The 45,825-nt window shown below is 71.3% G+C and carries 50 protein-coding genes (1 of these 50 running past the window's edge); 25 read left to right on the top strand and 25 right to left on the bottom strand.

What is annotated here, in order from left to right; genetic code table 11:
- The 3 genes from BM396_RS01750 to BM396_RS01740 all read right to left on the bottom strand — a co-directional run.
- Nucleotides 1–2,073 (bottom strand): phosphatase PAP2 family protein (locus BM396_RS01750; RefSeq protein ID WP_091994643.1); only part of this gene is annotated, 2,073 nt, incomplete at its 3' end.
- Nucleotides 2,074–2,482: 409 nt separating this feature from the next.
- Nucleotides 2,483–4,249: a methanol/ethanol family PQQ-dependent dehydrogenase gene (locus tag BM396_RS01745; RefSeq protein WP_043347454.1), complete on the bottom strand. Its 1,767-nt coding sequence runs from the start codon at nt 4,247–4,249 to the stop codon at nt 2,483–2,485.
- Nucleotides 4,250–4,305: 56 nt separating this feature from the next.
- Nucleotides 4,306–4,902, bottom strand: coding sequence for an LOG family protein (locus BM396_RS01740; RefSeq protein ID WP_043347456.1), 597 nt, complete (start codon nt 4,900–4,902; stop codon nt 4,306–4,308).
- A 220-nt stretch (nt 4,903–5,122) separates the two neighbouring features.
- On the opposite strand from BM396_RS01740, the gene BM396_RS01735 reads away from it, so the two are divergent.
- Nucleotides 5,123–6,613, top strand: coding sequence for a LysM peptidoglycan-binding domain-containing protein (locus tag BM396_RS01735; RefSeq protein ID WP_043382972.1), 1,491 nt, complete (start codon nt 5,123–5,125; stop codon nt 6,611–6,613).
- Between the two features lie 299 nt (nt 6,614–6,912).
- On the opposite strand, the gene BM396_RS01730 is transcribed toward BM396_RS01735, so the two are convergent.
- Entirely contained in the window at nt 6,913–8,247 is a 1,335-nt protein-coding gene (locus BM396_RS01730; protein WP_043347461.1) for an aminotransferase-like domain-containing protein, read from the bottom strand.
- Between the two features lie 104 nt (nt 8,248–8,351).
- Here BM396_RS01730 and BM396_RS01725 point away from each other — a divergent pair, with 104 nt between their 5' ends.
- The 3 genes from BM396_RS01725 to BM396_RS01715 all read left to right on the top strand — a co-directional run bounded on the left by BM396_RS01725 (nt 8,352) and on the right by BM396_RS01715 (nt 10,860).
- The gene (locus tag BM396_RS01725; protein WP_043383150.1) at nt 8,352–8,546 is read left to right on the top strand and encodes a DUF1127 domain-containing protein; all 195 of its coding nucleotides are present in this window, start codon (nt 8,352–8,354) and stop codon (nt 8,544–8,546) included.
- Between the two features lie 85 nt (nt 8,547–8,631).
- Nucleotides 8,632–10,551 (top strand): ABCB family ABC transporter ATP-binding protein/permease, encoded by a 1,920-nt coding sequence (locus tag BM396_RS01720; protein ID WP_043382974.1) that lies wholly within the window; start codon nt 8,632–8,634, stop codon nt 10,549–10,551.
- 72 nt (nt 10,552–10,623) lie between these two features.
- On the top strand, nt 10,624–10,860 hold the full coding sequence (locus BM396_RS01715) for a DUF6894 family protein (RefSeq protein ID WP_043382977.1): 237 nt from the start codon (nt 10,624–10,626) through the stop codon (nt 10,858–10,860).
- A gap of 132 nt (nt 10,861–10,992) precedes the next feature.
- Here BM396_RS01715 and BM396_RS01710 read toward each other — a convergent pair whose 3' ends face one another.
- Nucleotides 10,993–11,898 (bottom strand): NAD(P)-dependent oxidoreductase, encoded by a 906-nt coding sequence (locus tag BM396_RS01710; protein ID WP_043382981.1) that lies wholly within the window; start codon nt 11,896–11,898, stop codon nt 10,993–10,995.
- A 414-nt stretch (nt 11,899–12,312) separates the two neighbouring features.
- Here BM396_RS01710 and thrS point away from each other — a divergent pair, with 414 nt between their 5' ends.
- A complete protein-coding gene (gene thrS, locus BM396_RS01705; RefSeq protein WP_043353559.1) occupies nt 12,313–14,340 on the top strand; it encodes a threonine--tRNA ligase in 2,028 nt (675 codons plus the stop codon).
- Nucleotides 14,341–14,659: 319 nt separating this feature from the next.
- Nucleotides 14,660–15,670, top strand: a complete 1,011-nt coding sequence (locus BM396_RS01695; protein ID WP_043382987.1) for a sensor domain-containing diguanylate cyclase — start codon at nt 14,660–14,662, stop codon at nt 15,668–15,670.
- Between the two features lie 242 nt (nt 15,671–15,912).
- Here BM396_RS01695 and BM396_RS01690 read toward each other — a convergent pair whose 3' ends face one another.
- The 5 genes from BM396_RS01690 to BM396_RS01670 all read right to left on the bottom strand — a co-directional run bounded on the left by BM396_RS01690 (nt 15,913) and on the right by BM396_RS01670 (nt 17,479).
- Nucleotides 15,913–16,338, bottom strand: a complete 426-nt coding sequence (locus tag BM396_RS01690; protein ID WP_043353555.1) for a hypothetical protein — start codon at nt 16,336–16,338, stop codon at nt 15,913–15,915.
- A gap of 58 nt (nt 16,339–16,396) precedes the next feature.
- Nucleotides 16,397–16,630, bottom strand: a complete 234-nt coding sequence (locus tag BM396_RS01685) for a DUF6894 family protein (RefSeq protein ID WP_043353552.1) — start codon at nt 16,628–16,630, stop codon at nt 16,397–16,399.
- A gap of 117 nt (nt 16,631–16,747) precedes the next feature.
- Complete coding sequence (locus BM396_RS01680) at nt 16,748–17,002, bottom strand: hypothetical protein (RefSeq protein WP_043353551.1); 255 nt, start codon at nt 17,000–17,002, stop codon at nt 16,748–16,750.
- 50 nt (nt 17,003–17,052) lie between these two features.
- Complete coding sequence (locus BM396_RS01675; protein ID WP_043353550.1) at nt 17,053–17,238, bottom strand: hypothetical protein; 186 nt, start codon at nt 17,236–17,238, stop codon at nt 17,053–17,055.
- A gap of 34 nt (nt 17,239–17,272) precedes the next feature.
- Entirely contained in the window at nt 17,273–17,479 is a 207-nt protein-coding gene (locus BM396_RS01670; RefSeq protein ID WP_043353548.1) for a hypothetical protein, read from the bottom strand.
- 319 nt (nt 17,480–17,798) lie between these two features.
- On the opposite strand from BM396_RS01670, the gene BM396_RS01665 reads away from it, so the two are divergent.
- The 5 genes from BM396_RS01665 to BM396_RS01645 all read left to right on the top strand — a co-directional run bounded on the left by BM396_RS01665 (nt 17,799) and on the right by BM396_RS01645 (nt 20,279).
- Nucleotides 17,799–18,266, top strand: a complete 468-nt coding sequence (locus BM396_RS01665; RefSeq protein WP_043382989.1) for a Ros/MucR family transcriptional regulator — start codon at nt 17,799–17,801, stop codon at nt 18,264–18,266.
- A 239-nt stretch (nt 18,267–18,505) separates the two neighbouring features.
- Nucleotides 18,506–18,781 carry a hypothetical protein gene (locus BM396_RS01660; RefSeq protein ID WP_043353563.1) on the top strand — a complete coding sequence of 92 codons (276 nt, stop codon included), beginning with the start codon at nt 18,506–18,508 and terminating at the stop codon, nt 18,779–18,781.
- A 126-nt stretch (nt 18,782–18,907) separates the two neighbouring features.
- On the top strand, nt 18,908–19,282 hold the full coding sequence (locus BM396_RS01655) for a hypothetical protein (RefSeq protein ID WP_043382992.1): 375 nt from the start codon (nt 18,908–18,910) through the stop codon (nt 19,280–19,282).
- Nucleotides 19,283–19,542: 260 nt separating this feature from the next.
- Nucleotides 19,543–19,725 carry a hypothetical protein gene (locus BM396_RS01650; protein WP_043353544.1) on the top strand — a complete coding sequence of 61 codons (183 nt, stop codon included), beginning with the start codon at nt 19,543–19,545 and terminating at the stop codon, nt 19,723–19,725.
- 254 nt (nt 19,726–19,979) lie between these two features.
- Entirely contained in the window at nt 19,980–20,279 is a 300-nt protein-coding gene (locus BM396_RS01645) for a PilZ domain-containing protein (protein ID WP_043353543.1), read from the top strand.
- A 112-nt stretch (nt 20,280–20,391) separates the two neighbouring features.
- On the opposite strand, the gene BM396_RS01640 is transcribed toward BM396_RS01645, so the two are convergent.
- On the bottom strand, nt 20,392–20,583 hold the full coding sequence (locus tag BM396_RS01640; RefSeq protein WP_043353541.1) for a hypothetical protein: 192 nt from the start codon (nt 20,581–20,583) through the stop codon (nt 20,392–20,394).
- A gap of 507 nt (nt 20,584–21,090) precedes the next feature.
- On the opposite strand from BM396_RS01640, the gene BM396_RS01635 reads away from it, so the two are divergent.
- On the top strand, nt 21,091–21,333 hold the full coding sequence (locus BM396_RS01635) for a hypothetical protein (RefSeq protein ID WP_043383152.1): 243 nt from the start codon (nt 21,091–21,093) through the stop codon (nt 21,331–21,333).
- A gap of 51 nt (nt 21,334–21,384) precedes the next feature.
- Here BM396_RS01635 and BM396_RS01630 read toward each other — a convergent pair whose 3' ends face one another.
- Nucleotides 21,385–21,636, bottom strand: a complete 252-nt coding sequence (locus tag BM396_RS01630) for a hypothetical protein (protein ID WP_043382995.1) — start codon at nt 21,634–21,636, stop codon at nt 21,385–21,387.
- Between the two features lie 385 nt (nt 21,637–22,021).
- On the opposite strand from BM396_RS01630, the gene BM396_RS01625 reads away from it, so the two are divergent.
- Complete coding sequence (locus tag BM396_RS01625; protein WP_043382998.1) at nt 22,022–22,249, top strand: hypothetical protein; 228 nt, start codon at nt 22,022–22,024, stop codon at nt 22,247–22,249.
- Nucleotides 22,250–22,278: 29 nt separating this feature from the next.
- On the opposite strand, the gene BM396_RS01620 is transcribed toward BM396_RS01625, so the two are convergent.
- The 3 genes from BM396_RS01620 to BM396_RS01610 form a co-directional block, all read right to left on the bottom strand.
- On the bottom strand, nt 22,279–22,632 hold the full coding sequence (locus BM396_RS01620; protein WP_043383001.1) for a hypothetical protein: 354 nt from the start codon (nt 22,630–22,632) through the stop codon (nt 22,279–22,281).
- A 148-nt stretch (nt 22,633–22,780) separates the two neighbouring features.
- The gene (locus BM396_RS01615; RefSeq protein WP_043353533.1) at nt 22,781–23,029 is read right to left on the bottom strand and encodes a hypothetical protein; all 249 of its coding nucleotides are present in this window, start codon (nt 23,027–23,029) and stop codon (nt 22,781–22,783) included.
- Between the two features lie 79 nt (nt 23,030–23,108).
- Nucleotides 23,109–24,137 (bottom strand): hypothetical protein, encoded by a 1,029-nt coding sequence (locus BM396_RS01610; RefSeq protein ID WP_043383004.1) that lies wholly within the window; start codon nt 24,135–24,137, stop codon nt 23,109–23,111.
- Nucleotides 24,138–24,349: 212 nt separating this feature from the next.
- On the opposite strand from BM396_RS01610, the gene BM396_RS01605 reads away from it, so the two are divergent.
- The 4 genes from BM396_RS01605 to BM396_RS01590 all read left to right on the top strand — a co-directional run bounded on the left by BM396_RS01605 (nt 24,350) and on the right by BM396_RS01590 (nt 27,841).
- Nucleotides 24,350–26,416 (top strand): hypothetical protein, encoded by a 2,067-nt coding sequence (locus tag BM396_RS01605; protein ID WP_051976084.1) that lies wholly within the window; start codon nt 24,350–24,352, stop codon nt 26,414–26,416.
- A gap of 85 nt (nt 26,417–26,501) precedes the next feature.
- A complete protein-coding gene (locus BM396_RS01600) occupies nt 26,502–26,771 on the top strand; it encodes a hypothetical protein (RefSeq protein WP_043383007.1) in 270 nt (89 codons plus the stop codon).
- A gap of 84 nt (nt 26,772–26,855) precedes the next feature.
- Complete coding sequence (locus BM396_RS01595) at nt 26,856–27,056, top strand: hypothetical protein (protein WP_043383009.1); 201 nt, start codon at nt 26,856–26,858, stop codon at nt 27,054–27,056.
- Nucleotides 27,057–27,130: 74 nt separating this feature from the next.
- On the top strand, nt 27,131–27,841 hold the full coding sequence (locus BM396_RS01590; protein ID WP_043383012.1) for a YidB family protein: 711 nt from the start codon (nt 27,131–27,133) through the stop codon (nt 27,839–27,841).
- Nucleotides 27,842–27,850: 9 nt separating this feature from the next.
- On the opposite strand, the gene BM396_RS01585 is transcribed toward BM396_RS01590, so the two are convergent.
- The 5 genes from BM396_RS01585 to fabD all read right to left on the bottom strand — a co-directional run bounded on the left by BM396_RS01585 (nt 27,851) and on the right by fabD (nt 33,124).
- Nucleotides 27,851–29,320 (bottom strand): ATP-dependent nuclease, encoded by a 1,470-nt coding sequence (locus BM396_RS01585; RefSeq protein ID WP_139239439.1) that lies wholly within the window; start codon nt 29,318–29,320, stop codon nt 27,851–27,853.
- A gap of 88 nt (nt 29,321–29,408) precedes the next feature.
- Nucleotides 29,409–30,668 (bottom strand): beta-ketoacyl-ACP synthase II, encoded by a 1,260-nt coding sequence (fabF, locus tag BM396_RS01575; RefSeq protein WP_043383014.1) that lies wholly within the window; start codon nt 30,666–30,668, stop codon nt 29,409–29,411.
- A 183-nt stretch (nt 30,669–30,851) separates the two neighbouring features.
- Nucleotides 30,852–31,091 (bottom strand): acyl carrier protein, encoded by a 240-nt coding sequence (locus BM396_RS01570; RefSeq protein ID WP_007559070.1) that lies wholly within the window; start codon nt 31,089–31,091, stop codon nt 30,852–30,854.
- Nucleotides 31,092–31,424: 333 nt separating this feature from the next.
- Nucleotides 31,425–32,162, bottom strand: a complete 738-nt coding sequence (fabG, locus tag BM396_RS01565) for a 3-oxoacyl-[acyl-carrier-protein] reductase (RefSeq protein WP_043355943.1) — start codon at nt 32,160–32,162, stop codon at nt 31,425–31,427.
- A gap of 17 nt (nt 32,163–32,179) precedes the next feature.
- Nucleotides 32,180–33,124 carry an ACP S-malonyltransferase gene (fabD, locus tag BM396_RS01560; RefSeq protein WP_043383017.1) on the bottom strand — a complete coding sequence of 315 codons (945 nt, stop codon included), beginning with the start codon at nt 33,122–33,124 and terminating at the stop codon, nt 32,180–32,182.
- Between the two features lie 283 nt (nt 33,125–33,407).
- Here fabD and rpoZ point away from each other — a divergent pair, with 283 nt between their 5' ends.
- The 3 genes from rpoZ to BM396_RS01545 all read left to right on the top strand — a co-directional run bounded on the left by rpoZ (nt 33,408) and on the right by BM396_RS01545 (nt 37,269).
- Complete coding sequence (gene rpoZ, locus BM396_RS01555; protein ID WP_010685409.1) at nt 33,408–33,818, top strand: DNA-directed RNA polymerase subunit omega; 411 nt, start codon at nt 33,408–33,410, stop codon at nt 33,816–33,818.
- A 202-nt stretch (nt 33,819–34,020) separates the two neighbouring features.
- On the top strand, nt 34,021–36,276 hold the full coding sequence (locus tag BM396_RS01550) for a RelA/SpoT family protein (RefSeq protein WP_043355937.1): 2,256 nt from the start codon (nt 34,021–34,023) through the stop codon (nt 36,274–36,276).
- Between the two features lie 354 nt (nt 36,277–36,630).
- Complete coding sequence (locus BM396_RS01545; RefSeq protein ID WP_043383019.1) at nt 36,631–37,269, top strand: LabA-like NYN domain-containing protein; 639 nt, start codon at nt 36,631–36,633, stop codon at nt 37,267–37,269.
- Between the two features lie 4 nt (nt 37,270–37,273).
- Here BM396_RS01545 and BM396_RS01540 read toward each other — a convergent pair whose 3' ends face one another.
- From BM396_RS01540 to dapA, 3 genes are all read right to left on the bottom strand, one after another.
- Nucleotides 37,274–37,843, bottom strand: coding sequence for a peroxiredoxin (locus tag BM396_RS01540; RefSeq protein ID WP_043383022.1), 570 nt, complete (start codon nt 37,841–37,843; stop codon nt 37,274–37,276).
- Between the two features lie 148 nt (nt 37,844–37,991).
- On the bottom strand, nt 37,992–38,465 hold the full coding sequence (gene smpB, locus BM396_RS01535) for an SsrA-binding protein SmpB (RefSeq protein WP_043355930.1): 474 nt from the start codon (nt 38,463–38,465) through the stop codon (nt 37,992–37,994).
- A gap of 11 nt (nt 38,466–38,476) precedes the next feature.
- Complete coding sequence (dapA, locus tag BM396_RS01530; RefSeq protein ID WP_043383024.1) at nt 38,477–39,376, bottom strand: 4-hydroxy-tetrahydrodipicolinate synthase; 900 nt, start codon at nt 39,374–39,376, stop codon at nt 38,477–38,479.
- Nucleotides 39,377–39,576: 200 nt separating this feature from the next.
- Here dapA and BM396_RS01525 point away from each other — a divergent pair, with 200 nt between their 5' ends.
- Both BM396_RS01525 and BM396_RS01520 read left to right on the top strand, forming a co-directional pair.
- Nucleotides 39,577–41,922: a lytic transglycosylase domain-containing protein gene (locus tag BM396_RS01525; RefSeq protein ID WP_043383026.1), complete on the top strand. Its 2,346-nt coding sequence runs from the start codon at nt 39,577–39,579 to the stop codon at nt 41,920–41,922.
- 284 nt (nt 41,923–42,206) lie between these two features.
- Nucleotides 42,207–43,193, top strand: a complete 987-nt coding sequence (locus tag BM396_RS01520; RefSeq protein WP_043383032.1) for a catalase family peroxidase — start codon at nt 42,207–42,209, stop codon at nt 43,191–43,193.
- Between the two features lie 211 nt (nt 43,194–43,404).
- Here the strand turns inward: BM396_RS01520 and BM396_RS01510 are convergent, their stop codons facing one another.
- Both BM396_RS01510 and BM396_RS01505 read right to left on the bottom strand, forming a co-directional pair.
- Entirely contained in the window at nt 43,405–43,653 is a 249-nt protein-coding gene (locus BM396_RS01510) for a hypothetical protein (RefSeq protein ID WP_043355915.1), read from the bottom strand.
- A 141-nt stretch (nt 43,654–43,794) separates the two neighbouring features.
- A complete protein-coding gene (locus tag BM396_RS01505) occupies nt 43,795–44,385 on the bottom strand; it encodes a thermonuclease family protein (protein ID WP_043383037.1) in 591 nt (196 codons plus the stop codon).
- A gap of 114 nt (nt 44,386–44,499) precedes the next feature.
- Between BM396_RS01505 and BM396_RS01500 the strand changes: the two genes are divergently transcribed.
- The 3 genes in view from BM396_RS01500 to BM396_RS01490 are tightly spaced (at most 12 nt apart) and all read left to right on the top strand, a layout consistent with a single transcriptional unit that may run on beyond the window.
- On the top strand, nt 44,500–44,832 hold the full coding sequence (locus tag BM396_RS01500) for a PepSY domain-containing protein (protein ID WP_043355911.1): 333 nt from the start codon (nt 44,500–44,502) through the stop codon (nt 44,830–44,832).
- A gap of 12 nt (nt 44,833–44,844) precedes the next feature.
- A complete protein-coding gene (locus BM396_RS01495) occupies nt 44,845–45,513 on the top strand; it encodes a response regulator transcription factor (RefSeq protein ID WP_043355909.1) in 669 nt (222 codons plus the stop codon).
- Nucleotides 45,510–45,825: the 5' portion of a sensor histidine kinase gene (locus tag BM396_RS01490; RefSeq protein ID WP_043383040.1), read on the top strand. The gene runs 1,028 nt beyond the window's last position; only the first 316 of its 1,344 coding nucleotides appear in the window; it begins with the start codon at nt 45,510–45,512; its stop codon lies off the right edge, out of view. Before BM396_RS01495 ends, BM396_RS01490 begins: the two co-directional genes overlap by 4 nt.

The raw sequence follows: 45,825 nt of genomic DNA, 5'->3' as shown, positions 1-45,825 counted from the left end.
GACCGCCGCGTCGAAGAGCCGGCCGCCGCCGGCCGCCTGGACGGCGTTGGCCGCCGCCATGCCGTTGCGGCTGGTGGCTGACGCGGCGAACGGCACGTCGTTGCGGGTGAGGGTCAGGTCGACCGCGTCGGTCCGGTAGCGCAGGCCCGGGCTGAGGAAGGCGAGGTTCGCGGTCACGCCGGCGAACTGGCCCGAGACGCCGCCGGCGGCGGAGAGGATCGTGTAAGTGGTGCGCGGGTTGTAGGCGCCCGAGGCGGCCAGCACCTGGACGGTGCCGCCCGACAGGGTGGCGCTGCCGGTGGCGGCGATGCGGTCGGCCTGTCCGGCGGCGTTGGCCTCGACCCGGTAGGTCGAGCCGGCCGCGAAGGCGGCATTGCCGGCGACGGTGAGCGTGCCGATGGAGTTGCCGGGAGACACGGTGCCCCCCGAGAGCGCGCCGATCCCGCCCACCGTGCCGGAGCCGCCGAGCTCCGCCCCCGGCAGCACAGACACGACCGAGTTGGCGAGGGAGCCGTTCACCGCGAGCCGCCCGGCCTGAACCGTGGTGGCGCCGCTCAGCGTGCTGAGGCCGGTGAGCGTGAGGGTGCCGGCATTGGTCTTGGTCAGGGTCCCGGAGCCCGAGATGGCGTTGGGCAGCGTCCCGTCGACGGATTGATCGACCACGAGGGCCGCGTTGTCGACGATCGCGCCCGTGCCGAAGGCGCCGGCATGGCCGACCAGCGTCCCGCCGCCGATCGTCGTGCCGCCCGTGTAGGTGTTGGCGCCGGCCAGCACCAGAGTGCCGCTGCCGAGCTTCTCGAGGCTGCCCGCGCCGCCGATATCGTTGCGCCACACATCGTAGGCCGAGAAGCCGCCCTTGGCCGCATCCTGGGTGACGCTGACGGGACCGTTGAAGGCCCCGTAGCCGTCGGCGGCGGCGAACAGGTTGATGCGGTCGTAGCCCAGGCCGTTGTCGAGGAACCCGCCGGAGGGCAGCTCGGTGGTGGCGATCACGTCGCGGCGCTGCGCCGCCGTGAGGTAGGGGAAGCGCGTCGCGAGCAGCGCCTCGGCGCCCGTCGGGACCACCGGCGGCAGATTGGTGGGTCCGACCGAGGGGAGACCGTAGGTGAGGCGCGCCGTGTAGGCGGCCTTGTTGCGCGCAGAATCGGAGAAGCGGTCGGTGGCGGGATCGACCGCGGCGTGGGCGCACCGTTCCACCGGCCCGCCGCAGGCCTGGCTCAGGTAGCTCTGGGCCTGCGCGACGGCGTCCGCCAGCAGGGTCGCGTTGGCCGGGTCGTTGAGCGCCCGGATGGCGAAGTAGGTCGCCAGCACGCGGCCGCCGATCACGTCGGTGGGCGAGTGCATCCCCGCCTCGATGCGGTTGTCACCGAGCTCGCTGGCGCGGGTGAGCAGTTCCTGGAACCGCTGCGGGACCGCGTAGGCCAGGGCGAGGGCCGAGAGGTAGGCGGCGTTGGTGTGGCCGCTCGGGAAGCCGCCATCCGTCGCGGGCGTCGGGCTCTTCTCCGGCACGAGGGAGGGCGGCACGACGAAGCCGAGGCTCTCGCCGTTCAGGCTCTGCCGCCACGGGCGCGGGTAGCTGTAGGCGTCCTTGGCCGGGCTGGTGGAGGCGTTGGTCCGGAACACGTTGACCAGCTGCACGACCTTCCCGAGGGGCGACGTCGTCACGCCGGCGCTGGTGCCCTGGTCGACATACTGGACGCGGGACGTGGTCGCGTCGAAGGCCGGGATCGTGGTGGTCGCCCCGGACCCCGCCAGATAGGCCTGGGTCAGCGGGCCGAGGCCGTCGATGACGCTGTAGCTCTGGTTGCGGCGGTCGTCGTAATAGGCGGCAATCTCCTGCGCGAGAGTCCGCTCCCGCGCCCGCTCGGCGACGATCTGGATGTTGCGCAGCAGGAGGGGCGCCCCGAGGGCCGTGGGCGATCCGGTGTCGTAGGTCCGTCCGGGGATCCAGATCCGCCCGAAGCCCGACAGGATGTCGACGCCGTTGCCCGCACCGGGCGTCTGCGCCTGGGCGCCCGAACCGAGCATCGCGACCGCCAGAGCGGCGATTGAGACCCCATATCCCCGTTTCATGATGCGCTCCCCGACACCGCCCCGTCCGGCCGGTCGCGCGCCCCATATCCAAGGTCATCGATGAAAAATCGTCATATTTCGTTCAAAATCTGACGTCTTCTTGATTCGTATCTTCAGAGCAACACTCTGTAAGTCGGCTTATTTTTGGAGACTGCACGAAGATAAACGGATTTAGTCTATCGAAATATCCGTCAAGAACTGGGTTTCGGCCTTCGATTGCCGCGCACGTGCGGCCGCACCTGAATAGCCGCGCCCGTGGCCGGCAGCGGTTGCTAGGGTCGGGGCCAGGCGGGGCAGGGGAGGCGGCCCGGATTGCGCCCAGGCGGATCCGGCGCCGAAGCGACCCGGCGGGATGCCGTGCGAATCGCCCGGCGGCGCGTGCGGATGCCGCCGGGACCGGCGGCCGGCTCTACTTCGGCAGTTCGAACACCGTGAGCTGCCCGCCCGGCGCCGTGTATTGCGACAGGGCCGCGTAGCCGCCGACCGCCCCCGAACCGTCGGCGGGATCGGTGAGCCCGGCCGCCAGACCGATCCCGGCCCAGCCGCCGACCCCGGAGAGCACCGCCACGTACTGCTTCCCGTCGTGCAGGTAGGTGGTGACGTTGCCGACGATGCCGGACGGCGTCTTGAACCGGTAGAGTTCGTGGCCGTCCCGGGCATCGACCGCCTTCAGGTAGCCCTCCAGCGTGCCGTAGAAGACCACGTTGCCGGCGGTGGCCAGCGCCCCCGACCAGACCGAGAAGGCTTCCGGGATCGTCCAGGCGATCCGGCCCTTGGCGCCGTCCCAGGCGATGAACGCCCCGGTCCGGTCCGAGCCCTCAGGCGGGTGCAGGGTGAGCGTCGCGCCGACATAGGGCTGGCCGGGCGTGTAGGTGACCCGGAACGCCTCGTAATCCATGCACATGTGGTTGGTCGGCACGTAGAACAGCCGGGTCAGGGGCGAGTAGGCCGCGGGCTGCTGGTTCTTGGCGCCCAGCGCCCCGGGGCAGATGTTCTTGGTCACCTCCTCCTCGTCGGCCTCCCCGGGCGCATAGCGCTTGTCGACCACCGGCCGGCCGTAATCGGGGGCGGCGGGGTCCATCACGATCCGGCTGGCCCAGTTGACCGTGGGATCGAACTTCTCCGCCACCAGCACTTCGCCCGTGGCGCGGTCGAGCGTGTAGCCGAAGCCGTTCCGGTCGAAATGGGTCAGCACCTTGCGCGACCGCCCGGCGATCACCTGCTCGGTGAGGATCATCTCGTTGACGCCGTCATAGTCCCACTGGTCGTGGGGGGTCATCTGGTAGACCCAGCGGGCCATGCCCGTGTCGGCGTCGCGGGCGATGATCGCCATGGACCAGCGGTTGTCGCCGGGGCGCTGGGACGGGTTCCAGGTCGCGGGGTTGCCGGTGCCGTAATAGACGAGGTTCAGGTCGGGATCGTAGGAGAACCAGCCCCAGCTGCAGGCGCCGCCGGTCCGCCATTGGTCGCCCTCCCAGCTCGTCAGCGAGGAATCCTTGCCGATCGGGCGCCCGAGTTCGGTCGTCGTCTCCGGATCGACCAGCATGTCGGCATCGGGCCCGGTGGCGTAGGCGCGCCAGAGGCGCCGGCCCGTCGCCTGATCGTAGGCGGTGACGTGGCAGCGCGCCCCGTACTCGCCCCCCGCGAGCCCGACGATGAGCTTGCCGTGGACCGGCAGGACCGTGGCGGTGTTGGTCTCGCCCCGGCCCGGATCGCCGTTCTTCACCGACCACAGCACCCGGCCGGTCTCGGGGTCGAGGGCGACCACGGTGGTGTCGGCCAGCTGCAGGAACAGCCGCCCGTCCGCGTAGGCCAGCCCGCGGGAGACCGTGTCGCAGCACATGACGGCGATGACGCCGGCCTCCTGCCGGGGGGCGTAGCGCCACAGGATTCGGCCGTCATGGTCGAGGTCGAGGGCGTAGACCACGTTGGGGAAGGGCGTGTGCACGATCATCACGTGCCCGACCACGATCGGCGCGCCCTCGTGGCCGCGCAGGACGCCGGTGGAGAAGGTCCAGGCGACCTTCAGGCGCCCGACATTGCCGGCGTCGATCTGGGCGAGATCCGAATAGCGGGTGTTGGCGTAGTCCAGGGTCTGGAGGACCGGCGCGGGTCCGGCCGAGGCCGCGCCGGCGAGGCCGGCGAGCGGCAGGGCCGCGAGGAGGGAAGCGCGCATCCTGAAAATCCTCCCGCCGCGCGGTCGCCGGCGCACCGGATCCCGCCCGGACCGCCTCACATCCGCTGCTGGACGATGGTCTCGGCCTGGGGATCCGGCTCGTGGCCGGCCGTGCGGAGCATCGGCACCACCTCGGCCGCCTCGCGGGCGACGAGGTAGCTCAGGTCGAGGCCCTCGCGGATGAAGCCGTGGCCGCGCATGTGCTCGAACAGGGCGAGCAGCGGCGCCCAGAACTCCGCCACCGAGACCAGCACCACCGGCTTCCGGTGCCGCCCGAGCTGCGCCCAGGTCAGCTGCTCGACCAGCTCTTCCAGGGTGCCGATGCCGCCCGGCAGGGTCACGAAGGCATCCGAGTGCTCGAACATCAGGCGCTTGCGGGTGTGCATGTCGGGCACCACCACGGTCTCCTGGACGTCCGCCAGCATGTGCTCCCGCGCCTGGAGGAAATCCGGGATGATGCCGGTGACGTGGCCGCCGGCGGCGAGCGCCGCCCGGGCGACCGTTCCCATCAGGCCGACATCGCCGCCGCCGTAGACGAGGCGCATCCCCGCCTGCGCGAGCGCGGTCCCGAGGACCTCCGCGGCCTCGCGGAAGGCCGGGTCGCGGCCGAAGCCGGAGCCGCAATAGACACAGACTGTCCTCACCGGGGCCATCCGGCGCCCTCCTCGCGCGTCCGTTGCGAGCCGTCCAGAACACGCCCCGCGCCCGGCACTCCACGCGCCAAACTGCTGAATTCGCGGGGGATTCGCCCGCCTGGACGGCGGGACGGCTTGGTGTCAGGACCATGTACGGTATTATGGGCGGCGCCGTCGACGGTTTTCGCGCGGGGCGGCCCGACGGGCGGCGGCAGGATCAGGGGAGGCCTTCGTGGCGATGTCGAGACAGGTGCGGCGCAGTCTCGCCCTGGCGCTCGCCGGCCTTCTCGGCGGACTGGGACTCGTGCTGGCGCTGTTCGGCGGCGATTCCCTGCGGCGGCTCACCGGCCGTCCCGTTCCGGACGCCCCCGCGCCGAGCGCCAGCCTGCGCGGCCTGACCGATCCGGGCGCCGTGGCCGGTCGCCCCGACCCGACCATCGACTTTCGCGACGACAAGCCGGGCCGGGCGAGCCCGGCGCCGGGGGCGGGCAACATGGCCGCCCGCCCGCAGGATCCCCGCGCCGCCGCACCCGGAGCGCCGCAGGCCGGCCCAAGCCCGGATGCGCGCCTGCCGGACGCCGCCGAGGCGCCGCGCTTCGACATCGTCCGGGTCGAGCCGAACGGCGACGCCGTGGTGGCCGGCCGCGGTGCGCCGGATGCCGGGATCGAGATGCTGGTCGACGGCAGGCCGGTGGCCCGGGCCAAGGCCGACGCCAACGGCCAGTTCGCGATCGTGCCGCCGGCCCTGCCGGCGGGGGCCAGCACCCTCCGCCTGCGCATGACCGGCAAGGACGGGCGCGCGACCGAGTCGCAGCAGAGCGTCGCGGTGGATGTCGCCCCCGGCCGGGATCGCCAGCCCCTGGTGGCCCTGACCGCCCCGGACGCCGCGACCGTGGTGCTGTCGCAGCCCGGCGCCCCCGGCGCGACGGCCGACGCCAAAGCGGGAGGCAAGGCGGATGGCAGGGCCGGATCCAAGCCCAGCTCTCAGCCCAGCACCGAGCCCGGCTCCAGGCCCGCCGACCCTGCGCAGGCCGCGCGGCCGGCCGGGAGCGGCGAGACCCGCGAGGCCGCGGCGCCCGGGTCGGCGCCGACCCGGATCCTCAGCGTGGACGTGCAGGGGAACGGCCGCCTGTTCGTGACGGCCACCGGTACGCCGGGAGCCAGGATCCAGCTCTACCTCAACGACACGCTGATCGCCCCCGGCAGCATCGGACCGGACGGCCGGGCGACCTTCACCATCGGGCGCGGTCTCAAGTCCGGCCAGTACCAAGTGCGGATCGATGAGGTCGACCCGGCCACCGGCAAGGTCGCCAGCCGCGCGGCGGTGCCCCTGTCGGTGCCCGAGCCGGCGCAGCTCGCCGCCCGGGAACCCGCCGAGCCCGCGCCCTCGGCCGCCCAGGACGGGGCGCGGGCCCCGGACGCGCGGGCCGGCGACGCCCGCGACGGGGCCGATCGGGACCGGCCGGCCGCGGCCTCGCCCCCGGCCACCGGAGCGAGCCCCCTGGTGGCCGACATGGCGGGGCCGAACCGGGCCGGGACGGTGTTCGTGCCGGAGATCAGCACGGCCCGGATCACCCGCGGCGACAATCTGTGGCGCATCAGCCAGCGCACCTATGGCCGGGGCGAGCGCTACACGGTGATCTACGACGCCAACCAGAACCAGATCCGCGATCCGGACCTGATCTATCCGGGCCAGATCTTCGTGCTCCCCGCCGACAAGCGCGGCTGAGCGGCTTCGGGGCCTGCCCGACCGTCCTCAGGGCCGCCGGGGCGGCCTGAAACGCCGGAGCTCCAGACCACGACCTCGTCCTGGGGTGCCCGCGCGCGGGCCTCGCAGGAGGGCTCCGGAATCCCGATCGCCGTTCGGGGTGAAGCCCAGGGACGGGACGGGTCCCCGCGCGCAAGGCGCCCGGACCGCCTCCGGTCGATGCCGCCGAACCGTCGTCACGCGCACCGCCGTGACCGCGGGGGGCACAGCCCGGGCAGAGCCGGGTAACGACGGGCACCGGCGCCGTCCGCAGACCCGCCTCACTCCACGACCTGATCGTCGCCCGCAAACGCCAGGCGGCGCAGGCTGCGCAGCGCCCCGTCGAGGTCCGCGCGGGACGGGGAGGCCAGGGCGAGGCGCACCGCGTTCGGCGCGTGGCCGGGATGGACCGCGAAGGCCGAGGCCGGGAGGAGGGCGATGCCCTGGCGCAGGGCCGCGGCCGCGTAGGCCTCGGCCCGCCACGTCTCGGGCAGTTCCAGCCAGAGGTGGTAGGCTTGCGGATCGCCGACCACCCGGAGGTCGGCGAGCGCGGCCCGGGCCAGAGCCTGCCGGGCCGCCGCATCGTGGCGCTTGGCCTCGGCCAGCGCCGCCGCCGAGCCCCCGGCCATCCAGTGCATGCCGGCCGCGAGCGACAGGCCGAGCACCGTCCAGGCCCCCTGGCGGACGGAGGCGGCGAGCCGGTCGGTCAGGGCAGGCGGCGCGGCGATCAGGCCGACCGTCAGGGCCGGCATCACCCGCTTCGACAGGCTGTCCACGAAGATCACCCGGTGCGGTACGAGGCCGGCCAACGGCGGCGCCTCGGCCAGGAAACTGTAGACCGCGTCCTCGATGGCGATGAGCCCGGTGCGATCCAGGACCTCCGCCAGGGCGGCCCGCCGCGCCGGCCCCATCGTGGCGCCGAGGGGATTGTGCAGGGTTGGCTGGAGATAGACGCCGCTCAGCGGGGTCGCCCGGTGGGCCTGGAGCAGCGCCTCGGGACAGACACCCTCGGCATCCATCGCCAGCGGGATCAGCGTGATCCCGAGCCGCGCCGCGATGCCCTTCACCCCCGGATAGGTCAGGGGCTCGCAGCCGATCCGCTCGCCGGGCGCCGCCAGGGCCGCCAGGGCGGCGGCCAGCGCCTGCCGGCCGTTGCCGGTGAACAGGATATCGGCGGGATCGGGGGCGTAGCCCTCCCGGGCCAGGAACCCGGCGGCGACGGCCTGCGCCCGCGGCGTGCCCGCGGGACCGTACTGGCTGAAGCCGATCTCGGCGCCGCTGCGGGCCAGCGCCGCCAGGGTCTCGGACAGGACCGCCTCCTGCTCCGGCAGGCGCGAATGGGTCCGCTGCAGGTCGAGGGCCGCCGCGGGCGGCTCCGGCCGGAGCAGGCCGGCCTGCCCCGGATCGCTGCGGACATAGGTGCCCCGCCCGACCTCGCCGGTCACCAGCCCCCGGCGGGCCAGTTCCGCGTAGACCCGGCTCGCCGTCGAGACCGCGATGCCCCGGGCGTAGGCGAAGTCCCGCTGCGGCGGCAGCCGCGCCCCGGGGCGCAGCCGGCCCGCCGCAATGTCGGCGGCGATCGCGTCGGCGACGGAGCGGTAATCCGCGGCGCGCATCATTGCTCCGAGGTCAATGTTTCGATTGATCCGAGATGTGTATCGGATCAATGCTCCGCCAGCAATCCCGGCCGGACTGCATCCCCGCCATCGGATCGACCGCGATGCCCGCCGTCACATTGTCTTCGTCACCCGCCCTTCGCCGCCCCGCCGCGCGCCCGTCCCTGCTCCGGACGTGGCTGAATCGGATCCGCACCCGGCGTGCCCTCGCGGCGCTCCACCCCGATCAGGCCCGGGATGCCGGCCTGGAGCCGTGGGCGCTGCGCATCGAGATCGCGAAGCCGTTCTGGCGGGCGTGACGGGTGCCCTGCGCGCAGCGCGGGTGATCCCGCGCCGCCCCGCGCCTATATGCGGGACTCAGCATTCCCTCCCGACAGAACCCGCATGACCGACAAGACCGCGCCTCAGGCCGGGCCGCCTCTCCCGGCCGAGCGCCCCGGCCTGATCGCCACCTACCGCCGGCTCTGGCCGCATCTCTGGCCCCATGGCCGGCCCGACCTGCAGCGCCGCGTCTTCCTGGCCTTCGGCCTGCTGCTCGCCGCCAAGCTGGTGACGATGGTGACGCCGTTCACCTTCAAGTGGATCACCGACGCGCTGGTCGCTGCCGTGGGGGGCAAGGACGCACCGGTGCCCACGGGGCTGCTCGCCGCGCCGATGCTCTTGATCGCCCTCTACGGCGTCTCGCGGATCGCCATGTCGGCGCTGACCCAAGTGCGCGACGGTCTGTTCGCCAAGGTGGCGATGCATGCGGTGCGGCGCCTCGCGCTCCAGACCTTCGAGCACATGCACCGGCTGTCCCTGCGCTTCCACCTGGAGCGCAAGACCGGCGGCCTCACCCGGGTGCTGGAGCGCGGCCGCGCCGGCATCGAGGAATTGTCGCGCCTGATGGTGCTGACGCTCGTGCCGACCATCGTCGAGTTCGTGCTGGTGCTCGGCGTGCTGGCCTACGAGTTCAGCTGGACCTACGCGGCGACCGCCTTCGTGACGGTCGCGGCCTATCTCGCCTTCACCTACAAGGCGACCGAGTGGCGGATCGCCATCCGCCGCCGGATGAACGCCTCGGACACGGACGCCAACACCAAGGCGGTCGATTCGCTGCTCAATTACGAGACCGTCAAGTATTTCGGCGCCGAGCGCCGCGAGGCCGCCCGCTACGACGAGTCGATGGCGCGGTACGAGAAGGCCTCGACGCAGACTTACGTGTCCCTGGCGGTGCTCAATGCCGGGCAGGCGGTGATCTTCACCCTGGGCATGACCGTGGTGATGTGGCTCGCCGCCCGGGACATCCTGGCCGGGCGCACCACGATCGGCGGCTTCGTGCTCGCCAACACCATGCTGGTGCAGCTCTCGATGCCCCTCAACTTCATGGGCATGATCTACCGCGAGATCAAACAGGCGCTCATCGACATCGACGACATGTTCCGCATCCTCGGGCAGAACCCCGAGATCGCCGACCGGCCGGGCGCCGCGCCGCTCGCGGTGGCGGGCGGCACGCTGCGGTTCGAGGATGTCCGTTTCGCCTACCATCCGGAGCGGCCGATCCTGCGCGGCGTCTCCTTCGCGATACCGGCGGGCCAGACGGTGGCGGTGGTCGGGCCCTCGGGGGCGGGCAAGTCGACGCTCTCGCGCCTGCTGTTCCGGTTCTACGAGCCGCAGGGCGGGCGGATCAGCATCGACGGGCAGGACATCGCGGCGGTGACGCAGGAATCCCTGAGGGCAGCCATCGGCATGGTCCCGCAGGACACGGTGCTGTTCAACGACACGATCGGATATAACATCCGCTACGGCCGGGCCGACGCCACCGACGCGGAGCTGCGCGAGGCGGCCCGGCTCGCGCAGATCGACCGCTTCGTCTCGAGCCTGCCGGAGGGCTACGACACGCCGGTGGGCGAGCGCGGCCTGAAGCTCTCGGGCGGCGAGAAGCAGCGGGTCGCCATCGCCCGGACCATCCTCAAGGCGCCGCCGATCCTTGTGCTCGACGAGGCGACCTCGGCGCTCGATTCCTTCACGGAGGCGGAGATCCAGTCGGCGCTGGACCGGGTCAGCCGCGGCCGCACCACCCTGGTGATCGCCCACCGGCTGTCCACGGTGGTCAACGCCGACGCGATCCTGGTCCTCGACCACGGCCGCATCGTCGAGCGCGGCACCCATGCGGAGCTGCTGGAGGCCGGGGGCGTCTACGCGGCGCTCTGGGACCGCCAGCGGGAGGCCGATGCGGCCCTGGAGGTTCTGCAGCGCGCCGACGCACCGGTGGCGCCCCGGCCCGGGCAGGCGGCCCTGCCGGAGACCGAAGCCGCGGAGTGACCGGGCGGACACAAGCGGACCGTGCCGAGCGGTCCGGGTGCAACTGGAGGCGGCAGCGGCCGTTTGCCGGACATGCCGCACTTCTATCTCCACATCCGTGACGGCCAGTGGCTGATCGAGGATCTCGACGGCGCCGACCTGGCCGACCTCGACGCCGCCCGCGCCGAGGCCGAGCGCTCCGCCCGCGCGCTCCTGGAGATCCAGCGCGTCGACGGCGCGGTGCTGGCCGGCCAGTCCTTCGAGATCGCCGACGCGTCGGGTGCGGTGCTGGCGGTGGTCCCCCTCAAGGACGTGCTGGAGCTGCCCTGATCCCGCGGGATGCCTCGCATCCGCGCCCGCGTCCCGCGGTGCCGGAGCGCGGCGAAGGCCGCGAAGGAGGCCTCCGGCCGGGCGCGCGATCCCTGAAGCCCTCCTTCGCGGCCGCTCCGCCGGGGCGATCCCCTAGGACCGCGACCGCACCCGGACCCCGAGCAGCGCCTCGAACGGCAGGACCATGGCGCCCTTGTCCCGGTCGCCGTGTCCCTGGCGCAGGGCGGTCTGGTAGGTGACGGTGGCGGCCGCGGTGACCGGCATCGGGAAGCCGTTCTCCGCGGCGATCGCCGCCGCGGCGACGAGGTCCTTGTAGGCCGCCCCCATCGGATAACCCTCGTCGAAGCGGCCCTGGAGGATGCGCGGCACGAAAAACTGCGCCGCGTAGCTCCGGCTCGTGCCCGTGGTGACCACCTGGGCAACCTGATCCGGGTCGAGCCCCAGGGCGACGGCCATCGGCAGCACCTCGGCGAGCGCCGCGATGTTGATGTCGTAGAGCACGTTGTTGATCGTCTTGGTGAGCTGGCCGGCCCCGGCCGGCCCCATAGCGAGGATGGTCGTGCCGATCCGCGCCAGCAGCGGGCGCACCCGCGCCACCGCCCCGGCCTCGCCGCCGCACATCACGGTGAGCGTCCCGGCCTCGGCACCGGCCGGCGCCCCGGAGACCGGCGCATCGACGAAGGCGCGCCCGGTCGCCGCCACGGCGCGGCCGATCGCCAGGGCCTTGGTGTGGGCGATGGTGCTGAGGTCGACCACGACTGCCCCGGGGGCGAGGCGCTCCGCCAAGGCGCCGGTGCCGAAGAGCGCCGCCTCGACCGCGTCGCCGTCCGGCAGACACAGGAACAGCACGTCGGCGCCGGCGGCCTGGCCGGGATCGGTCGTGGCGACGAGCCCCGGCGCGTCGAGACCGGCGAGGCGCCGCGGATCGCAATCGATCGCGACGAGCGTCTCGGCGTCGGAGTCCCGCTTGGCCGCGAGGTTGCGGGCGATGGGATGCCCCATCGCGCCGAGGCCGAGGAGGGCGAGGCGCGCGGCCATGCGGGTGTCCCTGTTCCGGGTGTCCGGCCGCCCGCCCGTCCGTACGGGGGGAGGCGCCGCGCCAGCATGTCGCCGGACGGGGCCGTCTTCCAGCCCCGTCTCCGGCATTCGTGGGACGCGCGTCATCCCGGGGCCGCGCAGCGGGACCCGGCTCCGGAGGCTGCTCCGGTCGGTACACCCGCGCCGGCCCCCTCTCCCGTGCGGGAGAGGGGACCCGAATTCCCTGTGCTCGCGTCCCGCCCTCCGGCGCGGCCGCGCGGGATCAGGCGCACCGGAACGGCGGACGGGGGCCAGGGATGCGTGGAGTTGCGCCGCGCCGTTGTTCCCTCGCCCGAGAAATCGGTCTACACGGCCGCTCCCCCGAAATTGCTTACCTGCCGCGTATGCAGGACTGAGCCTGGAGACGCTCGAACCATGCCGATCCTCACCTTCCCCGATGGCAACACCCGGGAGATCGCCGCCGGCACCACCGGCCGCGCCGTGGTCGAGGGCATCGCCAAGTCGCTGGCCAAGCGCACCGTCGCCATGGCGCTCGACGGCACGGTCGCCGACCTCGACGACCCGATCGCGGGCGACGCCCGCATCGAGTTCCTCGACCGCACCGACCCGCGCAGCCTGGAGCTGATCCGCCACGATTGCGCCCACGTGCTCGCCGAGGCGGTGCAGGCGCTCTGGCCGGAGACGCAGGTCACGATCGGCCCGGTGATCGAGAACGGCTTCTACTACGACTTCCATCGCGAGACCCCGTTCACGCCCGAGGACTTCCCGAAGATCGAGGCGAAGATGCGCGAGATCATTGCGCGCGATGCCCCCTTCACCAAGGAAGTCTGGACGCGCGAGGACGTGCGCGCCCTGTTCGCCGGCAAGGGCGAGGGCTTCAAGGTCGAGCTGGTCGACGCGATCCCGCCGGGCGAGGATCTGAAGATCTACCGGCAGGGCGAGTGGTTCGACCTCTGCCGCGGCCCGCACATGACCTCGACCGCCAAGGTCGGCACCGCCTTCAAGCTGATGAAGGTCGCGGGCGCCTACTGGCGGGGCGATTCGAACAACCCGATGCTGACCCGCATCTACGGGACGGCCTGGGCGAGCCAGGCCGACCTCGACGATTACCTGCACCGGCTGGAGGAGGCCGAGCGCCGCGACCACCGCCGCCTCGGCCGCGAGATGGACCTGTTCCACTTCCAGGAGGAGGGGCCGGGCGTCGTCTTCTGGCACGCCAAGGGCTGGACGATCTTCCAGGAGCTGATCGCCTACATGCGCCGCCGCCTGCGCGGCGACTACGCCGAGGTGAACGCCCCGCAGATCCTCGACAAGGCCCTGTGGGAGACCTCCGGCCACTGGGGCTGGTACCGGGAGAACATGTTCGCCGCGCAGTCGGCCGGCGAGGAGGCCGAGGACAAGCGCTGGTTCGCCCTCAAGCCGATGAACTGCCCGGGCCACGTGCAGATCTTCAAGCACGGCCTGAAATCCTACCGCGACCTGCCCCTGCGCATGGCCGAGTTCGGGATCGTGCACCGCTACGAGCCGTCGGGCGCCATGCACGGGCTGATGCGTGTGCGCGGCTTCACGCAGGACGACGCCCACGTGTTCTGCACCGAGGACCAGCTCGCCGACGAGTGCCTGAAGATCAACGACCTGATCCTCTCGACCTACGCGGATTTCGGCTTCGACCAGATCGTCGTGAAGCTCTCGACCCGGCCCGAGAAGCGCGTCGGCTCCGACGCCCTCTGGGACCATGCCGAGGAGGTGATGACCCGGGTTCTGGCCCAGATCGAGGAGCAGTCGGCCGGCCGGATCAAGACCGCGGTGAACCCGGGGGAGGGCGCGTTCTACGGGCCCAAATTCGAGTACGTGCTCCGCGACGCCATCGGCCGCGACTGGCAATGCGGGACCACGCAGGTGGACTTCAACCTGCCCGAGCGGTTCGGCGCCTTCTACATCGACGCCGACGGCGCGAGGAAGCCGCCCGTCATGGTCCACCGGGCGATCTGCGGCTCGATGGAGCGCTTCACCGGCATCCTGATCGAGCATTTCGCCGGGCATTTCCCGCTCTGGCTGGCGCCCGTGCAGGTGGTGGTGGCGACGATCACCGGCGAGGCCGACGCCTACGCCCGGGACGTCATCCGGACCCTGGAGCGGGCCGGCCTGCGGGTCGAGGCGGATCTCCGCAACGAGAAGATCAACTACAAGGTCCGCGAGCACTCGCTGGCCAAGGTGCCGGTCCTGCTCGCCCTCGGGAAGCGCGAGGCGGAGGAGCGGACGGTCTCGATCCGGCGGCTCGGCAGCCAGCAGACCCGCACCCTGCCTCTGACCGAGGCCGTGGCGGCCTTCGTGGCGGAGGCGACCGCCCCGGATATCCGCCGCGCCCAGGCGGTGGCCGAGACGGTCCCGACCAGCGACACCGTCCTCGACGGCCATCACGGCGTGCACGACGCCCCGTGATCGCGCCGCCGCGCGGATCGCGCGGCGGCCGGATCGACCCGCCCGGCCTGCGCCGCCGGGCGGACGCGGAAACCGCCTTGGCCGACGGCCGGCATCCGCGCGCCGGGACCTCGTCCGGGGCTCTGGACAGTCTTGAGGCGCATCCACGCGACCGTCTCAACTTCCGGATGGCGCGACCGCGCCAAGGATCGTTGAACGCGAATTGATTTCGTCAAGGTTGGCGAAAGGAATCCCATTCTATGAGGACAAGGGATTAATTTCCGAGCCGGCTCGATCCGGCGGCCGCGCGACGTGGTCGGGTTGCTTCGGGGGAATGGCCATGACGGCGCGGGTGGGCAGGGCGGCGATGAAGCTGGCGCGGCGCTATCCTCGGGCTGTCCGTGGCCGGCGCCAGGACGGCCTCGGCCGCGGACGCACCCTCGGACCCGGTCTCGTCCAGGCCCTGGATTCCCTGCCGCACGGCCTGTGCGTGTTCGATGCCGCCGACCGGCTGCTGTTCATGAGCGACGGGTTCCGGCGCCTCTTCGGGGCGGCCGCGAACCGGATCCGGCCCGGCCTGCATGCCCGGGAGGTCGATGCCGCGAGCGCGGCCGGGCCCCTCCCGTCCGACCGGGATCCGAACGGGCTCTGGGCGGCGTGCCGGCGGCTCCGCGCCCGGGGCACGACCGATGCGGTGGTGCAGACGCTTCCGGACGGGCGCCAGATCGCGCGCACGCTGCACCCGCAGGCCGGCGGCGGCTGGACCGCCCTGTGGGAGGACGTGACCGAGCGCCGCCGGACGGAGTCGCTCCTGCGCTACATGGCCCACCACGACCCGCTGACCGGATTGCCGAACCGCTACCTGTTCGCGGCCCGGCTCGACCGGGCCCTGGCGCGCCGCGACGGCGTGCCCTGCGCCTTGCTGTCCATCGACCTCGACGGCTTCAAGCCGGTCAACGACCGTCACGGTCACGCCATGGGCGACGCGCTCCTGCGGCAGCTGGCCGAGCGCCTCCGGGAGGCGTTGGGGGCGGCAGACATCGCCGCGCGGCTCGGGGGCGACGAGTTCACCATCCTCCTGGGCGACGCGGCGCCGGCGCCGGCGCTCGGCTTCGCCCTGCACCTCCAGGCGCGCCTCGCCGCCCCCTACGATCTCGGTGCGGGATCCCCGATCCGCGTGGGCGCCGCGATCGGCGTGGCCTGCGCACCCCTGCACGCCACGCGGGCGCAGGCCCTGGCGGAGCGGGCCGACGCGGCGATGTACACGGCCAAGCGGCTCGGCCATCCGTGCCTGTGGGACGAAGCGCTGATTCTCGGGCCGACGGATACCGGACGCGGAGCCCCGGCCTGAGGCGGCCGCACCCCGATGTGCCGCGGAACACGCTCGCCGCGAAAGCTTGGGCTTATCTCTTCCCCATACCGCGAAGACAGTCGCGAGCCGGAGGGAGATCGACGATGAGCTGGACCAACCGCATCACACTGGCCCTCACCCTGGCGGGTGGCGCCATCGCGCTGACCCTGTACGCGCAGGCCCTGTCCCTGCCGGCGCATTTCGTCTGAGCGGAGCCGCCGGACCTGCGGGCGGGGAGGCGCTCAGCGCGCCTTCTCGTGCTCCCCGAGGCCCACGGCCTTGTAATCGTAGGTCGGGTAGAACTCGGTGCGATAGGCGCCCCAGGCCGTGTCCTCGAGGACGCGGTTGACCTCGCGCAGGCGGGATGCGGGCAGCCGCAGCACGATGATCTGCCCGATCCCCATGACGACGGTCCAGGAGACGACCTCGATGCCCGGAGGCGGGAAGGCCTTGTAGAATCCCTGCCGGGCGAGCTGCGCGTTCAGGTCCGCCAGCGGGCGCGATTGGTCGTGGCGCAGGAAGACCGTCAGCATCACGGCGTTGTCGGCCGTGGCCGAAGCCGTGCCCGCCGGCGGGGGCGGTGCGGTCTGCGCCGTCGCCCATCCGGCCGAGCCGAGAAGCATGAGCGCTGCCGCGAGGGCACGGGCCGGACCTGTCGAACGTCGCATGTGATGCCCCTGTCTTGGACCCGTGCCGGCCTCCGACACCGCGCCGGAGGGCGCGCCGTCAGCCGGTTTCAACATCGTAGGAGAGGCGCAGCCGCAGGCGGACCGCGCCCTGCTCGTCGCGCACGGCGATGACGTAGTCCTGCCGCTGCACCGGATCGGTCAGCCCCTGCGCGACCCGGGTCAGCAATCGAACCGCCTTCGCCCGCGCCGCGGCAAGATCGGGCAGATCGAAGCCGTCCCGATCGCGAATCAGGTTGGCGCCATCGTGGAGATCGATGAAATAGCGGGGCACGGATGCGGGCTCAGCGAGCGCGGAAGCGCGCAGGTATCGACCGCCGGTGTTTCTACGTAGTTTCCCGCGGGCCGCACTGCGCGGTCCTCCGTGTCGCATCCCGAGACGCGGCCGGGATCAGTTCCCCAGAAGAGTCTCGGCAAAATCTTCCGGAACCTCCCCGAACTGGCCGAGGATCGTCACGCCTTCCAGTTCTCCGGTCTCGTCGTCCGCGACGATCTTGAGGGCCGCCGCGCCCGGCATGCGTGCGGCCAGCGCCTCCGCCTTCTTGAGGGCGCCGAACTCGCTCTGGGCGGGCTCCTGACGGGCGGGCCGCAGGCGTTTCCGATGCAGCTCGAACGGCTGCACGAGGAAGGTGGTCCTCAGGGTCATTCCGGTCTCCTCGGCGCAGCCGGCGATCGCGAGGCCGACGGCTCGCTCGCCTACAGGCTGCGTGTGGTGACCCCAAGGGCGAGCAGGACGTAGGCACCGATGAAGAACCATTGCCGGTGCGCCACGACCGTTTTACCGACCATGGGGATGCGCGTGTACAGGCTGGCGACGGCAAGGCCGATCAACACGGCCGACACCAGGAACGTGAGCAGGCGCGGGGCGGAGAGCGTGGGCATGGCCCATGCTCGCGCCGGCACGCTTACCGGACCGTTACCGGTCGAGCCCCGGAACGAGGGGGCGTTGCGCCGTCAGCGGCCCCTGGGTGCCCGGTAGCAGTCCGACCTCGGCGAGCCACAGAACCGCGATCGCTCCGGCCAGCAGCGTCGCGAGCGAAGCGAGGCGCCCGGTCCACCGCCGGAGTACGATCATCACGACCACGACGGCCAGCAGGGCGATGAGAAGCACGAGCATCAGCATGGCCGCGCCATGCCACGCCCCGGCCGCCGCGTCACCGCAGAAGACGATGCAGCCCCCGGCCGACAGAGACGCGCAAGCTCCGAAGCCGCGAGACTCGCCTTCTGGTCGTTCCGCAGAGTGGAAACACTACCGCAGTCGATAGGCTTCGCCGGGCCGCGCAAGAAAGTTCTCCATCGCCGATTGCCAGATCTACCTTCCAGCTGTCCGCCGCGCGCACGCCAGTCATCCGCAGGATGCCCCGCGCCAAACGCTTTTGTAACTTGCATTCAGCGCTCAAAAGTAGCAGATCCCTCGTGAGGGGCACATCAGGAATCTTGCAGTGACAGAGGAAACCACAGGGCCCAACTCGAATTTCATCGAGCTGGCGGGCGACATCGTCGCCGCCTACGTGTCGAACAATCCGGTTCCGGCCTCGGAGCTGCCGGCCCTGATCGCGCGGGTGCACGGCGCGATCAGCGGGCTCGTCGCCGGGACCCTGACGCCGGAGACCGGGGCGGCGCCCCCGGCCGATATCGAGAAGCCGAGCGCGGCCCAGATCCGCAAGTCGGTCCGGCAGGACGGAATCGTCAGCTTCATCGACGGCAAGACCTACAAGACGCTGAAGCGTCACCTGACCAGCCACGGCCTCGATCCGCGCAGCTACCGGGACCGCTACGGCCTTCCGGCCGACTACCCGATGGTCGCCCCGAGCTACGCCGAGCAGCGCTCCGCCCTCGCCAAGGCGATCGGCCTGGGCCAGCCCGGCGCCATGGCCGAGCGTGAGCGCAAGGGCCGCAAGGCAGCCTGAAGGCGGACATCTCCGGGGGTGCCCCGTGCGGGGCGCCCCCGCAACGCTCCGCGGAGCCACGCGCATCGCGCCGCTGCGGCCGGAACGGCCCGCAGCCTTTGGCCGCCGGAACGCACCGAAACCGTTGCATCACCGCCACACGCCTCCAAGACATCGCAGGACACGGACAAGCTGCCACACTCTGCACAAAGCTGATGCGCACGCCGGAGCCCAGGGATGTTACCGAGGGGTTCGGCGAGATGAAGCGAGAGCAGACGATGACGAGTTCGGTCGTGCCGTTCCCGGCGCATATCGCGCCCGCGGTCGCGGACGAGGACACCGCGTCGATCATCGCCGTGTTGCAGGATCAGCTGGCGCTGGCCCGCGAGGGCCGTTTGCGCTCGGTGGCGGTGGTCTCCGTCTCGGCGGACGGCGAGGCGATCGGCACGCAATGGTCCTGCAAGGGCTCCGACATCAGCAACCTGATCGGCAAGCTGACCGTCCTGACCCATGACATGATGGCCGCCCGGAAGTGAGCGACGGGCTCTCGCGGGTGCGCCCGCGAAACGAGCCCACAGGGCCGCGCGGATGCGCGGGCACTGTCCGCCCGCTGCGGCGTTCCAGAGGCGTGGTCCGGTCCTGGACCGAAGGAAGGCCTCCGGATGACTCGTGCTCTTCTGCTCCCCGCGTTACTGGTCGCGGCCGTCCTGCCCGCCGCGGCTGCGGCGGCCGAAGACCAGAAGGACGCCACGCGCACCGAGACGATCGCGGGTCTTGTGCGGATCGTCGGCGCGCAAGCCGGCATCGTTCTCTACTGCCGCAAGTTCTACACCGTCGATGATGCGGTCTCCGAGGGCCTGTCCCGCACGGTCCGCCGGGCACTCGACGTTTCCCTCGGCCACCGGCAGGCGCAGACCGTCATCGCCGCGGAAGGCCGGCGCGTCGCGGAGGAGATCGCCGCGGTGGGTGCGGAGCAATGGTGCGCCGACCAACGCGAGATCCTGAATACAGACGGCGTCCGCGTCTTCATCGACTGAGCCCGCTGGGGGCCGGCCCTGCGCTCAGCCCCCACGACATCGACAGCCCTCGCGACAGATCTTCCACGAGGCCCGCGCCCAGAACAGATGAGGGCAGCAGACCGACTTTATGTTCCGCAATGCAGAACAGATTATGATCTTGTTCGCCCGTTCTTCGTCTGTCATGTTTTGACGACGGATGAAACTGAACAGATCAAGCCGGTCGCACTCGTCCGTACAAGAGCCCCAAGGGCCGCGAGACCGGCGGAGAAGGAAACGCCATGTCCCGACCGCTCTATCTGGCCCTCGCCCTCGTCCTATGCGGGGCTGCCGTCACGCTGTTCGCCTTCATGCGCGCGCCCCAGTCGAAGGAATTCGCCGGGTGGGATGTCGCCTTCATGAGCGGCATCGGCGCGGTCGCCCTGGGCTTTCTCACCACCCTCGTCGAGGTCGTCACCGGCTAGGACCGGCACCGGATCGATACGCAAGCCGCGACCGGTGCGGCGCAGACGAGGCCGACCCGCCGGTCACGGCTTCATCGCCCCCCTTTCTACTGGGCGGCCGGCGCGGCACAGGCCACGCGGTCGCCCGATCGCACCGCGCCCGAAGCCCGCTGAATTCACAGTTCGGCGGGCATCCCGACAATTCGATGCATTTCGCAAACCCTGTCTGAACCCGGGTGTCCGATCCTGTCGGACAGAGGTTTGTCGAGGCGGTGATGTTCGAACGACGCAGCGCTCCGCGCACGATCCTGAACGAGACCGGCAGCATCTCGGTGGACGAGCATCGAAGCCTGCCCTGCATCGTCTACGATCGATCGGCCGGCGGCGTGCGGATCGCGCTTCCGGACACCGAGATCGTGCCGGATCGCTTCATCCTCAGTATCGACGCGAGCAACGAGATCCTCGTCTGCCAGGCCATCTGGCGCAAGGCGGACGAGATCGGGGCAACCGCGGACGTCCCCGAGACGGCTCGGTCGGGCGGCTGGACGATGCTTCACGAGCTGGAGCGGGCCTGAAGGCGGCCGAAGGCCGGTCCGCCCCACAGCGAGGCCGCGCGGCCCGAAGTGGCCCTTCGCATCGGATCATCGCGCCGGTCGGCGCGCCGGGGCACCGTGGAGCCGGCTCGCGTCAGTCCCAATCGATGTTCAGAGAGCGCTCGAAGGCGGCCGCGGACAGTTCCTTGCCCTTCGGGTCGGCGACCGTGATCTCGCGGAAGCCGCGCCGGGCCAGTTCCCAGGTCTTCTCCATGGCTTGCTCGTCAGTCCCGCAGGCGAACGTCATGACGCGCCCGGACGGATCAATCCCCTTGACGGTGAACACGTCTCTCTCCCTGCTCTCACCTCCCATATAGAGGCGCGTCCCGCATCGCGCCTCCCGCCATCGTGAGAGACACGGGGCCCCGGCGCGTCGTTCCGCGCAGGGCGGGCCCTCAACACGGAGCGGCAGGCCATCATCGGCCCACCGACGCACGGGATTCGCCCGTGAGACGCGAAACCGAGATCCGACCGGTCGTTGCACGGTACGGTCGATCCCTGGACCTCCGTGCTCGTGCGGCCGACCCGCCTGGGCGAGGATGCGTCGCCAGGCGGGTCCGACCCGGACACGCGCCTTCGCCGGGACCGGCCTCGCACAGGCCCGCAGGGCCTTCGGGAGCGTCATCGATGGGCTTCACGATTCGGCCGATCCCGCCCACACCCGCGGGCAGGCGCTCGATGCCGCGATGACGCCGTGCAGGACGTGTACAGAGCCATCCGCGCCCGGTCTCTGGGCGCGTGGGCGGGCGGCCCGTCGCGGCGCTGCCGGCCGTCTTCGGACGCGGAGTTGGCAATGATGTACGGGGAGGTGGGCCGCCTGGCGGATGAGGGCCTGCGGCTGAGCCTGCGGCAGGCCGAGAATGCCGCATTGCTCGTGATGGCGATGCAGTATGCCTGGGCGGAACTGTGGCTCGAGGGATATCGGGCGGCCGGAGCCGCCCTCAGTGCCGAACGCGATCAACGGGCGCGGACGCGGCGCTTAATCCGTCGCGGCGTATCGCCGGCGGCAGCCGCTCAGGCGTTGCACATCGTCTGAGTCAGGGCCGGAGACAGAGGCGCCCGGGGCGCTCCGTCTCCGGCGGCGGGCTCAGCGACTCGCTTCGACGGAGGCCTGGACCATCGGTCGGCCAAGGGCCGAGACCGTCCGGCTGACGGTCGCCGGCGCCGCCACGGGCTGAGGCGTGGTGGTCAGGTCGTGGATCGCACGGATCTGCTGGGCAGGCCGGGCCTGCTCCCGATAGAGCGGCGGGGTCAGGTGCAGGTGGTCGTCGGCGGCGGCCGGGCCGATGAAGGCGGCCGAGGTGAGCGCGGCCGACGCGAGGATGAGGATCGTGCGCATGGTGCGTCTCCGTTTCGATCGCAGCGTCGACCGCGGATTGCGATCGACCAGCGCATGAGACCACGGATTTGTGCGATGCGGCATGCGTTTTTCGCATTGCACCATATCGCCACGACGGCACGGTTTTGCAATGTTCCCGGGCTTTCCGGGGGGCCTGAGCAGGGCGACAATTAAATGCCCATGCATTCGATGCAAATGAACTAAACTTCCATTGGCCGGTTCTCAAATATAACTTGGACGCGCGCATCATTTAATTTCTGATCCGGGCGCCGGATGGTTCGTCGCAGCCGCACGGGCGCACCCGGATTGGCGGCCTCCGGCGCCAGATGCCCGTCACACAGGCCCGGTAGACCCACACACCATGCCAAGCATCACGGATGCGCCGATGACGCCCTCCGATCTCGACAAAAGGGCCGAACTCACCATCTGGCCCGCACGCGCGACCGGTCGTTCCGCGGAGGGGCGCCCGTTCGCGACGCTGCGCGAAGCCCTCGCGGTGGCGCTCGAGGCGATCGCGTCCGACGACGCCCAGCCGTGGATCATCACCGAGGCTGGTGACATCCTCTCACCGCGCTGGATCCAGGCGCATTCCCGCTCGCGATCCCTGCAATAGCTGGGGCGACGCGGGTCTTGCGGACACGATCAGCAGCCGATGCAGATGTCGCGCACCACGTGCGGGTGTCGCAGACCGGTGCGCTGGTTCGGAAGCCGCCCTTCGAGGGATGAAAATCCGCTCCCCAGCCCCGGGGGACGTCGGCGCCCCCCGGTCGGGTCGGCCTGGACCGGCGCCGGTGCCGGCGCCGCCGCGACCGGTGCGGGCTGGGCCGGGAGGACGGGGGCGGGAGCGCCGCTGGCCATCCCCGGATCGGGCTGGGTCAGGGCCATGCCGGGAACCGGAGCCGTCGGCGCGAACTCGCCCGCACGTCCCGGCAGGGAGGCGGCGACGAGGGGAGCGACGATGGGGCCTGCGACGACGAGCCGGGTCAGCGGATGCATCACACTCTCCAGGCTTGGAAGCCGGCACGGCACGGAAAGCCGCGCCTGTGCCCGCCAATCCCGATGACGGGCCCCGGTCCGGCCCCTGTGTGACGCGGGGGCCGACGCGGCGCCACTCATCCATTCGACGGAGCGGTCTCCGGGCGGCTCAGTAAGCGCGACCGTAATAGGGCTGCGAGACCGGGCGATAGCGGTCGCTGACCGGCCACGTATAGGGCTGATTCTTGCCGGTCTGCAGGTGCGACCGGAATTTCGGCTCGTTGAAACCGATCCCGTGCAGGCCTGTCGCGCCATGGGCGCCCTGCGCCTTGGGGCCGGCATCGCGCGCCAGGGCTGCGCCCGAGACGCCGAGAACGAGAACGGCCGCGAAAGAGACGCGGCCCAGAATGACGCTCATTTCTGCCTCCTGTCCCGGCCCAGGTGCCGGAACAGGATGAACGGCATCGGTTCGGCCCGGTTCCGGGCCCGGGAGGCGCTCAGAAGCCGCCGCCGAGGCAGGCTTCGGCCAGGGGATCGCCGCAGAGGTCGCCGGTCCGGACCGGCGCGGCCGCCGCACCGCCGATGCCGGCCCCGCCGAACGCCCCTCCGCCGGACGGGAGCGTGCGGGCCGCTTGTGCGGGGTCGTCCGCACGGAGCCCGCTCGCCCCGACGATCCCGGCCCCGCCCGTTCCGACGCCCCCCGCGCCGGCCGCTCCGGAAATCGAGGCGCCCGGGCTCACGGTCGCGCCGGTCCCGAGCCCGAACACGCCGAACGGCCCGACGCTGGACAGGGTGGTGCCGGACGCTCCGATCGCGGCCGCGTCGGCGGTCCCGCCTGCGAGGCCGGCCGACGCAGCCGCAGGGAGCAACGTTCCCGATGTCCCGACAGAGCCGACCCCCGTGGCGGTGCCGTTGCCGAGACCGTTGAGGGAGCCCGCGCCCGTCAGGGCGGTCGTCTGCCCCGTGCGGGTCGTGCCGCCGGATCCCAGGCCCAGGGAGAGGCCAGACCCGCCACCGAGACCGATCGTGCCGCTGGTCAGCGACAGGGTGCTCCCCGGTGACGCGCCCAGCCCCGAACGCGACGCGGTGCCGAATCCGCTGCGCAGGCCGCTGGCGCCGATCGTCCCCCCGGTCCGGAGGCTGGAGCCGGAGACGCCTGCGCCGCCGGTCGCGGCCGAGCCCAAGGTTCCGAGCTGGCCCGCACCGGTCGATCCCGCGGCCGATGTGCCGATGGCAGTCCCGGCCGATTGCCCAGCCGCCCGCCCGCCCGAGGCGCCGATGCGGCCGCCGCCGCCCGCGCTGCCGAAGCTGAGCTGGCCGGCATTCACCAAGCCGCCGGTCTGCGCCGAGACGGTCGGGAACGGGCCGGTGGTGGTGCCGCCGCCGAGGCTGAGCTGACCGGGATTGGCGATGGGCGTGATCGGCTCCGGCGAGGCCGAACTCGGCACCGTCGCGGTGGCCGACAGGCTCTGCGCCGAAGCCGGGATGGCGATCGGCAGCAGCAGGGCGGCGAGGATGGACCGCATGGCACGCTCCGCAGGCCGGCGGACGAAGACAAAGCCGGACAGATTTGTTGCCGAGAAACAGAGGGGCGTCCGGCCGGTTCCGGCGGCGCACCGACGCGGAACGCCCGCCGCAGGCGCGGAAAGAGCACCGTCGGCCTTCATGCTGCCGGAAAGGCGGTGTGGTCTCGGCGGCGGATCCGCCCGGACCTGCGCCCCGACCTGCGATCGTACCGTTGCCCGAAACCCTCGCCTCAGGCTTGCGCAGCGCCGGCTGGCTCGCCGGCCTGCCGGCCCTCGCGCTGATCTGGGCGAGTGCGACCCTCTACGCCGCCCCGCGGATCGCCGAGGGACTCGAGGCCGAGGGGGCGGCGGTGACATCCGGCACGGCCACCGCCACCGGCGAGCCCTGGCTGCGCCTGGAGGCCAGCGGCCGCGACCTCGTGGCCGCCGGCGAGGCGCCGGACGTCGCCGAACGGGCCACCGTGCTGTCCCGCCTCGCGGCCCTGGACGGCCCCCGCCGCATCGTCTCCGAGGTCGGCATCGTGGAGACCGCCGCGCCCTTCCAGTGGGCGGCGATCCGCACCGGCCCGAACCGGATCGCCCTGGAGGGCAGCCGCCCGGTGGAGATCGGCCGGCGGGCCCTGGAGGCGCGGATCACCGGCGCCCTCCATCCCGGCACAGGCCTCGACGACACCGCCCGGGCCGCCCGGGGGGCGCCGCCGGACTTCGCCAGCGCGGCCGCGTTCCTGGCAGCCCGGCTCTCCGGCCTCGCCAAGGGCGGGCGGGCCGCCCTCAGCGACACCGTGCTCAGCCTCTCGGGCGAGGCCCTGGACGTGCCGGCCTACGAGGCCCTGCGGGCGGCGCTCTCGGACCCGCCGGAGGGCTTCAGCATCGGGCGGATCGAGATCCTGCCGCCCAAGGTGGCCGCGTACCGGTTCGCCGTGGAGAAATCCGGCCGGGGCGTCGTCCTCGACGGCTTCACCCCCTCGGCCGCAGACCGCGAGGCCGCCCTGCGCGCGGCCACCGAGGCGGCGGCCGGCGGCGCCGTGGAGGACCGGCTCCTGGCGGCCCGGGGCCTCGACCCCGCCATCGACCCGAAGGGCCTCATCGCCTTCGCGTTCAAGCTCGCCGAGCTGATCCAGTCCGGCCGCGTGGTCTTCCAGGACGGGGCGGTCTCGGTGACCGGCGACGCCATCGACGGGCAGGCGCTCCCGGACGCCGAGGCGCTGATGCGCGACGGCCGGCCCGCCGGCGTGGCAGCCGGGCCGGTGGCGCTCACGGCGCGGCCGCTCTCGCCCTACCGGGTGGCGATCCGCCGGACCGCCGATTCCGTGCTCCTCACCGGGCATCTGCCGGACACCGCGACCCGGGAGCGGGTGCTCGCCGCCCTGCGCCCGCGCCTGTTCCGGGAACCGGTCATCGACCGCACCCGCCTCGCCGACGGCGCCCCGCCGGATCTCGGGGACGCGCTGGCCGCCGCCGCCCCGCTGGTGGCGAACCTCGCGGACGGGACCGTCACGGTCTCGGACCGCGCCCTGACCCTGACCGGCGAAAGCCTCTACCGGGAGGGCGCCGCGCGCACCCCGGACCGGCTGGCCGAGGCGCTGCCCCCCGGCTGGACCGGACAGGCCACCGTCACGGCCCGGGACGCCGCCGAGCGGCGCGACCCCGCCACCTGCCGCGCCGACTTCACCGCCGCCCTGGCCGGCACCGACCTGCGTTTCCCCGCCGGGGGCGCGGTCCTGACGCCGGCCTTCTACCCGACCCTCGACGCCCTCGCGGCCCTGGCCAAGACCTGCCCGTCGCTGCGCATCGCCGTCTCGGGGCCCGCCGACCCGGCCAAGCCGACCCCGACGCCGGCCGCCGGTCCGGCGGCCACGGGGGAGGGCGCGCCCGCCGCCGCACCGACCCAGATCGCCAGCGCCGCCAAGCCGGAGCCCCCCAAGCCGGAATCCTCCAAGCCGGAGCCCCCCAAGGGGGATACGCCCAAGACGGAGACGCCCAAGGGGGACACGCCCAAGGGGGACACGCCCAAGACGCGGGGCAAGCCGGATCACGCCAAGACCGAGGCCGGCAAGGCGGAAGCGGCCAAGAAGGACGCCAGGAAGGAGCCGGCCGCGCACGGCAAGGCTTCGGCGAAGAAGCCCGCCGAGGCCCCCGAGGAGCCGCCGCCCGACCTGCCGCGCCTGCGCGCCCAGGCGGTGGTGGAGTATCTCCTCCAGGCCGGCGCCCGACCGGAGCAGGTCACGGCCGGGCCGGACGGGCCGGCCGGCCCCGTCGTCTTCGCGCTGCTGCCGTGAGGGACATCCGCTCCGCCCCGCGCCCGCCCGCCGGGCCGCGCCCATCCGCGCGCATCGATCGCGCCCGCAGGGAGGCCGGACGGCCGTGACGCTGCTGCTCGCCGGATTCTGGCCCGGGCTCGCCGGGGCGGCCGCGCTCGGCCTCGTGGTCGGGGCGCTGGTCGGCTGGCCGGACCGGCTCGCCGCCTCGCTGGGACTTTGCGTGCTCGCGGGGCTCGTGGCCGCGGCGGCGCTCGCCGGGTTCGTGCCGGGCCTGCCCGGTCTGTGGCTCGACGGCGCGGGCCTGATCCTGCCGGTCTACTGCGCGGCCTGCGCCGTCGGGGCGCTGGGGCGCCGCCTCGTCGTCCGCGACTGAGGATTCGGGAACCGGTCCGCCCCCCGGCGGCGTTCATCCGGCAACAGGGCCCCGAGGGCCCGCCCCGAACCCGGAGAGGCCGCGATGCCCTGGACCGTCGAAAGTCCCCATCCCGCGAAACGCCGCGCCGTCCGCCTGCCGCGCCCCCGCGCCGGCGCCGCCGCCACCGGCCTGTTCCTGGCCGGACTGATCCTCTCGGCCGCGACGGTGCCGCTGGTCGAGCCCGCCGACGCCACCACCGCCACCCACACCACGCAGGCCGCGCTCACCCCTCCGGCCCGCTGAGCGAGGCAACCCGCGCCCGCCCCCGAGGGTTGTTCGCCGGGGCCCGTCCGGCCCGAACCGTGGGGGAGACGCGCATGGGACTGCTCGAATCGGCGATCGGCGGCGTGCTGGGCCAGGTGTTCGGCGGGCAGAAGCAGGGCGCCGGGGGCATGTCGCCCCTGGTGAAGGCACTCTTGATGCTGCTGCTGGCCAAGGGCGCCAGCGGCGGCTTCGGCGACATCTTCGGGCGCGGGGGACGGGGTGAGCCGGGCCCCGAGGCCGACCGCTCCGGCGGCGCCGGCCCCTACGGCCGCGATCCCGGCCAGCACCCCGCCGATGCCGGCGGACGCCGCCCCGACGACGGGGGCGATATCGGCGGCTGGGACCAGTATGGCGGCCGCCGCGACGGGGGCCCGGAGAGGCCGACGGATCCGTCCCTCCCGCCCGGCGACTTCTCGGATCTGTCCGGCATGCTCGACGGCCCCGGCGACGCCCCGGCCCCGAGCCGCGCCGCCCCGGAGGGGCAGGGGGATCTCGGCGGCCTCGACGGGCTGGTGGACCGGTTCCGCCAGGGCGGCCTCGGCGACGTGATCGAGTCCTGGATCGGCCACGGTGCCAACCGCCCGGTGGCCCCGGACCAGCTCGCCCGGGCGCTCGGCCCCGACACGGTGGACACCCTCCAGCAGCAGACCGGGCTGGACCGGGATACGCTTCTCGCGCAGCTCGCCCAGGCGTTGCCGGAGGTCGTGCACACGCTCACCCCGCAGGGGCGGGTGCTGGGGGAGGCGGAGCGGCGGGGGTGGTAGGAACAATGCTCACCCCTGTTCGAGACGCCTGCGCAGCGCTTGTATTATTGCCTCGAAATGCTCTTTGTTGTTTTCTACGTAAATCGAAATGCATGCCTTTCTAACTGTTAGTTCGGAAATGAAACCCATTTCTTGGCCAATTTTGGAGAAATATAGATGCACATCGGAAGTTGATAAGTCGATTTTTTCGAAAATTTTCACGATTTTGTCTTGCGAAACTTGAGGGCACAAGCATCTTTGCTGTAAAACTGACGCCAAGCTCTCAACATTTTCATTGATATAATTGAAGACCGACAGCTCCGGGGTCGAACCCGGCAATGTATAAGTTGAATTCGTTTCGTCCTCAAATTCTGTCTGGTCGCCATCGACAACAGCGATAGCTTTTATTTTAACTGTTGGATTTTTATTATGGTGCTGCATCACTTCGATCAAGAACGGATAACCTCCCGCTTTATGAACTTCAGCAGCATCCAACAATCTTGAGTCGATTTGTCTGAGCGCCTCTTCGAGCAAATCCTTAGCGAAATCGTCCTCAACAAAAACCGCAATCTGCTTCTCAACCTGTCCTTTGATAGCTCTTAAACTGTCAATTGATAGTTTTCCTTGGTATGCTTGCCCGTCAATACATGCCCATATTGCATTAGGCGGCAGTTTCTTAAGAGCATACTCTGAATGAGTCGTGAATATAACTTGACTTTTCTTTCTTTTAGCAACGTCAATTAGGTATTCTGTCATCTTCTCAGTAGCAACTGGATGCAATCCATTCTCAATCTCTTCGATCAAAATCAAGGCCTGATCGGGGGCCTGCTCTATGCTGGAGATCATTTCGATTACTGACGCTTCACCAGCACCAAAATGAAACTGAGAATAATCATTCTCATTTTGCATACCCAACATAAGATAGACGCTATCTTCTTTTTTTAATTTTGCAACACTATATCCCTTCAAATTCTTGCCCAGAACTGCGCCGGCCCTTCTTCTAATATCAGAACTCAATTCTTCGATTACGGCGCCTTCTTCTTTATAAATTCCAATAAATCGTTTGTATCTCGGCTGCTCGCTCGCGGGAACAGTCCTCTGAATCGGAACAACAACGACATCTCGATCAATCAAGTATTCACGTCGCCATTTTGCCGAAACAAACCTAGCATTTCTAGCAATAGTCCCCGATTTATCGACACTTCTGTCTATTAACTCATACTCAATGCGCCAATCGGCCATCGAGTTATCGCTGACATTGGATTTTGGAAAAAAATCTCCAGGCTTAACAGCCTTATATGCTAACGCCGCGGCGCCTAGTATGGTCGATTTGCCACCACCATTCGTCCCGATTATCGCAGTAACAGGGAAATCAAGTGTTATCTTTTGGCCTTTGAAAGCTCGAACATTTGCAAGCTTTATCTCCATGAGATAATGCGCAAATGAGCGTTTTTTTACTTTTTCTGTTAAAGCCGCAATATCAGAAGGACGAATATCCATACCTGCGCCCTTAAGGAGACCTCACTCAATCAGCTTGAGCGAGATTTCCGGCGCCGTGTCAACCCTAGATAGCGCTCGCTGGTGAGTCTTAAACCCGCCGCATCACCAGCGACGCATTCGTCCCGCCGAATCCGAAAGAATTCGACAGCACGACATCCACCCGCTTCCGCTTGGCCTCGAACGGCACGAGGTCGATCTGGGTCTGCACGGAGGGGTTGTCGAGGTTGAGCGTCGGCGGGATGACGTTGTCGCGCAGGACGAGGATCGAAAAGATCGCCTCGACCGAGCCGGCCGCACCCAGCAGGTGGCCCACCGAGCTCTTGGTGGACGACATGGTGGCGTTCGCGGCGGCGTCGCCCAGGAGGCGCTCCACGGCCTTCAGCTCCAGCTCGTCGCCCATGGGCGTGGAGGTGCCGTGGGCATTGATGTAGCCGATCTCGGACGGCGAAATCCCGGCTCGCTTCACCGCGGCGCTCATGCAGCGGAAGGCGCCGTCGCCGTCCGGGGACGGGGAGGTGATGTGGTAGGCGTCGCCCGAGAGGCCGTAGCCCACCACCTCGGCGTAGATCTTCGCGCCGCGGGCCTTGGCGTGCTCGTACTCCTCCAGCACCACGATGCCGGCGCCCTCGCCCATGAGGAAGCCGTCGCGGTCGCGGTCGTAGGGGCGGGAGGCCTTCTCCGGCGTGTCGTTGAAGCCCGTGGTCAGCGCCCGGCAGGCGGAGAAGCCCGCGATCGAGAGGCGGTTCACCGGCGATTCGGCGCCGCCCGCCACCATCACGTCGGCGTCCCCGAGCGCGATCAGGCGGCTCGCGTCGCCGATGGCGTGGGCGCCCGTGGAGCAGGCCGTCACGACCGCGTTGTTCGGGCCCTTCAGGCCGTGGGCGATCGAGACCTGGCCGGAGGCGAGGTTGATGATCCGGCCCGGGATGAAGAACGGCGAGATCCGGCGGGGCCCCTTCTCGTGCAGGGTCACGGAGGCGTCGTAGATGCCGCCGATGCCGCCGATGCCGGAGCCGATCAGCACGCCGGTGGCGCACTGGTCCTCGTGGCTCTTCGGCGCCCAGCCGGCATCCTTGAGGGCTTCGTCGGCCGCCGCCATGGCGTAGACGATGAACGGATCGACCTTCCGCTGCTCCTTCACCTCCATCACGAGGTCGGGGTTGAAGGTGCCGTCGGTGCCGTCGCCGAAGGGGACCTGCGCGGCGATCCGGCAGGGCAGGTCGGCGGATTCGAAGCCGCGGATCGGGCCGGCGCCGCTGTCGCCCGCGATCAGCCGGCTCCAGGTGTGCTCCACCCCGCAGCCCAGCGGCGTGACCATCCCCAGACCCGTGACCACCACCCGCCGCATGTGCCCTGTCCCGTCTTGAGGCGCAGCCCCGCCGGCAGAGCCGCGGTCGCGCATCGTCCTAACGCCCTCGGCGGCGGAATCGGTCCCGGCGGGACCCGTCACGCCTCCGAGCCTTGAAACGCATAACGGCGCGGGGGCTGTTTCGCCTCACCCGCGCCGCGTCAAACCCGGTCCCCGGCGCCTTTAGGCGGCGGAGTTCTTCTCCAGGAACTTCACGGCGTCGCCGACCGTCTGGATGGTCTCGGCAGCGTCGTCCGGGATCTCGACGTTGAACTCTTCCTCGAAGGCCATGACCAGCTCGACCGTGTCGAGGCTGTCGGCACCGAGGTCGTCGATGAAGTTGGCGCTCTCGACCACCTTCTCGGGCTCCACGCCCAGGTGCTCGACGACGATCTTCTTCACGCGCTCAGCGATATCGCTCATCGGTCTTCCGTCCTCGTCCTTTTGGTCTGTCAGTCTTCTCGGGGTGGTGCCGTGGCCGCGTCGCGCCCTTGCGGGCTTGTTGTGACGGGCCGGTGTCCGATCGCGCGTGCTTCTGAGGTGAACCGGCGCGTGAGCCGGGACGCCCCCGCCGGAGGGCCTTGGACTGAAAACCCGCTGAACCGTCAACCCCCTGTACGGCTGCGGGGCGTGGTAGCACAGGGTTCCCGCCCTGGCGAGGGCCCGTTCAGAAAGCCTTCATGGGTGTGGCACTTGCGTGTCGGCGGGGGGTGATTCGCGCGCGATCGTCGCCGGTTCGAGACCGGTCTTCGCGCACTAGTACATGGCCATACCGCCATTCACGTGCAGCGTGTGCCCGGTGACGTAGGCCGCCTCCGCGGAGGCGAGGTAGAGACAGGCCGCCGCCACCTCCGAGCCTTCGCCGAGCCGCCCGGCGGGCACGCGGGCGAGGATGCCCTCGCGCTGCTTCTCGTTGAGGGCGTCGGTCATGGGCGAGCTGATGAAGCCCGGGGCGATGCAGTTGACCGTGATCCCGCGCGAGGCGACCTCAGCGGCGAGCGCCTTGGTCATGCCCACGAGGCCGGCCTTGGCGGCGGCGTAGTTGCCCTGGCCGGGATTGCCGGTCGAGCCCACCACCGAGCCGATATTGACGATCCGCCCGGAGCGGCGGCGCATCATGCCCTTCACGGCGGCCCGCGACAGGCGGAAGGCGGCGGTGAGGTTGACGGCGATCACCTGCTCCCACTCCTCGTCCTTCATCCGCATGAACAGGTTGTCACGGGTGATGCCGGCATTGTTCACGAGGATGTCCAGCGGGCCGATCGCGGCCTCGGCGGCCGGCACGAGGCCCTCCACCGAGTCCTTGTCGGAGAGGTCGGCGGCGACGGGGCTCGCGCGCTCGCCGAGTTCGGCGGCGAGCGCCTCCAGAGCCGCGGGCCGCGTGCCCGAGAGCGCCACGGTGGCGCCCTGGGCGTGCAGCGCCCGGGCGATCGCCTGGCCGAGGCCGCCGGTCGCGCCGGTGACGAGGGCCTTGCGGCCGGTGAGATCGAACATGCGGGGCTCCTGTCGGATCAGAGCGCGAAGGCGGCGACGTCGGCGGGCGTGCCGACCGCCGTGGCGCTCGCCTGGGGGGCGATGCGCTTGACGAGGCCGGTCAGCACCTTGCCGGCGCCGAGTTCGTAGAACCGGTCGACGCCCGTCGTCGCCATGGCGGCGACGCTCTCGCGCCAGCGCACGGTGCCGGTGACCTGCTCGACCAGGGCCGTGCGGATCGCCTCCGGATCGGAGACCGGGGCGGCCGCGACGTTGGCGTAGAGGGTGACGCGCGGGTCCTTCAGGGCGACGGCGGCCAGCGCCCGGGCCATGGCCTCGGCGGCCGGGGCCATCAGGCGGCAGTGGAACGGCGCCGAGACGTTGAGCATCACGGCGCGCTTGATCCCGCGGCCGGTGGCGATGCCGATGGCGCGCTCCACGGCCGGCCGGTCGCCGGAGAGCACCACCTGGCCGCCGCCGTTGTCGTTGGCGACGTCGCAGACCGCGCCGCCGCCGGCCTCGTCGGCCGCCGCCTCGGCGACGGATCGGGCGGAGTCGAGATCGGTGCCGATCAGCGCCGCCATGGCGCCCGCGCCCGGCGCCACCGCCTCCTGCATCGCCTCGCCGCGCAGGCGCAGCAGCTTGGCGGCATCCGCGATCGTCAGGCTGCCGGCGGCCGCGAGGGCCGCGTACTCGCCCAGCGAATGGCCGGCCACGCAGGCCACGTCGCGTTCGAGGTCGAGACCGCGCTCGGCCTCCAGCACGCGCAGCACCGCGAGGCTCGCCGCCATCAGGGCCGGCTGGGCGTTGGCGGTGAGGGTCAGCTCCTCGACCGGCCCCTCGAACATCAGCCGCGACAGGTTCTGGTTCAGGGCGGCGTCGACCTCGTCGAGGACGGCCCGGGCCTGCGGGAAGGCCTCCGCGAGGTCCCGCGCCATGCCGACCGCCTGACTGCCCTGGCCGGGAAAGATGAGTGCGCGCATGTTGCGTCCTGATCGCCGGCACCTTTCGGCGCGCGAACGCCGCCCGTGTCGGCCGAAACTCTGGAATGGGGCGCGCACTCGCACCCGCGGCCGTGGGTGTCAACAATGCGCCGCACCATGACGCCGCACCGACGCCGCACCCGGGCCTCGGCGCGCCCGGCCCGCAGCGCTCGCCGGAGGCGCGCCCGGCGCAACCCGCTGTGCTTGTTGCACAACGGCATCCGGTGTAGAGTGGTGCCATACCCGACATCTTCCGTCGCTCAAGCCCAAGGAGCCGCCCCGCATGGCGCGCGTCACCGTCGAAGACTGCATCGAGAAGGTCGAGAACCGCTTCGAGCTGGTGCTGCTGGCGAGCCACCGGGCCCGCCTCCTGGCCGCCGGCGCCCCCCTGACCATCGACCGCGACCGCGACAAGAACCCCGTCGTGGCCCTGCGCGAGATCGGCGACGAGACGATCACGGCCGACGACCTCAAGGAGCAGCTGATCCACTCGATGCAGAAATACGTCGAGGTGGACGAGCCCGAGGCCGAGACCGTGCCGCTGCTGTCGAGCTCGCCGGCCGCCGCCGCGGTGGCGCCCCAGTCCTCCAGCGACGACGCGGCGGTCCAGTTCGACCGCATGAGCGAGGAAGATCTGCTCCGCGGCCTCGAGAACCTCGCCCCGCCGGTCGAGACCGACGACGAGGGCGAGTGAGCCGGACACCGTGGGCCTGGACGCGCACGACCTGACCGAGACCGGACCCGGCGGAGACGCCGGGTTCTCTCGTTCCGAGGCCGGCCCGGCGCCGGAGGGTTTTCCCCCGCCGGGGGCTGGCGCCGGCCCGGCGGTTGCGGAACAATCGCGCGTGATCCCGACCCCACGCACGACCCAGGAAGCCCCGGCCCCGTCCCGGCGGATGATGCGCCAGTACGAGCTCGTGGAGCGGGTCAAGCGCTACAATCCGGCCGCCGACGAGGCGTTGCTCAACCGCGCCTACGTGTACGCCATGCAGGCGCACGGCACGCAGAAGCGTGCCTCGGGCGACCCGTTCTTCGCCCATCCCCTCGAAGTCGCCGCGATCCTCACGGACCTCCACCTCGACGACGCCACCATCGTGGCCGCGGTCCTGCACGACACCGTGGAGGATACCGAGGCGACGCTGGAGGAGATCCGCCGGCTGTTCGGGCCGGAGATCGGCGCCCTGGTCGACGGCCTGACCAAGCTCAAGCGCCTCGACCTCGTCTCCAAGCAGGCGGCCCAGGGCGAGAACTTCCGCAAGCTGCTGCTCGCGGTGGCGGCGGATGTCCGCGTGCTGCTGGTCAAGCTCGCCGACCGCCTGCACAACATGCGCACCCTCCAGCACATGCGGGAGGACAAGCGCCACCGCATCGCGCAGGAGACGCTCGACATCTACGCGCCGCTCTCCGGCCGCATGGGCATGCAGGAGCTGCGCGAGGAGCTGGAGGATCTGGCCTTCCGCAACCTGGAGCCGGAGGTCTACGCCACCATCACGCAGCGGCTGGCGCGGCTCACCGCCAAGTCCGAGAGCGTGGTCGAGACCATCGCGCAGGTGCTCACCGAGAAGCTCGCCGCGCAAGGCATCACCGCGGAGGTGAGCGGCCGGCAGAAGCGGCCCTTCTCGATCTGGTCGAAGATGGAGCGCAAATCCGTCGCCTTCGAGCAGCTCTCCGACATCTTCGGCTTCCGGGTCGTCGTCAACACCGTGCAGGAATGCTACGCGGCGCTGGGCATCGTCCACACCAGCTGGCCGATGGTTCCGGGCCGTTACAAGGACTACATCTCGACCCCGAAGCAGAACGATTACCGCTCGATCCACACCACGGTCATCGGGCCGAAGAGCCAGCGCGTCGAGCTGCAGATCCGCACCTGCGCCATGGACGACATCGCCGAGTACGGCATCGCGGCCCACGCGCATTACAAGGAAGTCGGCGCCGAGCTGGTCAAGGATCCGGGACGCGCCGAGGGCAGCGTGCATCCGCGGCTCGCCGGCGAGAGCGGCGCTTACCAATGGTTGCGCCGGACCATCGAACTCCTCGCCGAGGGCGACAGCCCGGAGGAGTTCCTAGAGCACACCAAGCTGGAGCTGTTCCAGGACCAAGTGTTCTGCTTCACCCCGAAGGGCCGGCTGATCGCCCTGCCGCGGGGGGCCACGCCGATCGACTTCGCCTACGCCGTGCATACCGACGTCGGCAACACGGCGGTGGGTGCCAAGATCAACGGCCGGATGGCGCCGCTTCTGCACGAACTCGCCAACGGCGACGAGGTCGAGATCAGCCGCTCCGACGGCGCCTCGCCCCCGGCCGCCTGGGAATCGCTCGTCGTGACCGGCAAGGCGCGGGCGGCGATCCGGCGGGCGACCCGGGCCGCCGTGCGCCGGCAATATGCGGGCCTCGGCCGCCAGATCCTGGACCGGGCCTTCGAGCGCGCCGCCAAGACCTTCTCGGAGGACAAGCTGCGCGGCGCCCTGCCGCGGCTCGCCCGCGCCACCACCGAGGACGTGTTCGCCGCCGTGGGGCGGGGCGAGATGTTCTCGGGCGACGTCGTCCGCGCCGTCTATCCCGACCACCGCGACGAGCGCCGGCCTTCCCCCGCGCAGGGGGCCGCCAACGGCGCCGGCCGGCTGGTCCGCTCGGCCGACCAAACCATGCGGCTCACCTTCCAGGGCGCCGACGGCAAGGAGGGCGCCGAGGATCGCAGCGACGCGATCCCGATCCGGGGCCTCGCGGGCGACCTTCCCGTGACCTTCGCGCCGAATGGCGGCGCGGTCCCGGGGGATCGCATCGTCGGCATCCTGACCCCCGGCGTCGGGGTCACCGTCTACCCGATCCAGTCGGCGGCCCTCGCCGCCTTCGACAACGAGCCGGAGCGCTGGCTGGACGTCCGCTGGGACACGGAGGCGCTGGGCGGCGAGCGCTTCCCCGCCCGGCTGGCGCTGAAGTCGATCAACGAGCCGGGCGTGTTCGCCCAGATCGCCCAGGTGATCGCCGACCACGACGGCAACATCGACAACATCTCGATGAAGCGGCGCACCCAGGATTTCACCGACATCACGATCGACCTGTCGGTCTGGGATCTCCAGCATCTCAACGCGATCATCGCCGAGCTGCGCGGCAAGCGCCCGGTCAACAGCGTGGAGCGCGTGAACGGCTGAGGCCGGGTGCCCGCGCACGACCGGGCCCCGACGCATCTGAGGTTTACGGGATCGACTTCCGTAAACCTCTTTCTTCAGCGCAGATGCCCATTCGATCAATCTCCCGAGCCATTGATCCAGGTTTCCAGAGCCGCACATCTCCGTGCTCTGCTTGACACGGACGCGTTTGAAACGAATGGTCCGGTCGCCAGAGCGGCGGCCGCACGCACACGGACCGCGTCGTTACGCGCTGGATTGCAAAGCTTGGCGCCCCCGATCGCGGAGCACCGCCCCGGCCAGTCGCCGTCGGCGGACCCTGGCCGTTTAATCAGACGATTTCCTGTCACCCACGATTTTCCGGGATCTGACCTGTTCATGCCCACAACCCAACGCAGCGCCATCTTCATCGACGGCGCCAATCTCTATGCCACCACCAAGGCCCTCGGTTTCGACATCGATTACAAGAAGCTGCTCAAGGAATTTCAATCGCGCGAGAACCTTCTGCGCGCATTTTACTACACCGCCATGATCGAGGATCAGGAATATTCATCGATCCGCCCCCTGATTGATTGGCTCGACTACAACGGCTACCGCGTCGTGACCAAGCCCGTGAAGGAGTTCACGGATTCGATGGGTCGGCGGAAGTACAAGGGCAACATGGACATCGAGCTGGCGATCGACGCCCTCGAACTCAGCACGCATATCGATCACATGATCCTGTTCTCGGGCGACGGCGATTTCCGCTCGCTGGTCGAGGCGATGCAGCGGCGGGGCGTCAAGGTGACGGTGATCTCCACGATCCAGACCCAGCCGGCGATGATCTCCGACGAGCTGCGGCGGCAGGCCGACGAGTTCGTCGACCTCGCGAGCCTCGCGGGCCGGATCGGGCGCGATCCGGGCGAGCGTCCGGTCCGGGCGCCCGGCGAGGCGCCGAGCCGTTACCGCGGGGAGGGCCGGACGAACCCGGGCCTGGAGAACCGCTACGGCATCCGCCAGCCGGAAGCCGAGGAGTAGGCCCTCAGGCGCCCGGCCGGTCGAGCCAGGCGAGAACCTGCCGGGCGCTCTGGTCCGGCGGGAAGACCGGGTAGAACAGCGCGCTCACCACGCCGTCGTCGATCACCAGGGTCAGGCGGCGCAACAGCACCGCGCCGCCGGCCTCGAAGACCGGCAGGCGCGCCGCCATGGCGAAGGCCCGGTGCGGGTCGGCGAGGAGCGGAAAGGGCAGGTGCAGGCGCTCGGCCGCCTCCCGCTGGTAGGCGCTCGTCTGGGTCGAGAGGCCGCAGACCTGGGCGACGCCCCGGGCCTTCAGCTCGGCGTGGTGGTCGCGGAAATCGCAGGCCTGCGGCGTGCAGCCCCGGGCACCCGGGATCGCGTCCCAGTCGGGGGTGAGGCCGGGCTTCCCCGGCTCGCCGGTGCGCGGATACGCGTAGGCGACCGTGCGCCCGGAGAGCCGCGCCAGCGAGACGGTGCGTCCATCCGTTGCGGTGAGCGCCACGTCGGGCAGGCGCATCCCGCGGAGATGGGCGGCCGCGCCGTCATCGACGGGAACGGGCAGGTCGTCGGGCAGGACGTCGTGGCTGGATGGCATGGGCCGCACCTCGTATGCGCGAGTCCGGGCCGCCGCACCGGCGGAGGCGGGATCATGCGACGGCGCGGGATCGCCGCCAAGGCGATCCTGTCCGCGCCCCCGGCGCATCCGGCTAAGCCCCACCGGTCCCGGGACCTAGGCCCGCAACCTAGCCCCGGTCGCGCAGCAGCCGGGCCCGGTCGCGCTGCCAGTCGCGCTCCTTCACCGCCTCGCGCTTGTCGTGGGCCTGCTTGCCCTTGCCGAGGCCCAGCTCGACCTTCGCCCGCCCCTGGTCGTTGAAGTAGATCTTGAGCGGCACCACCGTGTAGCCCTGCCGCTGGGTCGCGCCGATCAGCTTGTTGATCTGGCGGCGGTGCAGCAGCAGCCGGCGGGGGCGCTTGGTGTCGTGGTTGAAGCGGTTCGCCTCCAGGTATTCCGGGATGTAGGCGTTGAACAGCATCAGGTCGTTGCCGGAGGGACCGGCATAGGCCTCGCCGATCGTCGCCTTGCCGCCGCGCAGGGACTTCACCTCGGTGCCGGTCAGCGCGATGCCGGCCTCGAGGGTGTCCTCGATGGTGTAGTGGTAGCGCGCGGCGCGGTTGTCGGCGACGATCCGCCGGCTGGGCTCCGGTTTCGGGGCCATGCGGGTGCCTCTCAGTCGACCAGGAGCCCGGCATGCCGCAGGGCGTCGTCCACGATGCGCTTCGTGGGCTCCGTCACCGGCACGAGCGGCAGGCGCAGCTCCTCCTGCATGTGGCCGAGCCGGGCGAGCGCGTACTTCACCGGCGCCGGGTTGGCCTCGGCGAACAGGCCGGTCTGGAGCGGGAACAGCTTGTCCTGGAGGGTCAGCGCCCTGGCGTAGTCCCCCGACAGCGTCGCCTCCTGGAGGTCGGCGCAGAGACGCGGGGCGACGTTCGCCACCACCGAGATGCAGCCGTGGCCGCCCTGGGCGTTGTAGCCGAGCGCCGTCGCATCTTCGCCTGAAAGCTGGATGAAGCTCGCACCCATGGCCTGTCGCTGCTGGCTGACGCGGTCGATCTTGGCGGTCGCGTCCTTCACGCCGGCGATGTTCTTCAATTCGAAGAGCCGGGCCATCGTCTCGACACTCATGTCGATGACGGAGCGCGGCGGGATATTGTAGATGATAATCGGAATGCCGACCGCATCGTTGACGGCCTTGAAGTGGGCGTAGAGGCCCGCCTGTGTCGGCTTGTTGTAGTACGGCGTCACCACGAGGACGGCGTCGGCCCCCGCGCGCTCGGCGTGCTGCGCCCGCTCGACCGCCTCGGCGGTGGAGTTGGAGCCCGCACCCGCCACGACCGGCACGCGCCCGCCCGCCTCGTCGATGCAGGCCTCGACCACCCGGTCGTGCTCGGAATGGGTGAGGGTCGGGCTCTCGCCGGTGGTGCCGGTCGGCACGAGGCCGTGGCTGCCCTGCTCGATCTGCCAGCGCACGAATTTCCGGAAGGCGGCTTCGTCGAAGGCCCCGTCGCGGAAGGGCGTCACAAGCGCGGTGAGCGAGCCCCGCAGGCGGCTCCCGGTCATCTCGGTCATCTCAGGCGTCCCAAAGGGTCCCAGTTGGGATTTCGGCGGTCTCGGCGCCGCACGCGGTCCGCATCGTACGGGCGCGGACGGGCAGACATAGGCGGTCGCGCCACGGCGCGCAAACAGATCGTCGCGACGGTTAACGCGATCTTAATGGTCGCGGCCTCATCCTCGACCTTTCCCGTTCCGGTGATCAGAAGGGGGGAATCGTGACCCGATCCGCGGCCTCGCATCCGGCCTCGAAGCGCACGTCCCTCGCCGCCGCGGCGCTCATCGCCACCGTCGGCGTCGCGCTCGCCGGCCCGGTCGGCCCCGAGCCGTCCGCGACGCTCCCGGCCTCGCAGTCCCCGGCCTCGCAGCCCACGCCGCCGGCGAGCGACGCGCTCCTCCCCACCGGCCAGGTCCAGGGCATGCAGGCCGTGAAGGCCGCCGACCCGGTCGCCGCCGATGCCCTGAAGCTCGACCCGGTCCACGCCTCCGGCGGCGACGACAAGGGCGAGGAACCCGCACGGCCGCTGCCGGCCGCGGCCTCGGCCTACGCCTCCGCCGACCCGGATGCCCCGGTGGCCTTCCCGCTGCCCGACGCCGCCGTCACTCCGGCGGCCCCGGTGCCCGAGGTGCCCGACCCCGCGCGGCCGAAGATCTCCGGCGACACCGACCCGACGCTGCTGCGCGGCGCCATCGACCTCTACCGCAAGGGCCGGGTCGCGGACGGCGACCGGATGCGCGACACCTTCACCGATCCGGCCGCGAAGGCGCTGCTCGAATGGGTGGCGATCCGCGCGGGCGCCGGGATCGGCTTCAACCGCACGGTCGCCTTCGTCCGGGCCAATCCGGACTGGCCGGCCGGCCCGCTGCTGCGCCGCCGGGCCGAGGAGGCGCTGCTCTCCGAGCGGAAATCCCCCGCGATCGTCCGGGCCTATTTCGCCACGGCGAAGCCGGCCAGCGCGCCGGGCAAGTTCGCCCTGGCGCTGGCGCTGCGCGCCGAGGGCTGCGAGGCCGACGCCGCCGAGATGGTCCGCGACCTCTGGCGCACCGAGAGCTTCGGGCGCAGCCTGGAGGCCAAGGTGCTCGACGCCTTCCCGGACGTGCTCACCCGGATCGACCATCGCTACCGGATGGAGCGGGCGCTCCTGAAGGACGATTGGGAGAGCGCCGGCCGGGCGGCCGGCTACGCGGGCGGTGGCTATGCCAGCCTCGTGCGCGCCCGCCGGGCCGTGGAGGACAAGTCCTCCGGCGCCGCGGCCGCGCTCGCCGCGGTGCCGCCGTCGCTGCGCGGGGACGCCTCCTACATCTTCTCCCGGGCGCAGTATTTCCGCCGGGCCGACAAGCCCGAGGCCGCCGCCGCCGTGCTCGCCACGGCGCCGACCAATCCGGACGTGCTGGTCGACGGCGACGAGTGGTGGATCGAGCGCCGGATCGTGGCGCGCAAGCTCCTCGACCTCGGCGATGCCAAGACCGCCTACGCGGTCGCCAGCGCCCCGGCGGCGCGCAGCCCGGAGAAGCGGATCGAGGCCGAGTTCCACGCCGGCTGGATCGCCCTGCGCTTCGCCGGCGATCCGGCGAGCGCCGCGCAGCACTTCGCCCGGATGGCCACGGTCGCGGAGAGCCCGATCTCGCTGGCGCGGGCCGCCTACTGGCAGGGTCGGGCGGCCGAGGCGCTCGGGCAAAAGGACGAGGCGAAGCGCTTCTACGAGCGGGCGGCCCTCCAGCCGATCGCCTATTACGGCCAGGTGGCCCGGGCGCGGCTCGGCCAGACGAGCCTGCCCCTGCGGGCGCCCGCGGACCTCGAGGGGGCCGAACGGCAGGCCTTCGAGGGCCGGCTCTCCATCCGCGCCCTGCGCCTCCTCGGCGAGGCCGGGATCAAGGAGCTGGCCCTGCCGCTCTACATCGACGCCGCCCGGGACCTCTCCGACCCGCGCGAGCTCCAGGCGCTCGGCGACCTCGCCACCGACATGAAGGATCCCCGCGCCCTGGTGGCGATCGGCAAGCTCGCGGTGCAGCGCGGCCTGCCGCTGGACGCCCACGCCTACCCGACGATCGGCATCCCCACCTACGAGACCTTCACGGCGGTGCCGCAGGTGGAGCGGGCCATGGTCTACGCCATCGCCCGGCAGGAGAGCCAGTTCGACCCGCGGGCGCAATCGGGCGTCGGGGCGCGGGGCCTGATGCAGATGATGCCGGCCACGGCGCAACGCACCGCCCGCCGGGTCTCGGCCGCGTTCGACGTCGACCGCCTGACCAGCGATCCCGCCTATTGCGCGAAGCTCGGCCAAGCCCATCTCGGCGAACTGATGGAGGATTGGCGCGGCTCCTACGTGCTCGCCTTCGCCTCCTACAATGCCGGCGGCGGCAACGTGAAGAAGTGGATCGACGCCTACGGCGACCCGCGCCGGGGCGACGTCGACGTGATCGACTGGGTGGAGCGCATCCCCTTCACCGAGACGCGCAACTACGTGCAGCGGGTGATGGAGAACCTGCAGGTCTACCGCTCGCGGCTCGACAGCCGCAGCGCCCTGCTGATCGACGGCGACCTCCACCGTGGGGCGCGGTAGGGTCCCGGAATGAGGCGCGGCCCCCTCTCTCGTGCGGGAGAGGGGGCGCGGGCGCCCCTTCCGGCACGCGGCTGACCATCACGGCGCGCGGAGGGTCGACACCCGCTCGACGCACGAGACTCTCCCGTTCGCGCCGCGGCCCTCCGATACCGACACCCGATTTTCCCGCATTCCGCTCCGCCGCGGCATAGCTTTTGGTTGTGCCTCCCGTGCTTGGCTCCCTAGAAGATGGGCCGGTCCGCCTTGACCGGCTCCCGAGAGCCCGCACCGCCGAGAGGATCCCCATGCTGCATCCGAGATTGGGTTTCGCCCTGCTGCTGAGCACCGTGCTCGCGGCCGGCGCTCCGGCCCTGGCCCAGGAGGCCTCCACCGCCGAGCAGACGATCGACGTGATGAACACGCTGTTCGGCAAGCATCCCGGGGCGCGGGCCAACCACGCCAAGGGCGTGGTCGCCGAGGGCAGCTTCACCCCGTCGCCCGAGGCGGCCAGGATCAGCAAGGCCTCCCTGTTCAAGGGCCCGGCGGTGCCGGTCACGATCCGGTTCTCGGACGCCACCGGCGTCCCGACCATCCCGGACGGGGCGGCCAACGCCAACCCGCACGGCCTCGCGCTCAAGTTCAAGCTGAGCGACGGCTCGGAGATGGACGTCGTCACCAATGCGCTGAAGTACTTCCCCGTCGCCACGGGCGAGGACTTCCGCGACCTCCTGAAGGCCGTCGCCGAGAGCGGCCCGAAGGCGGCCCATCCGACCGCGCTGGAGCGCTTCGCCGCCGCCCACCCGGCCGCCGCCACGGCGGGGGGAACCGCCAAGACCCCGTCGAGCCTCGCCCGGCAGACCTATAACGGCGTCAACGCCTTCATCTTCGTGGATTCCGCCGGCAAGCGGCAGCCGTTCCGGTTCCGCTTCGTGCCCGTGGAGGGCGAGGAGATCCTCCCGCCCGAAGAGGCGGCCAAGCGCGATCCGAACTTCCTGATGGCCGAGATCGGCCCGCGGGTCGCCAAGACGCCGGCGAAATTCAGGATGCTGGCCCAGCTCGCCGAGCCGGGCGACCCGACCAACGACGCCACCAAGCCCTGGCCGGACGACCGCAAGACGGTCGATCTCGGCACCGTGACGGTGAGCACGGTGGTGCCCGACAGCGCCGAGGCCGAGAAGGCGCTGCTGTTCATGCCCAACAACCTGACCGACGGGATCGAGGTCTCGGACGATCCGCTGATCGATGCCCGCGTCCAGGCCTACGCGGTCTCGTTCAGCCGCCGCTCGCAGTAGGGCGGCCCGGCCGGATGGGGATCCCGGACCCGCGGCCTCATGCTGCGGTGCCGGAGCGCGGCGGAGGCCCCGAAGATGGCCCCGAAAACGGCCCCGAAGGCGGCCTCCGGCCCGTCGCGCGATCCCTCGAGCCCGCCGTCGAGGCCCGCTGACGCGGTCACCTCAGGATGAGGCCGGGGGTGGGCGGACGCCCCCCTCGATCCGCCCCGGATCAGCGGCTCGTCCCGGCCGCCGGGGCGGGCGGCGCCTTCGCGTCCCCGGTCCGCCCCTTGCTCTCGACCGAGCCCGTGCGGGCGCCGTCCCGGATGGCCCCCGTGCCGCTGAGGCCGCCGGCGCCCATGCTGGTCGTGGACGCGCCGGCATCCGTGCGTCCGTCGGCCTTGCCGTCTTGCCCCTCGGCGGCGGCCGCCGCGCCGGTGAGCAGGACGGCGAGCAGGATTGTCGCGTTCAGGATCCTCATGGGGCCTCCGCAAGTCCAAGTGCGCCATTTCACGTGCGCTATTTCAGGTGCGCCATTCCAGGTGCGCCCCGGACGGGCCTAAGGGTCCAACCGGGCGCAGCCGGGCGCGTTCCCGGGGGAGGGCCGGTCGTCGGCCGGTCGTCACCCGGCGGCGCCGAGAGACGCGGCGGCGCGCCGGCCCCGCCGCTCGGCGGGATCTTGGAACACCCCCGACCACAGGCCGAGGCGCCGCCCCCAGGCGCGGTCCGCCGCCGCCGCGTAATCCGGCGCCACGTCCCGATCGGGCAGGGCGAGGCCCTGCGCCACCATCCAGGCCCCGAGATCCGCCTCGCCGACCCGGCAGAGCGCCGTCGCCGCGTCCCCGGTCCCATGGCCCCGCGGCTCGCAGGCGACGGCCGCCCCGCCGATCCGCTCGGCCAGCGCCCGGGCGGCGTCCCGGCCGCACGGGTAGGGCCGGTCCTGGGCGTCCGCGCAGGTCGCGTCGGCCTCCGGCGCGGCGATCCCGAACAGGCTGACTGCGCGGGTGCCGACGCGCAGCGTGCCGCCGTCGATCACCTGGGCGGGGCCGCGCAGGATCTCGCCGGCCCGGGCGGGGGCGTGCCAGGACAGGCCGCCCGCCAGCAGCGCGGCGAGGAGCGGCAGGCGCGAGCGGCCGGCCTTGTCGTCCGGGCAGAGGAGGGTGCCGGCGAGGCCGGCCGCGCAGGCGAGGAGGATACCGACGAAGAGCGACATGGTCTCAGGTCTCCGGAAGGGCTATGGCCGCCCTTGTGCCGAAGCGCCGCCCCGCGACCCTGACACCGCCTGTCAGCGTCCCGTCAGGCGGCACGGCTTAAGCCTGCTGCCCGCATGAGCCCGTTCCCGCCCCGCCGCCTCCACCGCCTCGTCGGCCGCGTCCTGGCCCTCGGCCTGCTGGCCGCCCTCGCGGGCGGGCCCCTGCACGCCTCCGAGGATGCCGACCGCGCCCGCCGGGCCCTGGAGCGGGGCGAGATCCGCCCCCTCGACGCGGTGCTGGAGGCGGCCCGGGCGGCGGTTCCGGGGGATGTCGTGTCGGTCGATCTCAAGCACGACGAGGGGCACTGGCTGTACAAGCTGCGCATCCTCGGGGCCGACGGGAAGCGCCGGACCGTGAAGGTCGATGCCGGCACGCTGAAGATCCTGGACGAGGACGACGATGATTGAGGAGGCCGGGCCGTGCGCGTCCTGATCGTCGAGGACGAGCCGCGCATCGCCGCCGACATCCGGCAGGGGCTGGAGATGGCCGGCTACGTCGCCGACGTGGTGGCGGACGGCGAGGCGGCGTGGTTCCGCGCCGAGACCGAGCCCTACGACGCGATGGTGCTGGATCTCGGCCTGCCGCGGCTCGACGGGCTCGGGGTGCTGCGCCGCCTGCGCGCCGCCGACGTCGCCCTGCCGGTCCTGATCCTCACCGCCCGGGACGGCTGGCGCGAGCGCGTCGAGGGCATCGACGCCGGCGCCGACGACTACCTCGTCAAGCCGTTCCGGATGGAGGAGCTGGTGGCGCGGCTCCGGGCGATCCTGCGGCGCACCGCCGGCCACGCCTCGCCGGTGCTGCGCGTCGGCGCGGTGGAGCTCGACACCCGCACCCGCGCGGTCAGCGTCGACGGACGGCCCACGGAGCTGACCGCCCTGGAATACCGGCTCCTCGCCTTCCTGCTGCACCGCCAGGGACAGGTCGTGCCGGCGGGGGAGCTGCTCGACCACCTCCACGGGGTCGGGACCGAGCGCGAGGCGAACGCCCTGGAGGCGCTCCTGACGCGCCTGCGCCGCAAGCTCGGGCCGGGGGTGATCGAGACCCGGCGGGGCCACGGCTATCTGGTCCCCGGACCGGGTGGATCGTGAGGCGCGACTCCCTCCGCCTCCGGCTCGGCCTCGCGGCGGCCGCCCTGATCGCCCTGGCGCTGGTGCTCGCCGGGATCGGCCTCACGGTGATCCTCGACCGGGTGCTCGACGCCCGCACCGTCGCGGAGCTGGACCGGACCGCCAAGCTCATCGCCGGGCGGGTCGGCCTCGCGCCGGACGGGGCGCCGACGCTGTCCCGGGACCTGCCGGACCCGCGCTTCGCCACGCCCTATGGCGGCCTTTACTGGCAGGTGGAGGCGGGATCGCACCTGCTGCGCTCGCGCTCCCTCTGGGACAAGAGCCTCGACCTCG

The sequence above is a fragment of the Methylobacterium sp. UNCCL125 genome, assembly GCF_900116795.1.
In the GTDB taxonomy this organism is placed as follows: Bacteria; Pseudomonadota; Alphaproteobacteria; order Rhizobiales; family Beijerinckiaceae; genus Methylobacterium; species Methylobacterium fujisawaense.
This window is presented reverse-complemented; position numbering and strand designations above follow the sequence as displayed.

Coding starts and splice junctions, on each gene's coding strand:
- BM396_RS01745 (WP_043347454.1), bottom strand. CDS start 4,249: ATGCGCGCTTCCCTCCTCGCGGCCCTGCCGCTCGCCGGCCTCGCCGGC.
- BM396_RS01740 (WP_043347456.1), bottom strand. CDS start 4,902: ATGGCCCCGGTGAGGACAGTCTGTGTCTATTGCGGCTCCGGCTTCGGC.
- BM396_RS01735 (WP_043382972.1), top strand. CDS start 5,123: ATGTCGAGACAGGTGCGGCGCAGTCTCGCCCTGGCGCTCGCCGGCCTT.
- BM396_RS01730 (WP_043347461.1), bottom strand. CDS start 8,247: ATGCGCGCCGCGGATTACCGCTCCGTCGCCGACGCGATCGCCGCCGAC.
- BM396_RS01725 (WP_043383150.1), top strand. CDS start 8,352: ATGCCCGCCGTCACATTGTCTTCGTCACCCGCCCTTCGCCGCCCCGCC.
- BM396_RS01720 (WP_043382974.1), top strand. CDS start 8,632: ATGACCGACAAGACCGCGCCTCAGGCCGGGCCGCCTCTCCCGGCCGAG.
- BM396_RS01715 (WP_043382977.1), top strand. CDS start 10,624: ATGCCGCACTTCTATCTCCACATCCGTGACGGCCAGTGGCTGATCGAG.
- BM396_RS01710 (WP_043382981.1), bottom strand. CDS start 11,898: ATGGCCGCGCGCCTCGCCCTCCTCGGCCTCGGCGCGATGGGGCATCCC.
- thrS (WP_043353559.1), top strand. CDS start 12,313: ATGCCGATCCTCACCTTCCCCGATGGCAACACCCGGGAGATCGCCGCC.
- BM396_RS01695 (WP_043382987.1), top strand. CDS start 14,660: ATGACGGCGCGGGTGGGCAGGGCGGCGATGAAGCTGGCGCGGCGCTAT.
- BM396_RS01690 (WP_043353555.1), bottom strand. CDS start 16,338: ATGCGACGTTCGACAGGTCCGGCCCGTGCCCTCGCGGCAGCGCTCATG.
- BM396_RS01680 (WP_043353551.1), bottom strand. CDS start 17,002: ATGACCCTGAGGACCACCTTCCTCGTGCAGCCGTTCGAGCTGCATCGG.
- BM396_RS01675 (WP_043353550.1), bottom strand. CDS start 17,238: ATGCCCACGCTCTCCGCCCCGCGCCTGCTCACGTTCCTGGTGTCGGCC.
- BM396_RS01670 (WP_043353548.1), bottom strand. CDS start 17,479: ATGCTGATGCTCGTGCTTCTCATCGCCCTGCTGGCCGTCGTGGTCGTG.
- BM396_RS01660 (WP_043353563.1), top strand. CDS start 18,506: ATGAAGCGAGAGCAGACGATGACGAGTTCGGTCGTGCCGTTCCCGGCG.
- BM396_RS01655 (WP_043382992.1), top strand. CDS start 18,908: ATGACTCGTGCTCTTCTGCTCCCCGCGTTACTGGTCGCGGCCGTCCTG.
- BM396_RS01650 (WP_043353544.1), top strand. CDS start 19,543: ATGTCCCGACCGCTCTATCTGGCCCTCGCCCTCGTCCTATGCGGGGCT.
- BM396_RS01645 (WP_043353543.1), top strand. CDS start 19,980: ATGTTCGAACGACGCAGCGCTCCGCGCACGATCCTGAACGAGACCGGC.
- BM396_RS01635 (WP_043383152.1), top strand. CDS start 21,091: ATGATGTACGGGGAGGTGGGCCGCCTGGCGGATGAGGGCCTGCGGCTG.
- BM396_RS01630 (WP_043382995.1), bottom strand. CDS start 21,636: ATGCGCACGATCCTCATCCTCGCGTCGGCCGCGCTCACCTCGGCCGCC.
- BM396_RS01625 (WP_043382998.1), top strand. CDS start 22,022: ATGACGCCCTCCGATCTCGACAAAAGGGCCGAACTCACCATCTGGCCC.
- BM396_RS01620 (WP_043383001.1), bottom strand. CDS start 22,632: ATGCATCCGCTGACCCGGCTCGTCGTCGCAGGCCCCATCGTCGCTCCC.
- BM396_RS01615 (WP_043353533.1), bottom strand. CDS start 23,029: ATGAGCGTCATTCTGGGCCGCGTCTCTTTCGCGGCCGTTCTCGTTCTC.
- BM396_RS01610 (WP_043383004.1), bottom strand. CDS start 24,137: ATGCGGTCCATCCTCGCCGCCCTGCTGCTGCCGATCGCCATCCCGGCT.
- BM396_RS01595 (WP_043383009.1), top strand. CDS start 26,856: ATGCCCTGGACCGTCGAAAGTCCCCATCCCGCGAAACGCCGCGCCGTC.
- BM396_RS01590 (WP_043383012.1), top strand. CDS start 27,131: ATGGGACTGCTCGAATCGGCGATCGGCGGCGTGCTGGGCCAGGTGTTC.
- BM396_RS01585 (WP_139239439.1), bottom strand. CDS start 29,320: ATGGATATTCGTCCTTCTGATATTGCGGCTTTAACAGAAAAAGTAAAA.
- fabF (WP_043383014.1), bottom strand. CDS start 30,668: ATGCGGCGGGTGGTGGTCACGGGTCTGGGGATGGTCACGCCGCTGGGC.
- BM396_RS01570 (WP_007559070.1), bottom strand. CDS start 31,091: ATGAGCGATATCGCTGAGCGCGTGAAGAAGATCGTCGTCGAGCACCTG.
- fabG (WP_043355943.1), bottom strand. CDS start 32,162: ATGTTCGATCTCACCGGCCGCAAGGCCCTCGTCACCGGCGCGACCGGC.
- fabD (WP_043383017.1), bottom strand. CDS start 33,124: ATGCGCGCACTCATCTTTCCCGGCCAGGGCAGTCAGGCGGTCGGCATG.
- rpoZ (WP_010685409.1), top strand. CDS start 33,408: ATGGCGCGCGTCACCGTCGAAGACTGCATCGAGAAGGTCGAGAACCGC.
- BM396_RS01550 (WP_043355937.1), top strand. CDS start 34,021: ATGATGCGCCAGTACGAGCTCGTGGAGCGGGTCAAGCGCTACAATCCG.
- BM396_RS01545 (WP_043383019.1), top strand. CDS start 36,631: ATGCCCACAACCCAACGCAGCGCCATCTTCATCGACGGCGCCAATCTC.
- BM396_RS01540 (WP_043383022.1), bottom strand. CDS start 37,843: ATGCCATCCAGCCACGACGTCCTGCCCGACGACCTGCCCGTTCCCGTC.
- smpB (WP_043355930.1), bottom strand. CDS start 38,465: ATGGCCCCGAAACCGGAGCCCAGCCGGCGGATCGTCGCCGACAACCGC.
- dapA (WP_043383024.1), bottom strand. CDS start 39,376: ATGACCGAGATGACCGGGAGCCGCCTGCGGGGCTCGCTCACCGCGCTT.
- BM396_RS01520 (WP_043383032.1), top strand. CDS start 42,207: ATGCTGCATCCGAGATTGGGTTTCGCCCTGCTGCTGAGCACCGTGCTC.
- BM396_RS01510 (WP_043355915.1), bottom strand. CDS start 43,653: ATGAGGATCCTGAACGCGACAATCCTGCTCGCCGTCCTGCTCACCGGC.
- BM396_RS01505 (WP_043383037.1), bottom strand. CDS start 44,385: ATGTCGCTCTTCGTCGGTATCCTCCTCGCCTGCGCGGCCGGCCTCGCC.
- BM396_RS01500 (WP_043355911.1), top strand. CDS start 44,500: ATGAGCCCGTTCCCGCCCCGCCGCCTCCACCGCCTCGTCGGCCGCGTC.